At 39.9% G+C, this 57,671-nt stretch carries 52 protein-coding genes and 2 rRNA genes (1 of these 54 running past the window's edge); 37 read left to right on the forward strand and 17 right to left on the reverse strand.

Translation table 11 applies throughout. From position 1 onward, the window contains the following. Positions 1-3: 3 nt before the first annotated feature. The 4 genes from rrf (ACOB82_RS13425) (at position 4) to ACOB82_RS13440 (ending at position 1,865) form a co-directional block, all read left to right on the forward strand. Positions 4-118, forward strand: a 5S ribosomal RNA gene (gene rrf / locus ACOB82_RS13425). A gap of 133 nt (positions 119-251) precedes the next feature. Continuing rightward, positions 252-366, forward strand: a 5S ribosomal RNA gene (gene rrf, locus ACOB82_RS13430). Positions 367-435: 69 nt separating this feature from the next. Next, on the forward strand, positions 436-1,404 hold the full coding sequence (gene epmA, locus ACOB82_RS13435) for an elongation factor P--(R)-beta-lysine ligase (RefSeq protein ID WP_448213484.1): 969 nt from the start codon (positions 436-438) through the stop codon (positions 1,402-1,404). An 83-nt stretch (positions 1,405-1,487) separates the two neighbouring features. Further along, entirely contained in the window at positions 1,488-1,865 is a 378-nt protein-coding gene (locus ACOB82_RS13440) for a MerC domain-containing protein (RefSeq protein WP_448213485.1), read from the forward strand. A 33-nt stretch (positions 1,866-1,898) separates the two neighbouring features. Here the strand turns inward: ACOB82_RS13440 and glnG are convergent, their stop codons facing one another. The 4 genes from glnG to glnA form a co-directional block, all read right to left on the reverse strand. After that, positions 1,899-3,299 (reverse strand): nitrogen regulation protein NR(I), encoded by a 1,401-nt coding sequence (gene glnG / locus ACOB82_RS13445; RefSeq protein ID WP_448213486.1) that lies wholly within the window; start codon positions 3,297-3,299, stop codon positions 1,899-1,901. Continuing rightward, a complete protein-coding gene (gene glnL, locus ACOB82_RS13450; protein ID WP_448213487.1) occupies positions 3,296-4,381 on the reverse strand; it encodes a nitrogen regulation protein NR(II) in 1,086 nt (361 codons plus the stop codon). The genes glnG and glnL overlap by 4 nt, the downstream gene beginning before the upstream one ends. 79 nt (positions 4,382-4,460) lie before the next feature. Further along, complete coding sequence (locus ACOB82_RS13455) at positions 4,461-4,970, reverse strand: DUF4124 domain-containing protein (protein WP_448213488.1); 510 nt, start codon at positions 4,968-4,970, stop codon at positions 4,461-4,463. 133 nt (positions 4,971-5,103) lie between these two features. Beyond that, entirely contained in the window at positions 5,104-6,510 is a 1,407-nt protein-coding gene (gene glnA / locus ACOB82_RS13460) for a glutamate--ammonia ligase (protein WP_448213489.1), read from the reverse strand. A gap of 323 nt (positions 6,511-6,833) precedes the next feature. Between glnA and typA the strand changes: the two genes are divergently transcribed. Both typA and ACOB82_RS13470 read left to right on the forward strand, forming a co-directional pair. Next, positions 6,834-8,651 carry a translational GTPase TypA gene (gene typA / locus ACOB82_RS13465; protein ID WP_448213490.1) on the forward strand — a complete coding sequence of 606 codons (1,818 nt, stop codon included), beginning with the start codon at positions 6,834-6,836 and terminating at the stop codon, positions 8,649-8,651. Between the two features lie 347 nt (positions 8,652-8,998). Next, a complete protein-coding gene (locus ACOB82_RS13470; protein ID WP_448213491.1) occupies positions 8,999-9,175 on the forward strand; it encodes a hypothetical protein in 177 nt (58 codons plus the stop codon). 130 nt (positions 9,176-9,305) lie between these two features. Here ACOB82_RS13470 and ACOB82_RS13475 read toward each other — a convergent pair whose 3' ends face one another. Continuing rightward, positions 9,306-9,965 (reverse strand): DUF2959 domain-containing protein, encoded by a 660-nt coding sequence (locus tag ACOB82_RS13475; protein WP_448213492.1) that lies wholly within the window; start codon positions 9,963-9,965, stop codon positions 9,306-9,308. Next, positions 9,965-10,192 (reverse strand): hypothetical protein, encoded by a 228-nt coding sequence (locus tag ACOB82_RS13480; protein ID WP_448213493.1) that lies wholly within the window; start codon positions 10,190-10,192, stop codon positions 9,965-9,967. Before ACOB82_RS13480 ends, ACOB82_RS13475 begins: the two co-directional genes overlap by 1 nt. A 99-nt stretch (positions 10,193-10,291) precedes the next feature. On the opposite strand from ACOB82_RS13480, the gene ACOB82_RS13485 reads away from it, so the two are divergent. Genes ACOB82_RS13485 through dtd form a run of 3 tightly spaced genes read left to right on the forward strand, consistent with a single transcriptional unit; the run spans position 10,292 to position 12,604 of the window. Beyond that, positions 10,292-11,167, forward strand: a complete 876-nt coding sequence (locus ACOB82_RS13485) for a virulence factor BrkB family protein (protein WP_448213494.1) — start codon at positions 10,292-10,294, stop codon at positions 11,165-11,167. A gap of 31 nt (positions 11,168-11,198) precedes the next feature. Next, positions 11,199-12,158: a prolyl aminopeptidase gene (gene pip / locus ACOB82_RS13490; protein ID WP_448213495.1), complete on the forward strand. Its 960-nt coding sequence runs from the start codon at positions 11,199-11,201 to the stop codon at positions 12,156-12,158. An 8-nt stretch (positions 12,159-12,166) separates the two neighbouring features. Then, on the forward strand, positions 12,167-12,604 hold the full coding sequence (dtd, locus tag ACOB82_RS13495) for a D-aminoacyl-tRNA deacylase (RefSeq protein WP_448213496.1): 438 nt from the start codon (positions 12,167-12,169) through the stop codon (positions 12,602-12,604). Positions 12,605-12,644: 40 nt separating this feature from the next. On the opposite strand, the gene ACOB82_RS13500 is transcribed toward dtd, so the two are convergent. After that, positions 12,645-13,514 carry a universal stress protein gene (locus tag ACOB82_RS13500; RefSeq protein ID WP_448213497.1) on the reverse strand — a complete coding sequence of 290 codons (870 nt, stop codon included), beginning with the start codon at positions 13,512-13,514 and terminating at the stop codon, positions 12,645-12,647. A gap of 324 nt (positions 13,515-13,838) precedes the next feature. Here ACOB82_RS13500 and ACOB82_RS13505 point away from each other — a divergent pair, with 324 nt between their 5' ends. From ACOB82_RS13505 to hemE, 4 genes are all read left to right on the forward strand, one after another. Further along, entirely contained in the window at positions 13,839-15,005 is a 1,167-nt protein-coding gene (locus ACOB82_RS13505; RefSeq protein ID WP_448213579.1) for an efflux RND transporter periplasmic adaptor subunit, read from the forward strand. A 12-nt stretch (positions 15,006-15,017) separates the two neighbouring features. Further along, entirely contained in the window at positions 15,018-18,140 is a 3,123-nt protein-coding gene (locus tag ACOB82_RS13510) for an efflux RND transporter permease subunit (RefSeq protein WP_448213498.1), read from the forward strand. Between the two features lie 2 nt (positions 18,141-18,142). Next, a complete protein-coding gene (locus tag ACOB82_RS13515) occupies positions 18,143-18,760 on the forward strand; it encodes a TetR/AcrR family transcriptional regulator (RefSeq protein ID WP_448213499.1) in 618 nt (205 codons plus the stop codon). Between the two features lie 352 nt (positions 18,761-19,112). Beyond that, a complete protein-coding gene (gene hemE, locus ACOB82_RS13520) occupies positions 19,113-20,183 on the forward strand; it encodes a uroporphyrinogen decarboxylase (protein ID WP_448213500.1) in 1,071 nt (356 codons plus the stop codon). Positions 20,184-20,342: 159 nt separating this feature from the next. Here the strand turns inward: hemE and pyrE are convergent, their stop codons facing one another. Both pyrE and rph read right to left on the reverse strand, forming a co-directional pair. Next, positions 20,343-20,984 carry an orotate phosphoribosyltransferase gene (gene pyrE, locus ACOB82_RS13525; RefSeq protein WP_448213501.1) on the reverse strand — a complete coding sequence of 214 codons (642 nt, stop codon included), beginning with the start codon at positions 20,982-20,984 and terminating at the stop codon, positions 20,343-20,345. A gap of 30 nt (positions 20,985-21,014) precedes the next feature. Then, positions 21,015-21,728: a ribonuclease PH gene (rph, locus tag ACOB82_RS13530; protein ID WP_448213502.1), complete on the reverse strand. Its 714-nt coding sequence runs from the start codon at positions 21,726-21,728 to the stop codon at positions 21,015-21,017. Between the two features lie 151 nt (positions 21,729-21,879). Here rph and ACOB82_RS13535 point away from each other — a divergent pair, with 151 nt between their 5' ends. From ACOB82_RS13535 to ACOB82_RS13570, 8 genes are all read left to right on the forward strand, one after another. Next, on the forward strand, positions 21,880-22,467 hold the full coding sequence (locus ACOB82_RS13535) for a DUF255 domain-containing protein (RefSeq protein ID WP_448213503.1): 588 nt from the start codon (positions 21,880-21,882) through the stop codon (positions 22,465-22,467). A 2-nt stretch (positions 22,468-22,469) separates the two neighbouring features. Continuing rightward, entirely contained in the window at positions 22,470-23,123 is a 654-nt protein-coding gene (locus ACOB82_RS13540; RefSeq protein ID WP_448213504.1) for a gluconate 2-dehydrogenase subunit 3 family protein, read from the forward strand. Continuing rightward, positions 23,120-24,835, forward strand: coding sequence for a GMC family oxidoreductase (locus ACOB82_RS13545; protein WP_448213505.1), 1,716 nt, complete (start codon positions 23,120-23,122; stop codon positions 24,833-24,835). The genes ACOB82_RS13540 and ACOB82_RS13545 overlap by 4 nt, the downstream gene beginning before the upstream one ends. 150 nt (positions 24,836-24,985) lie before the next feature. Further along, positions 24,986-25,849 carry a YicC/YloC family endoribonuclease gene (locus ACOB82_RS13550; RefSeq protein WP_448213506.1) on the forward strand — a complete coding sequence of 288 codons (864 nt, stop codon included), beginning with the start codon at positions 24,986-24,988 and terminating at the stop codon, positions 25,847-25,849. A gap of 147 nt (positions 25,850-25,996) precedes the next feature. After that, the gene (locus ACOB82_RS13555; protein ID WP_448213507.1) at positions 25,997-27,271 is read left to right on the forward strand and encodes a tyrosine-type recombinase/integrase; all 1,275 of its coding nucleotides are present in this window, start codon (positions 25,997-25,999) and stop codon (positions 27,269-27,271) included. A 213-nt stretch (positions 27,272-27,484) separates the two neighbouring features. Beyond that, on the forward strand, positions 27,485-28,195 hold the full coding sequence (locus ACOB82_RS13560; protein WP_448213508.1) for a hypothetical protein: 711 nt from the start codon (positions 27,485-27,487) through the stop codon (positions 28,193-28,195). Then, complete coding sequence (locus tag ACOB82_RS13565) at positions 28,171-29,151, forward strand: hypothetical protein (protein ID WP_448213509.1); 981 nt, start codon at positions 28,171-28,173, stop codon at positions 29,149-29,151. The genes ACOB82_RS13560 and ACOB82_RS13565 overlap by 25 nt, the downstream gene beginning before the upstream one ends. A gap of 10 nt (positions 29,152-29,161) precedes the next feature. Beyond that, complete coding sequence (locus ACOB82_RS13570; RefSeq protein ID WP_448213510.1) at positions 29,162-30,820, forward strand: hypothetical protein; 1,659 nt, start codon at positions 29,162-29,164, stop codon at positions 30,818-30,820. Positions 30,821-30,997: 177 nt separating this feature from the next. Here ACOB82_RS13570 and ACOB82_RS13575 read toward each other — a convergent pair whose 3' ends face one another. The 6 genes from ACOB82_RS13575 to ACOB82_RS13600 form a co-directional block, all read right to left on the reverse strand. Continuing rightward, positions 30,998-32,038 carry an IS481 family transposase gene (locus ACOB82_RS13575; RefSeq protein ID WP_448213511.1) on the reverse strand — a complete coding sequence of 347 codons (1,041 nt, stop codon included), beginning with the start codon at positions 32,036-32,038 and terminating at the stop codon, positions 30,998-31,000. A 422-nt stretch (positions 32,039-32,460) separates the two neighbouring features. Beyond that, a complete protein-coding gene (locus ACOB82_RS13580) occupies positions 32,461-33,168 on the reverse strand; it encodes a hypothetical protein (protein ID WP_448213512.1) in 708 nt (235 codons plus the stop codon). Positions 33,169-33,171: 3 nt separating this feature from the next. Further along, positions 33,172-34,356 (reverse strand): HNH endonuclease, encoded by a 1,185-nt coding sequence (locus tag ACOB82_RS13585; RefSeq protein WP_448213513.1) that lies wholly within the window; start codon positions 34,354-34,356, stop codon positions 33,172-33,174. Beyond that, the gene (locus tag ACOB82_RS13590; RefSeq protein ID WP_448213514.1) at positions 34,319-34,846 is read right to left on the reverse strand and encodes a cold shock domain-containing protein; all 528 of its coding nucleotides are present in this window, start codon (positions 34,844-34,846) and stop codon (positions 34,319-34,321) included. The genes ACOB82_RS13585 and ACOB82_RS13590 overlap by 38 nt, the downstream gene beginning before the upstream one ends. 55 nt (positions 34,847-34,901) lie before the next feature. Beyond that, positions 34,902-35,504, reverse strand: a complete 603-nt coding sequence (locus tag ACOB82_RS13595) for a methyltransferase domain-containing protein (protein WP_448213515.1) — start codon at positions 35,502-35,504, stop codon at positions 34,902-34,904. A gap of 108 nt (positions 35,505-35,612) precedes the next feature. Then, positions 35,613-36,614 (reverse strand): competence protein CoiA family protein, encoded by a 1,002-nt coding sequence (locus ACOB82_RS13600; RefSeq protein WP_448213516.1) that lies wholly within the window; start codon positions 36,612-36,614, stop codon positions 35,613-35,615. Between the two features lie 118 nt (positions 36,615-36,732). On the opposite strand from ACOB82_RS13600, the gene ACOB82_RS13605 reads away from it, so the two are divergent. Then, a complete protein-coding gene (locus ACOB82_RS13605) occupies positions 36,733-37,683 on the forward strand; it encodes a hypothetical protein (RefSeq protein ID WP_448213517.1) in 951 nt (316 codons plus the stop codon). Here the strand turns inward: ACOB82_RS13605 and ACOB82_RS13610 are convergent. Together ACOB82_RS13610 and ACOB82_RS13615 are read right to left on the reverse strand one after the other, a co-directional pair. Next, positions 37,673-38,020, reverse strand: coding sequence for a hypothetical protein (locus ACOB82_RS13610; protein ID WP_448213518.1), 348 nt, complete (start codon positions 38,018-38,020; stop codon positions 37,673-37,675). The two genes, ACOB82_RS13605 and ACOB82_RS13610, sit on opposite strands and share 11 nt — an antisense overlap. A 60-nt stretch (positions 38,021-38,080) precedes the next feature. Further along, entirely contained in the window at positions 38,081-38,215 is a 135-nt protein-coding gene (locus tag ACOB82_RS13615; RefSeq protein WP_448213519.1) for a hypothetical protein, read from the reverse strand. Between the two features lie 82 nt (positions 38,216-38,297). Between ACOB82_RS13615 and ACOB82_RS13620 the strand changes: the two genes are divergently transcribed. From ACOB82_RS13620 to ACOB82_RS13690, 15 genes are all read left to right on the forward strand, one after another. Continuing rightward, positions 38,298-39,437, forward strand: a complete 1,140-nt coding sequence (locus ACOB82_RS13620; protein ID WP_448213520.1) for a hypothetical protein — start codon at positions 38,298-38,300, stop codon at positions 39,435-39,437. A 433-nt stretch (positions 39,438-39,870) separates the two neighbouring features. After that, positions 39,871-40,191: a helix-turn-helix transcriptional regulator gene (locus ACOB82_RS13625; RefSeq protein ID WP_448213521.1), complete on the forward strand. Its 321-nt coding sequence runs from the start codon at positions 39,871-39,873 to the stop codon at positions 40,189-40,191. A gap of 15 nt (positions 40,192-40,206) precedes the next feature. Beyond that, the gene (locus ACOB82_RS13630) at positions 40,207-41,037 is read left to right on the forward strand and encodes a replication protein (RefSeq protein ID WP_448213522.1); all 831 of its coding nucleotides are present in this window, start codon (positions 40,207-40,209) and stop codon (positions 41,035-41,037) included. Beyond that, positions 41,027-41,602 carry a DUF6475 domain-containing protein gene (locus tag ACOB82_RS13635; protein WP_448213523.1) on the forward strand — a complete coding sequence of 192 codons (576 nt, stop codon included), beginning with the start codon at positions 41,027-41,029 and terminating at the stop codon, positions 41,600-41,602. Before ACOB82_RS13630 ends, ACOB82_RS13635 begins: the two co-directional genes overlap by 11 nt. Next, positions 41,599-42,846 (forward strand): tyrosine-type recombinase/integrase, encoded by a 1,248-nt coding sequence (locus ACOB82_RS13640; RefSeq protein WP_448213524.1) that lies wholly within the window; start codon positions 41,599-41,601, stop codon positions 42,844-42,846. The genes ACOB82_RS13635 and ACOB82_RS13640 overlap by 4 nt, the downstream gene beginning before the upstream one ends. 232 nt (positions 42,847-43,078) lie before the next feature. Then, positions 43,079-43,984 (forward strand): HNH endonuclease signature motif containing protein, encoded by a 906-nt coding sequence (locus ACOB82_RS13645; RefSeq protein ID WP_448213525.1) that lies wholly within the window; start codon positions 43,079-43,081, stop codon positions 43,982-43,984. 480 nt (positions 43,985-44,464) lie between these two features. Then, positions 44,465-44,644 (forward strand): hypothetical protein, encoded by a 180-nt coding sequence (locus ACOB82_RS13650; RefSeq protein WP_448213526.1) that lies wholly within the window; start codon positions 44,465-44,467, stop codon positions 44,642-44,644. 142 nt (positions 44,645-44,786) lie between these two features. Next, entirely contained in the window at positions 44,787-45,671 is an 885-nt protein-coding gene (locus ACOB82_RS13655; protein ID WP_448213527.1) for a WYL domain-containing protein, read from the forward strand. An 8-nt stretch (positions 45,672-45,679) separates the two neighbouring features. Next, positions 45,680-46,111, forward strand: a complete 432-nt coding sequence (locus ACOB82_RS13660; RefSeq protein WP_448213528.1) for a hypothetical protein — start codon at positions 45,680-45,682, stop codon at positions 46,109-46,111. Beyond that, positions 46,108-46,641, forward strand: coding sequence for a hypothetical protein (locus ACOB82_RS13665; RefSeq protein ID WP_448213529.1), 534 nt, complete (start codon positions 46,108-46,110; stop codon positions 46,639-46,641). Before ACOB82_RS13660 ends, ACOB82_RS13665 begins: the two co-directional genes overlap by 4 nt. Positions 46,642-46,727: 86 nt before the next feature. Further along, on the forward strand, positions 46,728-48,524 hold the full coding sequence (locus ACOB82_RS13670) for a GmrSD restriction endonuclease domain-containing protein (protein ID WP_448213530.1): 1,797 nt from the start codon (positions 46,728-46,730) through the stop codon (positions 48,522-48,524). Between the two features lie 6 nt (positions 48,525-48,530). Beyond that, positions 48,531-51,821, forward strand: coding sequence for a helicase-related protein (locus ACOB82_RS13675; RefSeq protein ID WP_448213531.1), 3,291 nt, complete (start codon positions 48,531-48,533; stop codon positions 51,819-51,821). Beyond that, a complete protein-coding gene (locus ACOB82_RS13680; RefSeq protein WP_448213532.1) occupies positions 51,821-52,510 on the forward strand; it encodes a DUF4391 domain-containing protein in 690 nt (229 codons plus the stop codon). The genes ACOB82_RS13675 and ACOB82_RS13680 overlap by 1 nt, the downstream gene beginning before the upstream one ends. 41 nt (positions 52,511-52,551) lie before the next feature. Beyond that, positions 52,552-54,468, forward strand: coding sequence for a site-specific DNA-methyltransferase (locus ACOB82_RS13685; protein WP_448213533.1), 1,917 nt, complete (start codon positions 52,552-52,554; stop codon positions 54,466-54,468). Between the two features lie 96 nt (positions 54,469-54,564). Next, positions 54,565-57,671: the 5' portion of a type III restriction-modification system endonuclease gene (locus ACOB82_RS13690; protein ID WP_448213534.1), read on the forward strand. The gene runs 22 nt beyond the window's last position; the window shows 3,107 of its 3,129 coding nt (coding positions 1-3,107); the start codon lies at positions 54,565-54,567; the stop codon falls past the right edge of the window.

The raw sequence follows: 57,671 nt of genomic DNA on the forward strand, positions 1-57,671 counted from the left end.
TCGCCTAGCGACAATAGCGTTGTAGAACCACCTGAACCCATGCCGAACTCAGAAGTGAAATGCAACTGCGCCGATGGTAGTGTGGGAGTTCCCATGTGAGAGTAGGACATCGCTAGGCACCTAATATCAAAGCCCGACTCATCTGAGTCGGGCTTTTTGCCGCAAGGCATATAGATTTGTTTAAATATATCTATGTATTTAAATATGTGAGCTGCACATAGTGCGTTAACAATAGCTCTAGACAGTTTTTTGCTGGTGACCATAGTATTGTAGAACCACCTGAACCCATGCCGAACTCAGAAGTGAAATGCAATTACGCCGATGGTAGTGTGGGAGTTCCCATGTGAGAGTAGGAAATTACCAGCATCCATTCCCAAGGCCTAGCTCTCATGCTAGGCTTTTTCTTTTCTGGAATTCAGAACCTTGGATTATACGATGAGTGATTGGCAACCGACTATGAGTTGGGAAACCGCTCAAAGGCGTGCTGAGATTATTAGCGCTATAAGAGCATTTTTTACCGAAAGAAAAGTAATAGAAGTAGAAACACCATTGATGTGCCACGGCACTATAACTGATCTGCATTTAGACGCGATTACGGCGCAGTTTGACTGGGCAGAGCAGGGTTCTGAGCAGTTATATCTACAAACATCGCCTGAATACGCCATGAAGCGCTTGCTTGCTTCTGGTTATCAATCGATTTATCAAATATCAAAAGCTTTTAGAAATGAGCAACAAGGCCATTTGCATAATCCTGAATTTACTATGCTTGAATGGTACCGTTTAGGTTATTCTATGCAGCAATTGATGGAAGAAGTTGCTGAATTGCTTATCCGTGTTCTCGGTTTAACTAAGGTTAATTATTTATCATACCAAGCAGCATTCATTCAATTTACTGAAATAGATCCGCTCAACAGTTCAATAGAGCAATGTCTGACATATATTGAACAACAAGGTAAATCTGAATCTTGGTTAACGCAAATAAATTCGCTTGATACATTATTACAATTTATATTTTGTGAATTCATTGAACCTAAAATTGGAAATGACTCTCCTTGTTTTATCTTTGAATTTCCTGCGAGTCAGGCTTCATTAGCAACAATAAATGAGCGGGACGAAAGGGTTGCTAACCGCTTTGAATGTTACTTTAAAGGTATAGAGCTGGTTAATGGTTTTGAAGAGTTAACTGACGTTACTTTACAGCGACAACGCTTCGAACACGATAATCAACTAAGATGTAGTAATAAGCTACCTGTAAAACCTTTAGACGAACGATTTTTATTGGCGTTAGAAAAAGGTTTGCCGAGTTGCTCGGGCGTTGCGCTAGGAGTAGATAGGTTAGTGATGTTGGCTTTAGCTAAATCTCAGATCAAAGATGTTATTACGTTTGTAACGGCTCAGGCGTAAAAAGCATAATTTTAACTACTAATAGTGTGATATTATCTCTTTTGTGATATAGTATCAAAACTTAATAATATAGGTGGTTAATCGTGCTTGATAGAATTGGAATTGCAGCAACGTCTTTATGTGCATTGCATTGCATTTTGCTACCTATTTTATTGCCAGCGTTACCTTTATTAGGATTAAGTTTTCTATCTGATCATCAGTGGGAGCATACCTTCTTACTTGCTACTGCCGTACTAGGTACAATTGCATTATTTGCTGGCTTCAAGCGTTATCACAAAAAAATATATCCTTTTTATCTACTGTACTTAGGCGTGGGTATTTATTGGATAAAGCATGACTTTTCTGTCGAGCTACAACCATATTTTATCGTCGCTGGTGCCTTACTTATCGTGGCATCGCACTTTATTAATATTAAGTTGTGTAATAGCTGTAAACAATGTGCCGATAGCTGTTCAGCTTAATCAGCACATTTAACGAAACGAGATTCCATTTAGTTACATTTCGAAATCTTTTAATTTGCGAGTTAAGGTATTTCGGCCCCAACCTAATTTCTTTGCGGCTTCTTGCTTGTGACCATTTGTAAAAGCTAAAGCACGATTAAGCATTATTTTTTCAAACTCTGGAGTCGCTTGATCTAAAATCGCGCTTTTACCAGCCGCTAATTGTTCGTCCATCCATTGGCTTAAGAGACTTTGCCAACTTTCAGAGCCTGATTGTTCTACGGCCAAGTTATCACTGAGCTCGGCTGGTAAATCTTCAGGTAGAATTTCTTTACCACTGGCCATGACAGTGAGGAATCGGCAGATATTCTCCAACTGTCTAACATTACCAGGCCAGTTACACTGTCTAAGTTGAATAACTGCATTTTTATGTAGCACTTTCGGCTCAACGCCAAGTTCATCAGCTGCCTGTTTTAAGAAGTGATTTGCAAGTTGTTCAATATCTTCTTTGCGCTCTCTTAGCGCTGGTAACTGAATTCTAATAACATTAAGTCGGTGGAATAAGTCTTCACGAAAGTCTCCACTACGCACTTTCTCTTCCAGATTCTGATGGGTGGCCGCAATAATGCGTACATCGACTTTAATCGGCGAGTGACCGCCAACACGATAAAATTGGCCATCTGCCAATACCCTTAGTAAACGTGTTTGCACGTCTAACGGCATATCGCCAATTTCATCTAAAAATAAAGTGCCGTTATGGGCTTGTTCGAATCGACCTTGGCGGATGGAATTAGCGCCTGTAAAAGCGCCTTTTTCATGACCAAAAAGTTCTGACTCAATTAAGTCTTTTGGAATAGCGGCCATATTCAGCGGAATAAAGGTTTCGTTCGACCTTGGACTATGCATATGTAGAGCATGGGCAACTAATTCTTTACCCGTACCAGACTCGCCATTGATTAATACGCTGATGCTTGACCGTGATAACCGACCAATTGCACGAAACACTTCTTGCATCGCTGGAGCTTCACCAATAATACCGACGGCGTTAGAAGTTGTTTGTTTTTGTTTCGCTTTAGCACTTTGCTCTCTAGCGTGGGTTAACGCGCGGCTGGTTAGTGAAACTGCATCATCAATATCAAATGGCTTTGGCAGATATTCAAAAGCCCCGCCTTGATATGCATTTACCGCACTATCTAAATCTGAATGCGCGGTCATAATAATTACCGGAATTTCAGGATGCTGCTGGCTAATATTATTTAGTAGCGCCATACCATCCATATTGGGCATGCGAATGTCGGACACAATTACTTCGGGTTGCCCATGATCTAAAGCGGTTAATAGGTTATGGGCATTTTCAAATGAAGCACAGCTGATATCGGCACTTTTAAATGCCTTTTCTAACACCCAGCGAATTGAGCTGTCATCGTCTACTATCCATACTTGTTCAGCGTTCATGGCGTTGTCTCTTCGGAAATTGGTAATAAAATAATAAATTCAGTACGCCCTGGGCGACTGTCGCAAGATAACTTGCCTTTATGTTGATGAATCAGGGTTTGAGAAATTGAAAGCCCTAGGCCTGTGCCATTTGAGCGACCAGAAACCATTGGATAGAATAGTGTGTCTTGAATATCTTCAGGTATACCTGGTCCAAAATCGATGATGCTAATCATAATCGAGAGTTTAATGCGTTTACCGTTGATGGTTTGATTACTTGCTACTCTCGTTTTTAAGGTAATTGCACTGTCTGGCTCAATAGCTTGTACCGCGTTATTAACGATATTGAGTATCGCTTGCAGCAATTTATCTGCATCAAACTCAATATCAGGAATTGACGGGTCATAATCCCTCACGATCTTAATGTGCTTTTCATTGTCGAAACTGACAAGTCTGCTCACTTTTTCTAATACCAAGTGAATATTCTGGCTTGCCATATTCGGCAACTGATTAGGCCCTAATAACCGATCAACTAAATTTCTTAAGCGATCGGCCTGTTCGATAATCATGTTGGTATATTCTTGCTGATCAGAATTGAGCTCTTTAGTTAACAGTTGGGCAGCACCGCGTAGTCCACCTAATGGATTTTTTATTTCGTGGGCAAGTCCACGAATTAAATCACGGGCTGATTCCCATTGTTGATGTTGAAAGGCTTCAGCACTGATTTGTTTTTGTTGATCGATTTGTTTGAGTTCAATTAGAAGGTGTTGCGTTTGGCTAAACTCAGCTAAAGAAACTGTAATTTCAGCGGTAAACCTGTGGTCTTCACCTAGTTCAATAGATACATCACCATCACTAAACGCTTGGCCAGAATCAATTACATGAAGTAATCGTTCAGCATCGATAGCGCTGTTTGGAAAAATTTCGGTAATTAAAACGTTATGTAGCTTATTGAAACTTTTAATCAACATCGCTTCGGCGGAAGGGTTTAAATATTGAATAGTTAAATTTTTATCCAATACAATGACCGCAGTAACAAGTTGATTTGCTAACTGCTGTTGAAAAGTCGACTTATTTTCAAATAAATCAGTTTGATTGCCCAACGGGATACTCCGGGTGCACCATTATTGTGCGCGATATCAAAAACTATAAATTCAAACCGGTTTAATTGCACGAAAAACGTTAGTTTACCGAAGCTCTATGCATATAAAAGGTTACTGGCTCTGACGATGCAATAACCTTGCCTTTCTCGTCGAGTAGTTCGATTTTTATTTGATGTTCACCGCGGTCAATATTTCTTAACGCGAACATGGAGTGGTTTTGGGGTTCTTTGTAAGGCTCACCATCAAGGTATAGCTGAACATGGTGGCCTTGTTTGAAGATAGGACGAATACCACCTGATACAAAAACAGAGCCACTGTTGTCTCTAATTGTGGCGTTTGGTTCAGGTTGAGTGATGACAACATCATAATTGTCTTCAATGACTTGAGGTTTGATATCTAAGATAGAGGTATCAACAGAAGGAAGAATGTTATTGCCCTCTTTGACTTTCACTTCTTCGGCATCAGCCCTGGGGCTATCAGAAAATACGAGCACACCATTTTCATCACGCCATACATACACCTTCGCTTGTCCTGCTAATACAGGCGTCGCTAACGTGGCGATAATGATGAAAATAATTAGTTGCTTCATATGTTTACTGCAATAGCTCCTAAAAAGAGGTTAACCATTAATCTAAACAAATTATACATGCTATGCCACAAAAAAAAGCTCACCGAAGTGAGCTTTTTATCATTTTACCGAGTAAATTATTAAAATTTATCGATTAAACGCTGTAGTACATTTGGAACTCAACTGGGTGAGTTGTCATGTTAAGTTTCTCAACTTCTTCACGTTTAAGCGCAACGTATGCATCAATCATATCGTCATCCATAACGCCACCTGCTGTTAAGAATTCACGATCAACTTCAAGTGCATTTAATGCGTCTTCTAGTGAAGTTGCAACTTGTGGAATAGCTGCTGCTTCTTCCGCTGGTAAGTCGTATAAATCTTTATCCATAGCATCGCCAGGGTGGATTTTGTTTTTGATACCGTCAAGGCCAGCCATTAACATTGCAGCGAATGCCAAGTATGGGTTTGATGATGGATCAGGGAAACGTACTTCAATACGACGCGCTTTCGGGCTTGGTACTACTGGAATACGAATTGATGCAGAACGGTTACGTGCTGAGTAAGCAAGCATAACTGGTGCTTCGAAACCAGGAACAAGACGCTTGTATGAGTTAGTTGAAGCGTTAGTGAAAGCGTTTAATGCTTTAGCATGCTTGATGATACCACCAATGTAATAAAGTGCAGTTTCAGATAACCCGCCGTACTTGTCGCCAGAGAATAAGTTAACACCGTCTTTCGCTAAAGATTGGTGGCAGTGCATACCAGTACCGTTGTCACCAACTAATGGCTTAGGCATGAACGTCGCTGTTTTACCGTACGCGTGAGCAACGTTATGTACAACATACTTGTAGATTTGAACTTCATCAGCTTTGGTAACCATAGTGTTGAAACGACAAGCGATTTCGTTTTGGCCAGCAGTAGCAACTTCGTGGTGATGCGCTTCTACAACTAAGCCCATTTCTTCCATTACTAAACACATTGCTGAACGTAAGTCTTGTGAAGAATCTACTGGTGCTACTGGGAAGTAACCACCTTTAATACCAGGACGATGACCTGTGTTGCCGTCTTCGTATGAAGTGTTTGAGTTCCAGTGTGCTTCTTTATCGTCAATTGAGTAGCTTGCGCCGCTCATATCAACTTTGTATTTCACGTCGTCGAATAAGAAAAACTCTGGCTCTGGACCGAATAATACGGTGTCAGCAATACCTGTAGAACGCATGTACTCTTCTGCACGTTTAGCAACAGAACGAGGGTCACGGCTGTAACCTTGCATAGTTGCTGGCTCAAGAATGTCACAACGAATATTTAAAGTAACTTCTTCAGTGAATGGATCTAATACAGCAGTAGCAGCGTCAGGCATAAGAACCATGTCTGATTCATTAATACCTTTCCAGCCAGCAATTGAAGAACCGTCGAACATTTTACCGTCTTCGAAGAAGTCTTCATCGATTTGGTGATGAGGAATAGAAACGTGTTGCTCTTTACCTTTTGAATCAGTGAAACGTAAATCAACGAATTTTACGTCGTTTTCTTTGATCATATCTAAAACTGCTTGTGACATTATTGTCTCCAGTGAAGTTATCTAACAATTCATTAAAATGCAGGGCATTTGCCATGTGCAACCTTAAAGCGAATATCATGCCAATAAGCAAAGCCATAAAAAATGGGACACCTAGCTAATCTGTTAATTTAAAATGCACGGTATTGGTGCGTGATATGTCGATATTGGTGCAAAATTGAGTGTAGAAAACATATTTGCTTTATACCAGTGCAATATTGTTATCGTGCGAAAAATTAATCAATGCTTAGTTAAGTGATTTATTTTCTTTGCTTAACGACTCCTGTATAATTCGCGCCCAATTATAGCCCTATGAGCATACGCCCGTGTTAGATAAATTAAGAAATGTCGCGATAATAGCCCACGTTGACCATGGTAAAACAACTTTGGTTGATAAGTTATTACAGCAATCGGGAACATTAGATTCACGCACTGAAATTGAAGATCGTGTAATGGACTCTAATGATATCGAAAAAGAACGTGGTATCACTATTTTAGCGAAAAATACCGCAATTACTTGGAATGACTACCGCGTAAACATCGTGGATACTCCTGGTCACGCCGATTTCGGTGGTGAAGTAGAGCGTGTTATGTCAATGGTAGACTCAGTACTACTTATTGTTGATGCGCAAGAAGGCCCGATGCCACAAACGCGATTTGTAACACAAAAAGCCTTTGCTCAAGGGTTAAAGCCAATTGTAGTTATCAACAAAATTGACAAGCCAGGTGCTCGCCCTGATTGGGTAATGGATCAAGTATTCGATTTATTCGATAACTTAGGTGCAACTGATGAACAACTAGATTTCCAAGTAGTTTATGCATCAGCAATTAATGGTTGGGCATCGTTGGAAGAAGGTGAAGTTGGCACAGACATGACGCCACTTTTCCAAACTATTGTTGACCAAGTGCCAGCGCCAGATGCCGATCCTGAAGGTGCATTCCAAATGCAAATTTCACAACTTGATTACAGCTCATACTTAGGTGTAATTGGTGTTGGCCGTGTTACACGTGGTTCAGTTAAACCAAATCAACAAGTAACAATTCAAACCGCTGCTGGTCCTGTGCATAACGGCAAAGTAGGTAAAGTATTTGGTTACTTAGGTCTTGAGCGCCATGAAACAGATATCGCACATGCTGGTGATATTATTGCGATCACAGGTTTAGGTGAATTAAAAATCTCAGATACTATCTGTTGTCCATCAGAAGTTGAGCCATTACCGCCGCTTTCTGTTGATGAACCAACCGTTACCATGACTTTCCAAGTAAACACTTCACCATTTGCTGGTCAAGAAGGTAAATACGTGACTTCACGTAATATTCTTGAGCGTTTACAAAAAGAATTGGTACATAACGTAGCATTACGTGTTGAAGAAACTGAAGATCCGGATAAGTTCCGTGTATCAGGCCGTGGTGAATTACACTTAGGTATTTTGATTGAAAATATGCGCCGTGAAGGTTTCGAGTTAGCCGTATCACGTCCTGAAGTAATCATGCGTGAAGTTGATGGCCAGATTGAAGAACCATATGAAACGGTTACCGTTGATGTTGAAGAAGAACATCAAGGTTCGATCATGGAAAAAATGGGCTTACGTAAAGCTGAGCTAACTGATATGGCACCAGATGGTAAAGGCCGTATTCGTATGGACTTCATTATGCCTAGCCGTGGTTTAATTGGTTTCCAAACTGAGTTTATGACGTTAACCTCTGGTTCTGGTTTGATTTACCACACGTTCTTACAGTATGGCCCGCATAAAGGCGGCGAGATTGGTCAGCGCCTTAACGGTGTATTAATTGCCAATGCTCAAGGTAAAGCGCTAACTAACGCTTTATTTAACTTACAAGAACGTGGTCGTTTAATGATCGGTCACGGTGTTGAAGTATACGAAGGTATGGTAATTGGTATCCATAGCCGCGATAACGACTTAACTGTTAATGCGTTAAAAGGTAAGCAATTAACCAACGTTCGTGCTGCTGGTACAGATGATGCGCAAGTATTAACGCCACCAATTAGAATGACGTTAGAGCAAGCTTTAGAATTTATCGATGATGACGAATTAGTAGAAGTTACACCTGAGAATATTCGTATTCGTAAGAAGTGGCTAAAAGAGTCTGATCGTAAGCGTGAGTCGCGTACTAAGAAGTAATTTCTAGTTTGCGATAAAACTTACTAAAAAAGCCGTGCTGTTTATTTACAGTGCGGCTTTTTTGTTAGTGAGGTTTAGAAAGTTGTAGATAGATTAAGGTAATTAGCCTGTAAGAAATATCTTAAACTGTTGTCAGTTAATCCTCATTATTTTGCTATTACGCCATGCCAAAACACTTTTAAGTTAATGTTTTATAATTGCCTTTTTATATTTATTTAATTTTTCCATGTCTACTCAAATTACCTTGTGAATGCTTTTGGCTAGAGAACTTCAGTTTCACTGCTACACTTTAAAGTGTGTTCAATAATAATGGTGGGCTGGGAATGGAAGCAACTAAAGTATCTAGGATGAACATATTGTTCGAAAAAATGCTTGCTGAATCCGCTGATTTATCAGAAACACTAGAATTAGAGTCGTTATATGCTGAATTTATTGATGAAGGGCGAGTTTCACCACAAACTAAGTTAAGTAAACGTCAATTTATTGCACAGAATATAATCCCAAGCTTTCGTGCATTTCATTAGTGATCATTTCATGCTCAGCTTTGATGGCAATCACTACTTTTAAACGTTGTTAATTTTTTAGATGTAAGTTTGATAGTAACTGAACTCACTTTAAACAAGTTCAGTTACTCTGAAATATGTGTGGCTAGTATTAATTGACTTGGGCATCGTTAAGTAATGATAGGAAGTATTCCGACTCTTTAATCGCAACATTCATATCTTTAATTAATGATTCTATATCCGTCTTAATGCTTTTGTATTCACCCTCTAATGCGCCTATAGCTTTAGCATTTAGGTTGTGCTTTAGATAGAGAGTATTATCTTTAAGGGCGGCTAATACAGGTTCCATCTTGCTTTCTGCACGCTTCATTGCTTTTACCAATTTATCGTATTTACGACGAGTATCATTGTATTTAACTTTGCTTTGGCTTTTTAATTTAGCACTTGAATACTGCTCTATTTCATCTAGCCATTCGTCAAATAACGCTTCACCGACATCTTCAATATCGCCAATACGCAATCGCACTTCATGGGCAGCCTCTTCACTGGCTTCGTATTGTGCTTTGGTCGCTTCATATTGATCTTCTAGATCACCACCATCAAACGCGATAAGTGATGACAGTTGCTCAAGAGCGCTGGCAAATTGCTTTTGTGCGTCTTGTTGCGCTTCTTGACCATTTTCTACTTCATCTGCCAATATTTCTCGTTTATGTTTACCAAAGCTTTCCATGGCCGAATAATAAGCTGACTGACATCCTGCCAACATCACAATAGCGAAAATGGTCGTAGTTGCTTGATGCCAGAATTTCATTAGCTTGCCCCACCTTTATATTTTGCTGCATCAACAATGCACCAAATATAGACAATTGGCACTAATATCCAGCCAATAGCGATGTAAACTAATACCCATGAAATGGCCATAGCGATAAAAAAGAACAGTGCTGCCAATATTCTTCCTTGTACTAATTGCCCTAAACCCGGAAGAAAAAAGCTGCAAATTGCCGCAAGTACATTGCCTCCAGAACCTTGTCCTGCCATAGTGATATCCTATTAATTATGTTATATTTTTGTGAACTATATACCGTGTAAGCATAGTACAAAGCTTTGTCGGATAAAACTAAAAATCGGTAATTTTATATGTTGGCCAATTTATACCAAGCGTATCTGCCTAAGCTAAAACTTAGCGCTAAATTTCTCGAACACCTATTGGCGCGTTTAAAAGATGACAACATTCATGTCGTTGCAGGTTACTTGTCTTATGTCACCCTAATGTCATTGGTGCCTATGATTCTAGTGATGTTATCTGTGATGACGGCTTTTCCAATTTTCTCTGATATTCGCACCATTATCGAAAGCTTTGTCTATGAAAATTTCCTACCGGCAGCGGGTGATACCGTACAAACATACTTAACTGGTTTTGTTGCTAATGCCTCTAAAATGTCGGCAATCGCTATTATTTTCTTATTCATGTTTGCGATGTTATTGATTTCTGCCATTGATAATAGCTTAAATAAAATTTGGCGAGTGAATACTAAACGTCGTCTGGTTACTTCATTTTCAATGTATTGGATGGTGTTAACTCTAGGGCCAGTGCTCATCGGTGGTAGTATCGCCGTAACCTCTTATATTGTCTCTTTAGTATCACTTGATGATTATGATACGTGGGGATTGAGTAGTATTTTATTGCGGGCGTTACCTTGGTTTATTTCAATGTTAGCGTTTTTACTGTTGTATTTATTAGTGCCGAATAAAACCGTTAAAGGTAAACATGCATTGGCAGGGGCTGCACTGGCGGCAGTACTATTTGAAATTGCTAAAAAAGGCTTTGCTTTATATATCACCCAAATTCCTTCTTATCAGGCTATTTATGGGGCCTTAGCAGGGATTCCCATCCTATTTTTGTGGGTCTACTTATCTTGGCTAGTGGTGTTATTTGGTGCTTTGTTTACTGCAACTATTGAGTCCTTCATTGCAAGTCGCGCAGACAATAGCAAAGTTGACGAAAACCACTAAACTTAAATAACTTATCTTTAAAGTTATTGCTATGTCGCGCACTTTGTATCCAAAAATTACCCCTTATCGTCAAGAGTGGTTAAAGGTTGATGAACACCATCAGCTTTATCTTGAGCAGTCGGGTAATCCAGATGGTATTCCTGTCATTTATTTGCATGGTGGCCCGGGGGCTGGCTGTAGTGAAAATTATCGCCGTTACTTCAATCCAGAAAAGTATCGGATTATTTTGTTCGATCAACGCGGGTGTGGTCGTTCTAAACCTGCACCAAGCTTAATCAATAATACCTTGTGGGACTTGGTTAACGATCTCGAAAAAATACGACACTTTTTAAAGATTGATAAGTGGTTAATAACCGGAGGCTCTTGGGGAACGACGCTCGCTTTAGCTTATGGCATATCACACCCTGAACAAGTATTTGCCTTTATTTTACGAGGAATCTTTTTAGCAACTGATCAGGAGTTGGATTGGCTTTATCAACCCTCTGGTGCTGCCAAGTTTTTTCCTGAATATTACCAAGAGTTTATAGAGCAATTGCCTGAAGAGCATCAATTGCAGCCAATAACTGGCTATTATCAGCAACTTACTTCTACGAATGAAATTGCCGTGGCCGCTGCCAGCCAAGCTTGGTATTTGTGGGAATTGCGATTATCGTCAATTGAGCATTTTAATATTAGTAAACAGCATATCACCGATAAACACCAAGCCTTGTGTATGGCAATAATTTCCGCCAGATTTTTTGAACATCAATGTGATTTATCCCCTAACTATATACTCGAACAAATTAGTCGTATTGCCCATTTACCAGCAATCATCATTCATGGTCGCTATGATATGGTGTGTCAGGTCAGTAATGCTAATGCTTTGGCTAACGTATGGAATAATGCCCAATTACAAATTTTACCTGGAGCAGGGCATAGCGGATTTGAGACGCAAACAATAGATGCATTTTGCAAAGCCTCAGATACAATGCTGGTTTTTCTTGAGGAATAATCAGCCATATGATCGCTTTAATTCAACGTGTTAGTTACGCCAAGGTAGTGGTTGATGATGAAACTGTCGGCGCTATTGATAAAGGCTTGTTGGTATTGCTGGCAATAGAGCCTGATGATGACCAGAAAAAAGCGACGCGATTGGCAGAGCGTGTTGCTGGCTATCGGGTATTTGAAGATCAACAAGGCAAAATGAATCTGAATGTTAAGCAGGCGCAAGGTGATATTCTGGTAGTGTCGCAATTTACCTTAGCTGCTGATACTAGCAGTGGCATGCGTCCAAGTTTCACGACATCAGCTAGTCCAGAAATAAGCGAACCTTTGTACGAATATTTTACTCAACAATTAAGGTTACGCGGCTTTGAAGCGCCAACAGGTATTTTTGGTGCTGATATGAAAGTATCGTTGCTCAATGATGGCCCAGTTACATTTCGTTTAACAATTTAATAAGCATGGTTTTTATCTTTGGCGAATAAGTGCTTTACTATCAGTTGCTAGGCTTAATTGCTAACACATCGTATTTAAGATTATCGATAATATATTCCGAAGTATGACCGGCAATTCGGTGCAGCAAACCGTTATGCTCTGAGGTGCCCAGTACAACAATGTTGGCGTTAAATTTATCGGCCAACGCTGGCACTTCATCATCAGGCAAGCCACAGGCTAAGTGAATACTAGGGTTACTAACTTTGTAGCTTTCGGCTAACGGCACTAGATGTTGCCAATGTTTTTTTCGTTCACTTAGCGTATGAATATCTAAATTAAAATACATATTAGCAGTTTCATCGAGATAGCAATTCACTACATGTTCCTGACAGTGGAAAAAATCACTAAGTTCAGCGCCGTGTTGGAGAATTTGGTTATTAAGGCTTTGGTGAGTATTGGTTTGATCTTCAGTTTCAACCGCTGCGATAACGTTGCCGTTTACACTCCATGCATTACCATTAACCAGTAACAAAGGGATAGTAGTGTCTCTTAGCAAATGCCAATCTTCACAAGGTAACAAACCTAAATAATTGTAATGTTGGCCATCTCGTTCTTTGATTATTAAGTCATAGCCGACATTTTCGAGTTCTTGCATGATGGCGTGATGCTCGCGCCAACAGAAGATGTGCTTCACCGTTACAGCTTGCCCTTGAGTTGCAGCTAACTGACCTTGAGTGTCGACCTGATCAATCAAAGATTGAGCAGTGTGTTGATAGCCTGTTGAAATCTGATTGAGAAATTTATTATGTATGGTTAACAAGGTTAACTGAGCATGTGACTTTTCAGCCAGTAATAACGCTTTATTAAGAGTGCTTTGGCAACGTTCAGATGTATTGATTATGGTCAAAATATTGCGAAGAGAGTTAATCATTGGTACTTGTCCGTTTGTAGTCCAATTACTCTAAAAGATAGTACAAAGCCCTTTTGCTGGCTAACAATTAGCCTAGTATAAATTCTTCTATCGCAGGGCAGGTTATAGTCGAATATTCTAAGTCTCTTTAACTAACTGAAAGTTATAATTTTTAAGTAAGTATACACAGTGGTGGGCTCTCGGAATTGCCATAAAAATTTTTGAGCTTTTGATATTTGCACAAAAATAAGCGGAACTTTCAACATAAATTTTTACATATAACTAAACAAAATCATCTTTGAAAACAAAGTATGACAAGTTAGAATGATCGTTCATTCTAGTATAATGCAGTGCACACGTAACATTTTCTTGGTGATCTCGGCTATCGTCGGTATTACTGTTTTAAGTGGCTGTGGGGAATCTGAACAATCGCTGGCGCAAACTCATGCAGCGCAAGCGATGCCTGTTGGCGTGATTACGCTAAAAAGTGAGCCAATTACATTGACCAGAGAATTGCCCGGTCGCGTAGTTGCCTCAAAAATTGCTGAAATTCGACCTCAAGTTAACGGTATTGTTCAATCTCGTTTATTTACTGAGGGCAGTGAAGTTGAGAAAGGGCAAACGCTTTATCAAATTGATCCAGCGACTTTCGAAGTACAGGTGCTGACGAGTGAAGCGGCTGTGGCTAAAGCAAATGCAAATATCGCTAGTACTAAGGCTAAATTAACGCGTTATCAGGAATTGGCTGATGTCAACGCAGTTAGTAAGCAAGAGTTTGATGAAACAACAGCAGCTTTTAAGAGTGCTCAAGCTGATTTACTTACCGCGCAGGCGCAACTAAAAACGGCTCAAATCAACTTAAACTACAGCAAAGTGCTGGCGCCTATTAGTGGTCAAATAGGTAAATCTTCAGTAACGGCGGGTGCATTAGTTAGTGCTAACCAACAAAGTGCTTTGGCCACGGTAACACAGCTCGATCCAATCTATGTTGATTTAACTCAGCCAAGTACAGAGTTAACACAAATTAAACAAGCCATCGTTAAGGGTGAATTAACCAAAGACACCAAATTACATTCAGTCGTGGAACTAATTATGGAAGATGGCTCTATGTATGCTCATAAAGGGACCTTAAAATTCTCTGAAGTGACGGTTGAACCGGGCACTGGCTCGGTGACTTTACGCGCACAATTTCCAAACCCTGAAAAACTGTTATTGCCAGGCATGTATGTACGTGCCGTGATTATTGAAGGGGTTAAGTCTAACGCCATATTAGCACCGCAGCGTGGTGTTAGTCGCAATGTGAAAGGCCAACCAACAGCAATGGTTGTTAGCGCAAACAATACAGTGGAGCCACGCGTTCTAAAAGCAGATCGCACAATAGGTAGTCATTGGTTAGTGACCGAAGGGTTGCAAGATGGTGATCAATTGATTGTTGAAGGTTTGCAAAAAATTGGCCCAGGCGCACCTGTAACACCAGTTGCTGCAGAAACCACACTAATATCTCGCCAATAACGGAGCAAAATTATGTCACGATTTTTTATCGACCGACCCATTTTTGCTTGGGTACTGGCTATTGTTGTCATGTTGGCGGGAATATTGGCTATTCGTAGCTTACCCGTTGCACAATATCCATCAATTGCACCACCTGCGATTAGTATCATGGCGAACTATCCGGGGGCATCAGCTAAAACATTAGAAGATGCGGTCACTCAGGTTATTGAGCAAAAAATGAAAGGGCTTGATGGCCTGTTGTATATGTCATCAACCTCGGAATCAAACGGCTCAGCAACTTTAACGTTGACCTTTGATGCTGATCCAGATATTGCTCAAGTTCAAGTGCAGAATAAGTTGTCGCTCGCCACGCCATTGTTGCCGGAAGAAGTTCAACGCCAAGGGGTATCAGTTTCTAAATCTGCTCATAACTTTTTAATGGTTGTTGGCTTTGTATCAGAAGACGGTAGCATGAATAATATCGATATTGGCGACTATGTTTCGTCTAATGTCCAAGATATTATTTCGCGAGTTAATGGTGTCGGCGAAGTACAGTTATTTGGTGCTCAGTATGCTATGCGCATATGGTTAGATCCGGCAAAGCTGGAAAAATATAAGTTAACGCCTAGTGATATTGGTTCGGCGATTCGTGCGCAAAATGCCCAAGTCTCTGCTGGCCAGCTAGGTGCGCTACCTGCTATTTCAGGTCAACAGCTAAATGCGACGGTTACCGCCCAAAGCCGATTACAGACGCCAGAGCAATTTAAAAAGATATTTGTTAAAACCAATACCGACGGCTCTGTTGTGCGCTTATCAGATGTTGCAACGGTTGAACTAGGCGGTGAACAATACGGAGTAATCGCACGCTACAATGGTAAAACTGCGTCGGGTATCGGGATTAAGTTAGCCAGTGGCGCTAATGCACTTGATACTGCAGCGGGCGTTAAAAAAGCGTTGGCTGAACTAGAGCCATTTTTCCCGACTGGCTTAAAAGCCGTGGTGCCATACGACACCACGCCGTTTGTCTCGTTATCAATTGAAAAAGTAGTAAGTACGTTAATCGAAGCAGTTTTTCTTGTGTTCTTAGTAATGTACTTGTTTTTGCAAAACTTTAGAGCCACGCTAATACCAACAATCGCCGTACCGGTCGTATTGTTAGGAACGTTCGCGGTACTTTTTGCCTTTGGTTATTCCATTAATACTTTAACTATGTTTGCCATGGTACTTGCCATAGGTTTATTGGTTGATGATGCTATTGTGGTGGTGGAAAACGTTGAACGTATTATGACTGAAGAGCAGTTATCACCACTTGAAGCAACGCGAAAATCGATGGATGAAATTAAAAGTGCTTTGGTGGGGATTGCCATGGTGCTATCGGCAGTATTTGTCCCTATGGCATTTTTCGCCGGTTCAACAGGGGGTATTTATCGTCAGTTCTCCATTACTTTAGTTACCGCAATGAGCTTATCGGTACTGGTGGCATTAATTTTAACGCCGGCGCTATGTGCCACTATGTTAAAGCCTAGCCACGTCCACAGTAATAGTTCAATCATTGGGCGTTTTTTCAATGGTTTTAACCGAGGCTTTGATCGTACCAATAGTGGCGCGCAAAGCTTTGTGAGTCGAATGATTAACCAGAGTAAGCGCTATTTACTGTGTTACGGGTTAATTGTTGGCGGCATGATTTATATCTTCACACAATTACCTTCGGCATTTTTACCTGATGAAGACCAAGGGCTTTTATTTAACCAAGTCACTTTACCTGCAGGCGCAACTGCTGGCCAAACTTTGGAAGTAGTGAAAAAAATTGAGCACCATTTCCTAGAAGATCAAGGTGAAGCTGTGGGCTCAATTTTTACCGTAACGGGCTTTAGTTTTGCTGGTTCAGGGCAAAATGCCGCCATTGGTTTTGTTAATTTAAAGCACTGGGATCAGCGTCAACGTCCTGATTTATCGGTTAATGCCGTTGCAGGCAAGGCAATGGGCTACTTTATGACAATTAAAAAAGCGTTTGTGTTTGCTTTTGCACCGCCTGCAGTTGTGGAGCTAGGTACTGCTAATGGCTTTAGCTTGTATTTACAAGATAGGGTTGGTTTGGGGCATGATCAATTATTAAATGCTCGCAATATGATGCTTGGTTTAGCGGCACAAAGTCCAGTTCTGGCAGGTGTGCGCCCTAATGGTCAGGAAGATAAACCAGAGCTTAAATTAGATATTGATTTGGCTAAAGCAGAAGCTCTAGGACTCACCCAAGCTGATATTAACAGTACGTTATCTATAGCATGGGGTAGCAGTTATATTAACGACTTTATCGATCGGGGGCGGGTTAAAAAGGTATTTTTACAAGGTACACCAGAGTCTCGGATGTTGCCGGAAGATTTAGCCAAGTGGTATGTTCGCAATAGTGATGAAGAAATGGTGCCATTTACCGCATTTGCTCGTTCATACTGGAGCTATGGTTCACCGCGACTAGAGCGCTACAATGGCTTTGCCGCTATGCAAATTCAAGGGGCGGCTGCACCGGGTTATAGTACCGGTCAAGCAATGGAAGAAATTGAACGTATTGTTCAACAACTTCCTGCTGGTATCGGCTATGAGTGGACAGGTATTTCCTATGAAGAGCGTTTAAGTGGTGGTCAAGCGCCGCTCCTTTATGCGTTATCTTTGTTGGTGGTATTTTTATGTTTAGCAGCGCTTTATGAAAGTTGGTCGGTACCTGCTGCCGTAATGATGATAGTGCCGCTTGGGGTATTTGGTGCCGCCGTTGCTGCCTTGTTGGCAAATCTTTCTAACGATATTTATCTGCAGGTAGGCTTGTTGACCACCATAGGCTTAGCGTCGAAAAATGCGATCTTAATTGTTGAGTTTGCCATGCATAAGCTTGAACAAGGTATGCAACTTAAAGAAGCCGCTATTACTGCCGTTAAATTACGGTTAAGACCTATACTAATGACTTCCATGGCGTTTGTTTGTGGGGTATTACCATTGGCTATTGCTTCTAGTGCCGGTTCTCGCGCGCAAAATGCGCTGGGTATTTCAGTGATCGGCGGTACTTTAGCTTCGTCAATTTTGGCGGTATTATTTGTGCCTTTGTTTTTTGTCATTGTTCGAAAAGCATTTCCCTATAAGCGTAAAGGTGTAGCTGAGGAGTTATAGGTATGAATCAAAAAACTAAGCGCCATGTTGATCCGGCTTTAGCACAGGCTCGACGCGAGCAAGTGCTATGTGCTGCCGCAGAATGCTTTAAACGAAAGGGCTATCATGGCGCGGGTATGGCGGAAATTTCTAAAACCGCTGGCATGAGCGCTGGCCATATCTACAACTATTTTGCGAGTAAAGAGGCGATTATTGAATCGATAGTTGAACGAGATATGCAAGAGCTGTTCTCTATCTTTCAATCGTTTGAAGATCAACCTGGCGACTTAGTGACTATTCTTGTCGATGGCTTAGAGCATGGCGTTGCGCGCCATACTGATTTATGTCAAGGCGCCTTAGATTTGGAAATGTTGGCTGAAGCTGCTCGCAATGAAAAAGTTGCCAGCCTGTTACAAGCATCGGATCGACATGCCAGAGATCGCATGCGCAATTTATTGCTTGGCGAACGCAGTCCAATCAATGGCTCTTTAATTGAAGAGGTCAATGGCCGAATTGATGTAATGTTCGCGATGATAGGCGGGCTGGTGCTTCGCAAAGTATTAAACCCTGAGTTGGATCCGCTGGCATTACTGATGGCGCTAAGGCCCGCCATGAAAACCTTATTGCTGCCTTTTGAATAGTCTTAAACTAAAAGTGCATCAGTGTCCCGCCTAAAGCTTTAGCCAATAAAAAAGCCTTACCGAAGTAAGGCTTGAAATGCTCGCTGTGTGGTCTTGTTTTAACAAGCTTCTTATTAGTTATTTCTTAACTAGCGCGAGCATTTTATAACAAAGCGTTTTTCTCTTTGCAACAAAAACAATACAACTTTAATAGAGCAAATGTACTACGAAAGCTGCGGTAGAATGCGCCAGTTATCGCTATTCTTCGATATTTGCTGTTATCACTTTTTTAGTTATTGATTGTTCTCTCGACATAGATCTAGCGTTGAGCGAATGGTAGAATGCCGCCACTAAAATTGGAGACAGAACATCAATGACAACTTTAAAAAACGATACTTATTTACGCGCATTGTTGCGTGAACCTGTAGACTATACCCCAGTGTGGATGATGCGTCAGGCGGGACGATACCTTCCTGAGTATAAAGAAACGCGTAAAGATGCAGGCGACTTTATGTCGTTATGTCGTAATACTGAGTTGGCAACTGAAGTAACCATTCAGCCGCTTCGTCGTTTTCCATTAGATGCGGCCATTCTGTTTTCTGATATTTTAACAATTCCTGACGCTATGGGCCTTGGGCTTTACTTCGAAACGGGTGAAGGCCCTAAATTTGAACGCCCGATCACCTGTAAAGCTGATGTTGAGAAAATTGGTCACCCAGATCCTGAAGGTGAATTGCAATATGTGATGAATGCTGTGCGTTCAATTCGTAAAGCACTTGATGGTCAAGTACCGCTCATTGGCTTTTCTGGTAGCCCATGGACATTAGCTACATATATGGTGGAAGGCGGCAGTTCAAAAGCCTTTACCAAAATCAAAAAAATGATGTACGCCGAACCGCAAACATTGCATTTATTACTTGATAAGCTGGCTGATTCAGTCATTAGTTATTTGAATGCGCAAATAGCTGCTGGCGCGCAATCAGTGATGGTATTTGATACTTGGGGGGGCGTATTATCACCACGCGACTACAAAGACTTCTCATTGCAATACATGCATAAGATTGTTGATGGTTTAACCCGTTTTAATGATGGTCGCAAAGTGCCGGTAACGCTATTTACCAAGAACGGTGGCATGTGGTTAGAAAGCATTGCGGCAACTGGCTGTGATGGTGTTGGCCTTGACTGGACAATTAACATTGAAGATGCCAAAGCACGTATTGGCGATAAAGTAGCATTGCAAGGCAATATGGATCCATCAATGTTATATGCGCCGAAAGAGCGTATTGAACAAGAAGTGGCGACTATTCTTAAAGGCTTTGGTGAGAGTAATACCGGACATGTATTTAACTTAGGTCACGGTATTCATCCAGATGTTAACCCTGAACATGCGGGTCATTTTATTGAAGCAGTGCATCGTTTAAGTAAGCCGTACCACGCGAAATAACCGCTTACGTTAATCGCAAACGGCGATAAAAAGACACTAAAATAAAACGAAATAACACATAAAAAAGGCGCTAATCTAGCGCCTTTTTTGTAGTTAACCAGCAGTGAAATAATCGTTAATAACTCAAAGGTTATTTAACGAAGTAACCACTTACTTATATTAAATGCCGTAATCTTCGCGGTACTGTTTGATGCTGGCAAGCGCTTGTGCTTGGTCGCCTTTTTCTTCAAGATAAGTAATTAAATCCGCTAAGGTCACAATTGAGATAACTTTAGTGCCGAAATCACGTTCAACTTCCTGAATCGCAGATAATTCACCTTTGCCTTTTTCTTGACGGTCAAGAGCAATTAACACGCCTGATAACTCTGCGCCATTAGCCTTAATAATTTCCATCGATTCACGAATTGCAGTGCCAGCCGTGATCACATCATCAACTAGCATTACTTTGCCTTCTAGCGGTGAGCCTACTAAGTTACCGCCTTCACCGTGAGTTTTTGCTTCTTTACGGTTAAAGCAATATGGCATGTCCATATTATGGTGATCGGCTAGTGCAACTGCAGTAGTGGTCGCAATTGGGATGCCTTTGTACGCTGGGCCAAATAACAAATCAAAATCAATGCCGCTATCAGCAAGCGCTGCGGCATAATAACGACCTAAACGGGCTAAATCGCCACCGGTATTAAATAAGCCGGCGTTAAAAAAATATGGGCTAGTGCGTCCTGATTTTAGCGTGAACTCGCCAAAACGTAATACTTGCTTGCTTAGAGCAAACTCAATAAATTCGCGTTGATAATCTTTCACAATATTTACCTTTAATTACCAGTGTTTGATTTAGCTTAATGCCGCTTTTTGAATATCAAATAACTCATTGATGCTGTGTTTGGCTAGTTGCATCATTTCTTGCATTTCTTCAAAGCTAAATGGTTCTTCTTCTGCAGTACCTTGCACTTCAATAAGTTTACCGGTTTCAGTCATTACTACATTCATGTCTGTTTCAGCGGCCGAATCTTCTAAATATTCTAGATCAGAAATAGGGGTGCCTTTGTAAACACCTACTGAAACTGCTGCGATCATATGCTTTAACGGATTGGTTTTTATAATGTCTTTGGTGCGCATAAAGTTAAGGGCATCAACTAATGCCACACAAGCGCCCGTAATTGAAGCCGTTCGAGTACCGCCATCGGCTTGAATAACATCACAATCAACAGTAATGGTATTTTCACCTAGTGCTTGTAAATCAACGGCAGCACGCAATGAGCGGGCAATTAAACGAGAGATTTCTAAAGTGCGACCACTTTGCTTGCCACTGGCTGCTTCACGGCGCATGCGAGTGTGAGTTGAACGAGGCAACATGCCGTATTCAGCGGTGATCCAACCTTTTCCTTGTCCTTTTAGAAAACGAGGAACACCTTCCTCAACTGTAGCGGTACAAATGACTTTGGTTTCGCCAAACTCAATTAAAATAGAGCCTTCAGCATGTGCTGTGAATTGGCGAGTAATGGTAACTGGACGAATTTGTCCCGGAGTTCTGCCACTTGGACGCATAGTTATTCCTCGAAAACACTAAAAAATTGCTGGGCATTATAAAGGGTTGGCGGGCAATTTGACATAATGACGCAGCAAAGTTTTTGAAATATAGTGTTAAAGATACAGGTCATGTTATTAATCCAATAGTTAAGTGCTGCTAGGAAAATTGATGCATTCATTATTAATCGTATTTTTCACCGTTATTTCATTACTTTGGGCTGTTGATAGTAAAGCAAACTCTGCCGAGCTGCCGCTATATAGCCTAGTATATGATGAAAGCCGTAACCCCTTTCAAGATGCCCGTGACGCGCTTTCGTTAGCGAAACAAACGAATCGCCATGTGTTGATTGAAATAGGCGGTAACTGGTGTACTTGGTGTCATAAAATGGATGCATTTCTCGAAGAAAATCCCGCTATTTATCAACAACTGCATCAAACATTTGTAGTGCTTAAAGTGAATGTTAGTGACGACAATGAAAATGCTGATTTTATGCAAGGTTTACCGCCCGTATTAGGTTACCCACATATGTATGTCTCTAATAAGAATGGCAAAATGTTGTTGTCAAAAGATACGGCTGAGCTACAAGAAAACGGCCAATACCACATTGGTAATTGGCTGAGCTTTCTCGCGCCCTGGCAAGCGGCTAATAAAGCAGCGCCAGAATATGCCAGTACGCCAATAAATCGCCAGAATGCTTATTCTCAAACTGCTAGTGTTGAAAATGATACTCACCGTGCTAGCCCGCAAGGAAATTAGTAATGTCTTTTTTTGACGATCATTATCAAACACCGCGTTGGTATCAAAAAAAAATGTCTCGCCGTACGGCATTAAAAGCGGCAGCAGGTGCCAGTTTAATTGGCGGCTTGCCAAAGGCATTGGCAAAAGTACAAAGTGAAAATGATAAGGCTCAGTTTGAGCAAATGCTTCGCACAGATCCTTGGCAAACCTTAGATGCGGTATTGCAGCAACTGTTACCTGAAAGTGAATCAGGACCAAGTGCCAAAGCAATTCAAGCAACCGAATACTTGTATAACGTTGTTCAGTATCAGCCAATTGACCCTGATGAAAAAGTATTTATTGTCAAAGGCGTTACTTGGCTAAATGGTTATAGCCAAAGCGAATTAAAGCGCTCTTTTGTTGACCTTAGCCCCGCTGAAAAGCAACAAGTACTGAAGTCGATCAGTGGCTCTCAAGCGGGTCATAATTGGATTAATACTTTACTCAATTATATTTTCGAAGCCATGCTGTCGCCGCCTGCTTATGGCGGCAATCCTAATGGTATAGGCTGGCAGTGGTTGGAACATCAACCTGGCTTTCCTTTACCCAACCAAGGTTCGCGCTATTATGAACTGCTTGGCAGCTATAAATCTTCAGCGAAAAGTCAGTTAGTTGAGGACAAAACCAAATCATGAATGTTGATATTTGCATTGTTGGCAGTGGTGCCGGCGCATCGCCAGTGGCTTATACGTTGGCCAAAGCTGGTGCTAAGGTATTGGTGCTTGAAAAAGGACCTTGGTTAACGGAAAAAGAGTTCTTTAAAGACGAACTGGCGATTAGTTTACGCGATGCCTATAACCCAAAACTTACCGATGAGCAGCATGTTATAGAAGAACAGTACCAGCGCGATGATGGCACTAGCTATTGGCAAGGCGAGCCGACCAGTGAAACAGGCTGGAGCTTTTGGAACGGCAATGTTGTCGGCGGTTCATCTAACTTTATGAGTGGCTATTTCCATCGGTTAAAGCCGGTAGACTTTAAATTAAAAGCTACGTTTGGCGCGATTAATGGCGCAAATGTTGAAGACTGGCCAATAAGTTATGATGAATTAGAACCGTTTTATACGCAAGTGGATGAACTAATTGGTGTTTCTGGCAAGGTTATTGAGCATCCACAGCAAGAACCGCGTTCGAAAGACTTTCCTTATCCGCCGATTGCCGAGCACCCCGTTTCAAGCTGGATAGACGACGCAGCAAGGTTGCTTGGCTACCATCCTCTTCCTGTTCCTCGTGCGGTATTATCAAGACCAGCCATGGGTAGAAGCAGTTGTGAATATTCCGGTTATTGCAGTAGTTATGGATGCTCGTCTGGCGCTAAAGGCAGTGGCAGGGCGGCACTACTTAATCATGCTGTTGCCACGGGCAATTTAACCATTAAGCCGGAATCAAAAGTTTATCGCATTGCAACGGATGATAACGGCAAAATTACTGGCGTGAATTTTTACGATAAACATGGCCGTAAACATCAGGTTTCGGCGTCATATTATGTCGTTGCCTGTCAGGCGGTGGAAACTTCTCGACTATTGCTAACATCGACAGGGAAAAAGTTTCCAAACGGTTTGGCTAACAATAGTGGTCAGGTTGGAAAGAACTTAGTGTTTAGTGCTGGCGGCACTGGACATGGCGATTTCTTTTTTGATGATTTAACTGACCAACAAGTGGCGGAGTTGCGTCAAGTAGGACCATTTATTAATCGTGCTTTGCAAGATTGGTATCAGATTGACGACAAAAACTTTGCTGGCGCCAATGCCGAAGGTAAAGCCAAAGGCGGCACTATCGACTTTTTATTTCATCAAAACCCTATTGCTCGGGCTATGGGCAGTCAATATGACGGTGACGGCGAGCTAGTATGGGGTGAAGCCTTGCAGCAAAATCTTAAGCAAGAATTTACCACTTATAAAACCCTGCGCTTTGAAGTGTTTAATGATTGGCTACCTAACGATGACTGTTTTGTCAGTCTAGATGAAAACGTTACCGATAAATGGGGCGATCCAGTGGCAAAAGTGCGCATTGGCGCGCACCCTCATGACCTGCAAGTAGGCGAATATTTAGCGAAAAAAGCTGAAACCGTACTCACCGCTTTAGGAGCGAAAAATGTTCATTCGTCAGTGAGTAGTTATCCGCCCACGAATTTAATGGCGGGCGGTTGCCGCTTTGGGGATGATCCAAACACTTCTGTTTTAAATAAATATTGCCAAGCACATGAGGTCGATAATTTATTTGTTACTGATGGCTCGTTTATGCCAACAGGTGGCAGTGTGCCTTACACCTACACTATCTATGCCAATGCGTTTCGGGTGGCTGAACATATTAAACAGCGTTGGTTGGGCAGCAACAAAGCCAGTTAATTAATCACCAAGTACAAATAATCTAAAAGAGGAGCTTCTTGCTCCTTTTTTATTGCGCGCTTTTGCTGGTTGTTACTGCTTGGCTCAGGCATAATTGCCCCGACTCATTCTTATAAAACAGACTTTTATTGAGTAATAATAGGAAAGATTATGATCCATAGTATGACCGCGTTTTCGCGTGTTGAAGTTAAAGGCGATTGGGGCAATGCCGTTTGGGAAATCCGCTCGGTAAACCAACGATTTTTAGAAACATATTTTCGATTACCTGAGCAGTTTCGCAGTATTGAGCCGGTATTAAGAGAGCGTTTTCGTAAAGCGCTTAATCGTGGCAAGGTAGAATGTGGCTTGCGTTTTACTGCAAACCCAGCAGCAAAAAGTGAATTGTTATTAAACGAAAAACTTGCCGAACAATTAATTAGCCATGCCAATGCTATTAGCAACTTAGCTAATAATGCGGCAATTAACCCCGTTGAAATTATGCGTTGGCCGGGTGTAATGGAAGCCGAAGAAGCCGATATGGATATTATTCAAGCCGAAATTTTAGCGGGATTTGACCAAGCGCTGAAAGACTTTATCGCGGCGCGCGCCAGTGAAGGCAGTAATATGGCAGCCTTGATTGAACAGCGCTTAGTTGGCATTACCGAACAAGCGGAAAAAGTCAAAGCCCATATGCCGGAAATTATCCAATGGCAAAAAGATCGCATTGTTGAAAAATTTAACGATGCAGGCATTGAGCCTGACTCGGGTCGCGTTGAACAAGAGCTAGTATTGTTGGCGCAGAAAATGGACGTAGATGAAGAAATCGATCGATTATTCAGTCATGTCAAAGAAACCCTAAACATTTTAAAGAAAGGTGGGCCACAAGGGCGCCGTTTAGACTTTATGATGCAAGAGTTTAATCGCGAAGCGAATACCCTTGGGTCAAAATCAATCAATGCTGACATCACCAACGCAGCGGTTGAATTGAAGGTGTTAATTGAGCAAATGCGAGAGCAGATCCAAAATATTGAATAGTTGTTCGTGTCGTTTGAAATAGCTTCAAATACCATTAAAAATAAGAGTTATAAAATTTAGGTTGTTTCAATTGGTTTTTTAATACATCAATCTGTCACCAAAAAGTGGTGACAGAAATGGTGGCATATTTGGTTTTTCAACTATAGAATGGCTAAATCTGTCACCACTTTGTTTTTTGCTATGAATGACGCGCAGTTGAGAGCTAAATTAAAAGAAGGGAAACCAGGGAAGTACAGGGTTGATAATGGTCTGTATTTTCGAATTACACCCGAGAAAAGTGCCTTTTGGATACTTAGATATAGTATCTATGGTAAGAGGAGGGAAATTACTCTTGGTCGCTATGGTCGTGGATTAGAAGGCTTAACCTTGGCTCAGGCGAAACTCGAAGCTGCAATCACTAAAGCTAAGGTTTACGATGGCGTAGATCCAATCATTGAGAAGAGGCGAACAGAGCTATTAAATTTAAATACAGTTGATGATGTCGCTGAAGATTGGCTTCAAACCTGTGATAAAAGGCTCAAAAACCCGCAAATACCTAGAAGAGTCTATCGTAAAGACATATCTCCAGCGATAGGAGAGATGCCGGTAACGCATGTCGGGCCTAGAGATATTCTAGGGCTTATTAGAAAAATCTCCGCAAGTAATCGACCTTCCATTGCTAACGATGCGTTAATTCACTGTAAGCAAATATTTAATCACGCTATAAAATTAGGGCTAGTTGAGTATAACGTCGCCTTAGCTTTCAACAATAAAGACGCTGGCGGTATAGAAAAGTCTAGAACACGCGCGTTATCTTTTGACGAGCTAAAAACGGTGTTTAGAATTTTTCGAGAAAATTCCGAACAGTTTACTCGAGAAAATTATATTGCCTGCGTGTTACTGGTGTCTCTTGGTGTTAGAAAAGGGGAGCTCATTGCCGCGAAATGGAATGAATTTGATTTTGAAGCTAACACTTGGACATTAAGTGAAGAAAGAACCAAAACCGGCGCAAAAATTATCATTCCAATAGCTGTTGAGCTATTGCCACTGCTACAAGAATTAAAAGTTCGTTCTTGTGGCTCTGAGTATTTGTTTCCATCAAGAAGAGCAAGTAAACGAAGGGCTTATATATCTGATGATACTCTCAATCATGCCTTGGCAAAATTGTTTGGTAACTCAGGTTATAAAAAGAAAGAGAGTTTGCCGAATATTTTAGGTGAAGCTGGTGTTGAACATTTTGTAGTGCACGATCTACGAAGAACATGTCGAAGTTTACTGGCGGAGATAGGGATTCCTAGCCATATTGCAGAACGGTGCTTAAATCATAAAATCAGAGGGGTAGAAGGGATATATGATAGGTATGATTATTTTGAGGAAAGGAAAGAAGCGCTGGGAAAGCTGGTTAGTAAAATTTCAGCTCTTATAACAGAGTATGACGAATGATATTCAGAACAGTTCTGAAGTTTATAGGTTATTAGCCTCATTTAAAGTGAGGGCTAAAGCTATTTAGAGATTGCGTGATTTTATATTTAGTTACCCGGTGAGAGAGATATATGTAGTGGTATAACGAATTTGGCCACCTAATTAGTGGCTGATATTGGGCAACATTTGAAAAATCTTCATTTACGCTATATTGTTTATTAATTACACAGTTATATGGAAGTAATTTGTCTTGTGAGAATCCCTCTGTTATGTGCAGTAATATCTCTAACTAGCTACTTTTGCTCTGCCACTGAGAGTAATAAGTTATATAAAATTAATGGCTTTAATGAAGACTATTCAAGTAACGTAAATGTTTCGGGTGGTGTATTAACAGGCATTCAATACAAAGGAGGTGCAAACTCTGTCCTACCTCAAGAATTGTATATTGCCAAATACCCAGACACGAAATCAGTTAATGTCAAAGTATTAAGTGTTGATGGCAAATATAGAGCGGCTTTTTCTGTTGACTTTGAACCTAATGAAAATGCTTGGGTAAACGTTGGCTTCTCTTCAAAGCACCAAGATATCTTTTCACAATACTCTCCTAAAGAAATTTCTGTATTTGCTTATAGTGAAATTCGAAGTAAAGGAAAGAAGAGGATTCTCGAAGTATTCCCTACGTCTTGGGGTAAACCTACTGACTCTGCACAATCATTTTTAATCAATAGCGCTGGTGACTTTGCCAAAATAGCGTACCGAGACTTAGAACTAGGTAAGCAAACTTCCTTTTGTCAGCCTATAGAAAAAAAAATAAAAACATCCTTTAATTATTCATGCGACCTAAATTTACCCAGCACCATTAAAAACAATGAAATAATAATAACTACAACACCTAATTCTAAAGGGAAAAAATATAAAATATGGAACCCCAACCAGAAGAAATAGAAACCACTGACAAACAAAGTACATTTTGGTGTTTATCGAAAGACTGGTTTGATATCGACAAGCCACCAAAGAAAGTGCTGGGTTTTCTCTATTTGGCCTTATTTCTATTGGTGTTTGTGTTAGTCCTAATTAGCTACTCTGTCTTTGATAAACTAGACGGCAACACTAAGTATTTAGTCACTGCAAATAGCGAGCATATAAGTTATCAATCAGAAGAGCTAATGCCGCCTCCTATCCTACTTAAAAACTTTAAATACGCGCTGAATTGTGACAATTACGGTGATACTACCTATTCAGAGGGTGAAATTGGAATAGGTAGAGAGTTCGATTACAAATTTACTCGCATACAAGATAGCGAGCTAGTCATTACTATCTTAAAGTCCAACAAGAGAACAAAAGAGCTAAAAGATAACAACATCGAAACCAATGCTTATCTAGATGTTGATGGAGAGCTAATTGAATTTGATAACTGCGTAGCCATTAGCATCGCATTGACAGAAGAAAATCCCGTTTTTGCATTTAATGCGATGGGAAATATTGAGCTAGGAAAAAATATTACTGATGCTACAGAAGCGTACACCCCACTGTTACTTTCAGGTGAAATTACCGTTACTGATGAGTCGTTATTTACCAATTCTCCCTATCAATTTACACCGTATAGCGTAAGGAGAAGCGATTACGTTTTCGCTAAATTTAGTAAGCGCAATACACCAACGGCTGTAATAAGGGCAATTAAAGAAGAACCAGGTCTTACAGGAGTATTGTCATTACATGGCGGTGAGTTATATGTTCAGCGTTATCGCATGGAGCCGCAGTTAATCAACAGTAGCTTTATAGATAGAATTAGCAATGATTTTGAGTTGGCTTTCAGCCTGTCAGCAGCTCTGATATTTATACAGTTTCTATTCGGCATAATTAATTTCTTATTACGAGTAGAAATGATCAACACAAATTAAGGAAGCCAACATGCTTAAGAAGCTTGTAACAGGAATGTTCATTATATTTTTTTCACTTGATGTTCTGGCATCTGATGTTTTTATCGAAACAGATATGGAATTTGGGCGGGGAATGCTGCGCCAAGTTGGAAATGAATGTTTAGTTTATACCCCTAAACATGTAATTGCAGATACGCAGGATATTTATGTTAGTAGTCGATTTAAGAAAGACATACAAGCGAGTTTATTGACGACATATCCGCAAGATCTGGCTGTTCTACTTTTACCTCAAAGCGAAATTGAAGTGTGCAACGAAAGCACATGGAAAGATGGTGGCACTAGAGTGGCTGCGATTCTAAATAGCGCTAAAAACGCAAAGCTCAGCTTTCGTAAGAAAAATGGTGGATTAACTGAATATGACTTACAAATTGTGCAAAAAGACATTCATACATACTTTTATGTCAAATTATCAGATTCAAATAAAGCAATAAAACAAGGAATGAGCGGCAGTACAGTATATCTAGGCGGGTATGCGATAGGTATGCTTATTTCAGTAGCTGATGGTGTTGGCAAAGTATTGCGGTTAGACGATATTACAAACATATCCCAGTCTGTTGTAAGCAATTACGAAAGTGAATTAGAAAAAATTGAACGGCAATCAGGTGTTGCTTCAACCCGAGAAAAATCAAAGCCTTCAAAAACAATACATGCAGTATTAAATAATCAACATACGAACTTCAAAGGCAATATCGCTGACGGTGACGTCAAAAAGTTCAAGATTTTAGCTACAGGAAATACTGCGTATAAACTAACGAACATTCCGCAAAGCGGTAAAAATACTATAAACGTTGATTTTTATAGCCCTGGAGAGAGTAAAAAACTTTATTCTAGCAAACGCATTCGTGTTGATAGAAACGAATCCTTTGGATTTGGGACAACGTTTGCTGGAGAGCACACCCTATATGTGTATGGAATTAAAGGTGTGGGGAGCTTTAATCTCAAACTAGAAGAAATTGCAACCACAGATGAGTTAGTTGGCGAAGCGAATTTTTTAAGCTCAGGTGACCATGTAAAAGGAAGTATTTCTAAGGGGACCGAGGCAAGGTATACGATACTTGCTAAAGGAAATACTGCATATAAGCTAACGAATATTCCGCAAAGCGATAAAAATACTATAAACGTTGCTTTTTATAGCCCTGGAGAGAGTAAAAAACTTTATTCTAGTAAACGCATTCGTGTTGATAGAAACGAATCCTTTGGATTTGGGACAACGTTTGCTGGAGAACACACCCTATATGTGTATGGAATTAAAGGTGTTGGGAGCTTTAATCTCAAACTAGAAGAAATTGCAACCACAGATGAGTTAGTTGGCGAAGCGAATTTTTTAAGCTCAGGTGACCATGTAAAAGGAAGTATTTCTAAGGGGACATGGGCAAAGTATAAAATACAATCTAAAGGCAACACGTCCTATAGGCTGACTAATATCAAACAAAGCGGTAACAATACTATCAACGTTGCTTTTTATAGCCCTGGAGAGAGTAAAAAACTTTATTCTAGCAAACGCATTCGTGTTGATAGAAACGAATCCTTTGGATTTGGGACAACGTTTGCTGGAGAGCACACCCTATATGTATATGGAGTTAAAGGTGTGGGTAGTTTTAATCTCAAATTTGAAGAAGTGAACAACTAGTGTTCTGCGCAAATATATTAAGTCTTGTAATTACAAATCTAATAAAGGATTTCGGGTAATGATATTTATTTGGGTATTAGTATTTTTAGTAATTGGTTTTGCTGTTCTTCAATTATTAGGTGTACTAGCTCAGACTTGATCTGACAGTTACCCGTTTTTCTATCGGTGACTGTCAGTTTAAATTTGAGCTAAATTCTTCTCAGCCCAAATCGATTTTCCATCAAGTAATGTTTCAAATGGCGTTCTGCCACAGCACATTTTTCCCTGATGAGTTCGCTCATTATTGTAATAAGCCATCCATTCGTCCAGATCTTTTTGAAGTTCTTCAAGTGAGCTGTAAAGCTTTTTGCGAAACGTAACTTGATAGAACTCATTGAGTATCGTTTTGTGAAACCGTTCGCAGATACCGTTGGTTTGCGGTGACATCGCTTTGGTTTTCGTGTGGTCAATGTCATTAATTGCCAGATAAAGCTGGTAGTCATGATGCTCTACTTTGCCGCAATATTCAGTGCCTCGATCAGTTAGAATGCGAAGCATTGGCAGCTCCTGCTGCTCGAAGTAAGGCAGAACCTTATCATTGAGTATGTCAGCCGCAGTGATCGGTGTTTTAGTCGTATACAGCTTAGCGAAAGCTACTTTGCTGTAGGTATCGATAAACGTCTGTTGATAGATACGGCCAACACCTTTGAGGTTACCAACATAGAAAGTATCTTGTGAGCCAAGATAGCCCGGATGCGCTGTCTCAATTTCGCCACAAGCTTCATCATCGTTTTTCTTTTTCTCAAGCGCAGCGATTTGGCTATCGTTGAGTATAATACCTTCGTTAGCAACTTTACCTTCCAGAGCTTTTAAGCGTTTCTTGAAGTTTTCTAAATCGTGCCGTAACCAGATTGAACGAACGCCACTGCCTGAGACGAAGACACCTTGTTTACGTAATTCATTGCTTGTTCTGTGCTGGCCGTGAGCGGGGTAATCAATAGCGTACTGAACAACTGCTTGTTCCGTTACTTCGTCTACACGATTTTTGATGTTAGGTGATCTACGACTCTTATCAATTAACGCATCCAAGCCTCCATCTTCGACTAGCTCTTGGTATCGATAAAATGTATCTCTTGAAACGCCCATGACTTTACAGGCTTTTGACACGTTACCTAATTCTTCAGCAAGATTAAGTAATCCAGTTTTGTGTTTTATGATTGGGTTGTTAGTATGCAACATGAGAGTTACCACCTTTTGGTTGTTTTGATTAAAAGATTCGACACCTTTATCAAAACGGGTAACTCTCAATTTTTCAAATCGAAATGTCAGATCTTGTCTGAACTAATTCATATTAGGTCTAATATTTGTAGCAATTATGGGAATATTGACATCAAAGGGGTTGTCTATCCCGAAAGATAGGTCTTTTGAAATTGTAACTTCTAGCCTACTTACAAGTTTACCAATAGGTTTTTTGCTGACGATATTAATATATGTCTTCAACCTATTTGAGTTTGAAGTGATTTACGAAACTTATAGAGGTATGGAGATGAAAGAAAGGATCAGCTTTCTGACTTACCTTAGAGCCTATGGGATAACACTTGTTTGGGTATTTTTATTTGTTTACATCCGAGAGGTAAGCAAGTGGGCAGGTTTATAAAGCTTTATGATTGTGAGTATATTTTATTGATAATGATAGATATATCTTCAAAGAAGCCTAACACATCGTTATTTAAACACTTTGAACCATGTGCGAAGCTATTTCTTAAACCGGGTATTACATCACAAAGCATCTGTATGTAATCCCAGTCAACATCGAATTGAGACTCATCTATTTCACTATAGTCCATCGGATACTCTTTAAGGTTTTGCTCATCCATAATCTTGCTTACCTTTTCATGATATGCGTTTTCCGCTGCAATACGGTTTCGTTCATGCCATCGAGGAAAGTCAGCATTCACAATTACTTCTTTTTCCTTTAAATACTGCATGTATATGCGTAATCCAGGTTGAGGTCGTCGTTTTTTTGTAGTTTTAGAATTAATAAATGCTTTGAGTTTTTCCTCACCAACCCCTTCTTTAATTGCTAGCTCTAGAACGGAATAAAGTTGTTGCTGTGCCATGTTGTAAAAGCGGTAGACGTTAAAAGCGTATAGGTATAAATTCCTTGCAGTATCATACTGCGCAACTATACCCTCAGGGACATTTGGATTTAAAGGAAACTGGGCAACTGCATCATAAAGAAGCTCTGGCGTTGTTATCCCCCAATAGTGGTTTCGTTTGTCGCAGCTAGCCATATTTACAGGCGTTCTAAGTTCATCGGTTGGGTATCCAAGTTTTTGAGATGGTGTGAGTTGATGTTCTTCGTTCATTTTTTATTGCTTAAATTGTTGTTCTCGATGATAGGCCAAGTAATCTTGATGCTGTTTGGCTAACAAAATATTCATTTCTGAATGAATGCCTAACGTTTGACTTTCCTCTAAGTGATCGGATATTAAAATACGTCCTTTTTCATCAAAACTGATGTAACCCAAATCAAAGGCTTTGTCGATATTGGCCAAAAGCAGTAATCCATTAAATGGGTCGAGACGTTCTTCGTTATCTGATTTAGACCATGGCTTGATGTGAGAAGCGATGAGAAACGAGTAATTTTGAAATTTGGTGACGGCACAGCCCCTCCAGTGGTTAATTAACTCTTCTCTAAAGCGCCCTTGGCCTACACGCGTATTTACCATGATAGCCTTTTGCGTATCGGGGATGGCTTTATCTAGAATAATTTTATCGATGTCATGTTGCACATCTGCTTGTGTTATGTCTGATAAAAAAGCTCGATAACTGTTAATGGCAGCGCTGTACATACCATTACCCCGTTTATCTTTTTCAACAAACTCTCTGACTTCATAGGTTTTGCTGACGATATTTTCATATTCAATATAGGAGCCTATGCTCATTAAGCTTTGCTTGGTGACTCCAGCATCGTTTAGCCAGTTAGGTATAGAACTCTTTAGTGCACCAACGTAGTTTTTAATGGTTTTGTCAGACTTGCCTATGGATTTAGCCCAGCGGCCATATTGATCTTCTAACGTATCCAAATTAGCTGTTAATGCATTTCTAAGAATTAGGGCTGTGCTTGGGCTTTTGAGGTATTCGAATAAGTGTTCATCTAGGTATGCAAAGTTAACAAGTCTGCGTATATTGGCATCCGTAGCCGATTTGATTGCATCAAATGCTGCTTTATTCTCATTTGATACATCTAAATGCCACAACCCTGAAGACCTTAAATGATAAAAAGGTAAGAAAGGGCTATCTGCGTCACTTCCTTGCTTTAATCGCATGAAGTGCCAACTAAAACGATTTTTTAGGGCCTCATCATAATAAATTTTATTCTCTTGAAAATGCCCTTGTTCAATAAGGTCCATGACAGCAAACATCATGCAAACCTTGTGAGGTTTAGCTCTGCCAGATGATTTGTCGGGTCTTAAGCTTTGTAATTTGTCGTTGTAAAAAGCAAGCGTCATCTCATTAAAACCTTGAATCATTTTCACAAGGGATACCGTCATTATCCCCATCCATTTTTGTATTTGGACAGTGCTTAATGAAATACTCAGCCTCGGCTCTGGATGTCATTTGACTGCAGTGCTGACGTCCATCACAAGTAAATGGTTGATTTGTTGCTGGTTGGAAAGTGCTTGCGGGAAACGGCTCAGGTTTTGACTCGATGATAGTATCTAGTCCAAGTCGACTATATAAAAACGCGACTATACCAATGATTGCGGCAACATAAATGAATTTGTTGTTAGCGCGTGGTTTATAGCTTTTTGAGATTTTTATGCGCTGATTCGCTTTTACGCCTTCTATTCGCGCATTTGTTGCTCTAGTTTTGCCACCATGTCTTTCAACGTCAAAGTGCACGTAGTCACCTTGCTTCGGTTTACGACTCATGTGTTTGAGCGCAGAAATGTGAATGAAGGTATCAGACGTTAATTCAGCTGTTTTGATGAAACCAAAACCCTTACCGTCATTCCATTTGACTAATTGACCGCGATACATGACCATCCTTGTTTTAAGTTAATAAAGTAATACTACAAAGAAACAATAGTAAATTCTATGAGTTACGGTGTAATACTATGGTTTCCCAATATACGTTACCGCGTTTGAGTTGATCAGACTCACTGGCTTGTAATTTGACACTCAGCCCCAGAGCTGATGCTTGCTCTATTAGCCTTACTTTATCTAAATTGTATCCGACACGACCATCCTCAAAAGTGCCATGTCGCAATGTGATGACAATATAACCATTATCGCTGAGCAATGTGTTGAGCCTTTCTAAGCTTTGCGATTGTTGGCTTATCGTTAAGTGCATCCATAGCGCACTGACTAAGATTAAATCAAATGAATCACCTTTAATCTTCGATAAATCTGGCAATTCATCCGAAATCCACCGTACTTTCAGTCCGGTAAGTTGCCGTCCTTTAATCATAAGAGCCTCGGCAGGCTCAATCGCGGTAACGCGTAAACCTTTTTGCGCAAACGCAAGGGAATCTCGCCCGCTACCCGCCCCAACATCTAAGACAGTTTTACATAATGTTATGTCTATGTTTGCTAACCAAGAAGCATGAACGCTATCAAATCCGATAGACTGATACTGCTGAAATAAAGTGTCAGCATTATCGTTATAAAACTGGATGTTTTGATTCGGGTTACTCATGTGTTGTGACTTTTTTCTTATATTTTCGTTGGTTAAATCTACTTTGGTAATAGTGAAGCCGCTAATTGACTTTAAGTAGCGAGTAGTGGCTTCCTTTTTTTATCCGCCTTAGCTATCTACCTCTATGCCCGTAACAACAAATTTAGGGCTGTTACCTGCGGATAATCTTGCTTCAAACGTAAGAGAGACCAATGCTGGCAAATTGAGTTTTTCTAGCGCAGGTAAAACTGACTCATCCACATCTCGTTTGTCCAACTCTACACCACCGCTTGCTTTAACAGAAAAGTTTTTTGTACTAGAGCGTTGTACTGGCTTAGGAAAGTAAATATGGCCCAATTTAAAATTAGAGTTGAATTTGGGTGAGTAACCTTCGCCAAACTTATAACCGAGTAATAGCACTTTATCTTCTGGCTTTGCACTTAACGCTGCTAACTTTCTGTGGCTATGGTGACTTTGGTTAACCTTCGTAAGATTCGACTCAATTATGCTGTTGATGTTTGGTCGTTCTGAAATATAACGTCTAGGCGCAGAATATAGCGTAGCGCATGTAACCTCTTGAATAGAACTTGTTCTAGGTAGGCAAGATAAATCAATTTCCAACATTTTACGGTCGGTTTGTGCATGTACCCTGGCTTTGTCTTTATCAACAGCATGAGTAACAAGTATTTCAATATCAAGCGCTTGGCCATCGTCCATTATCGCTGAAACGTCTGGTTGAAAACCATCAAAAGCTTTTTCTACTTCTATATTGTTTAGTGCATGAGCCCGTTCTTGCTCATAGATAGAGTATTGATGTGTTAACCCAATGTCGTCTTGTCTTTCTATTTTGACGTAACTTGAAGGCAGCATTACAAAAGCGTTATCTTTAATAACTTGTTTGGCAAGTAAGTGAATCGCGGTTTCTGGGCCATAAGTACAATCTTCATTGTCATAATGAGCAAAATGGTGCTGACGTATATCTCCTTTCTTAGCTACCAAACGAGCACAGCAGTAGGGACATTTGCATCCACAATCTAGGCCTTGTTTAACATCATTTATTGAAACAACTAAACCACTTCTTAGACCGTAAACTAGCTCGACATTCTTATTTTCTCGCGTTTGACTATTCATATTTTTCTCCATCGATTAATATTTTTCTGGCGGTTAATCCGCTCGCTATGGATAATCAACAAAAACAAGAGTTTAATCGTGAAATTCCAGAATTTCCGGAAAATGGAACCAGTAAGTTATGGAAAACAAAAAGATTGTTTATTTTAACAATGCTATTGAGTTTTTGAGCGTAGAGATAAATAACCAAGAAGTAGAAGAATTTTACTATTCATGCATCGAGGCTCTTGCCACTCAAGAGCGGTTAGAAAAACCTAGGTTAAAAGAGCTATTCCACGGTAGGGAAAGAACAGATAAAACTTATGGCAATTATTTAGATAATCTCGTTAAGTTATTAGATAAGTATAGAGTCGAAATAGCGAGTCGCAACGAAGAATTGGCTTTCAACAAAACCCCTCAAATTGTTAAGCACGTTGGTGGTGGTTCTGGCAATGCAACATATTATTCGATTGCATTTGAAGAGCCTAATAACAAAAGCTGTGACTTGAATGAGCAAAACGAAACCACAAATATCGTTTTAAAAGGCGATATCACGTATAGAACTAAAACGTTAAAGCGAACTCCCTGGTATTTAAAAATTGCCAGCAAATTTTTCCCTAAAACAAGGCACAGGCAAGCTTTTCTTTTAACTATTCTGTTTTACTTTATTGCTACGCCAATAGCCCTGGGATTCCTAATGCAGGTGATGCCTTTAGTCTACTGGCTAATTCTCGTTTTCATTTACTTTGTACTTTTTAATCCTGTTTGGAACATTATTAAGTTAGCTACACAAAAGATTGCTTTGCTGGAGCATATTTTTCAGCCAATTGGTGCAGTTTGTATTTCTAAAGTCACTAATGTTAGAGATTCAGAAAATTACTTGGATGTAGAACGAGACATTTTATCTGTAGTAGTCGACGGTACATGTCCAATTTGCTTTGCAAAGTATCAATTGAAGCATTCGGTACAACTTGAAAAACAATCGCTGTTCAAACGACGCATTGTTGGTAAATGCCTTAACAACCCTCAAGAACATATGTTTTCGTTTGATAAAGACTTAATGATGGGCACAAGATTGATCATTAAGAACTAGTTAGGTGCCATCCGTTACCAAATTGACATGGGTAGATCCTCAAATTTACAAATCTAGTACGACTTAAAATCTCAGCTCTTTGTATTGCACTGAGCTCTGTTGCGTAAGCTTGTTTTCGTTGACCATATTTATCGAAACAAGAGTCACACTCCATTGATGGCGTATGTCTATTTGACGGGGTTAAGTGCCAATAATTACAATTATCGCATTTGTAAGGGAGAAGTTTTCGCTGATATTGCTCTTTTAAATAATCTGCAGCGTCAGTCGCTTCAGGTTCGCTATCGAATTGTGTTAATGGCTGGCCACTATGTTTACCAACACAAGTTTCACTTTTCATACATATTCCTTTAAAAAATTGGTTTGAGCTACCTACTTGAAATAGGTAGCTCTTAGTGGGCTAATCTTCATCGTCACCTTGATATTCATCGTTATTTGGATTTAGTTGATTGGCATGGTTATCCAAACTATCCCAATAAGCGTCATTATTTGGGTTTAGACTATCGCTTCTATCATCGTTGCTGGTTCTACTCATTTGTTTCTCCTTGGTTATGAGTTAATATCTGCGGTGATGATTTCACGGAATTGATTTGAAAAAAGGGACATTTGGTTGAAATATGCGAAATAAAGGTTTTCAAACAGGTTTGCTGTTTAATCACTTACCTGAAATAGTATTTTTTGCAACAAACCTATTTTCATCGGATACCGATTTATTGGTAAAGATGAGTAGAAAAATCAAAAAAGATGAGAGTATTACTCGCGATCATCAATTCTTTAGAAAAGCTGCAAATAACGAGCTCTCCCCCGAAGAATTGGCAAATTACTTTTTGCCAGAAAATTCAGCATTTGCTGAACGCTTTAATATCTTAACTGAGCATGATTTTGATGTAAGCTGCATTGGTGCCTGGTTTATCTTATTAAGCCAAGTTAACGGATTTAGGTTAAGTCTTAATTCTGATGATAAGGAGTTATCAAATTACTTGGCATTTATAGAAGGGCTTTGCCTTGTGGAATACCAGTTCATTAAAGCGCATAAAGGTAACAACGATTTTGGAGAGGTAAATGAATTTCTGACATCTTGGCTAAAATGTAGTGCTTTTGAGTCTTTAGAGCCCAAACAAGAAACCAAAGCTAAATATCTGATTTGTTTGGTTATGCATTGGGCTGCACTTTTTGAAAAACTGCTAGAAATTGAGTACCAAGACGCAGAAGAAGGATATAAATCTATTCTGGTAAACTCATTGCCCAAGATCAGGAGCAAAAAGAACACTTCCTACTTCAATTTAACGACTGAGGAGTTTATCACTCAAATTAAGTCTAACCTCTTTGATACATCATCATTGAATGGTAAAACCAAATGGATAGACTTCTACCGAGAGATTGCAAGAAAGCAATTAACCGATTCCAAGGTATCACCAAAGCCTTTGAAAAGTGATGATCAGAGGCTATTGGATCCTGAAACGTCTGCCATTAAAAAACAAATATCCAGATGGTTTGATGGTAGTCGAATTTCAATTGACCATGTGAAAAAGTACTTCCTGATACTGAAACAGCCATATGATCCAGGACAACATGATTTTTCTTTATGGGCAATTGAGTTTATTAATGTATTTACCTACATTCAGCATCAATTACTGACCAGTGGAGTACCTGCAGAATTAATTGTGCAGGAGTTTTCAAGGTATGAAGAATTTAAAAAGCTCGTCGATATTCGGTATAAAAAGTTTTGTTCATCGGGTTTTTGTCTCTCTAAATGACACAGAAACAATACTCGCTAGTTAGTCGACAGTGGCGATAAGTTTAGCGGCTTTTCAATACCATCAACCAATAGATGATTGACGTTTAACATTAAATATTATTCAAATTCTTGCCAATGATTATTGAAATTTTTCGTTCTCGTGAATACATGTAAACATTAATTTCCGCATAAAAAAAATTAAGACATATAACTTTTAGTTATATGTCTTAATTATGCAAATCCGTTTTATCTCTACGCAAAATAAATGATTCATTACGCAAAACGTATACAAAAATACGCAAGCAAATTTTCGTCGGTAGATTCTCCCGTTTTTTAAAAGTAAATGTTTTATCCATTTGATTTATTTCGTGAAATAAAATGGGTAGAGTTGCAACAAACTCGTGATCAAGCGAGTTGAATTGTTACAATTAACCTCTAGTAGGGATCCTGTTTTGAAAAAGTACCTTGATGTAATTGATAATGTCCAAAACTCGTCTGTCAGCACGAATAAACAAAAAAATAAACACAGTGTTATTCGTAACAGCGACACATCACCAGAAGATATTGTCTTACAGCAAATGAAAGACATTAAATTGGCCGATATAAGTGATAGGCTGATTGATTTTCGCGAACTAAATACAATCCATGGGTTGAGTCGAACGACGGTTTGGCGACTAGAATCTGAAGGCTTACACCCTAAACGACGTGTGCTTGGACGAAATAGTGTCAGATGGCTGCTCAGCGAAGTACAAGAATTTATTCAATCGCTTTAACGGGAGGGTAGAGACATGACTTTCATCATTATTGAGCCGGTATATGCGAACGAAAGCGATGGCTTTATTAAATTACCTAATACCTATTGTGAGATGTTTTGCCTTGTTAATTTTAATGGACGAGAGCAGCAAGTACTTCACGCCATTATGCGTAAAACGTTGGGTTTTAATAAATTAATGGACTGGTTGGCCAATACGCAACTCGCAGAAATGACGGGTATCGACGCCAATAGCATTTCTAAAATTAAGCGACAGTTGCTTAAACGTCGCATTATTAAACAGGAAGGCCGTAAAGTCGGCCTCAATCCAGCCCTACATGAATGGTGTGATAAAGCACTCAATCCCGTCAGCGTTGCATTGCTGTCAAAATTAACCCGGGTCAAATCTGACCCAGTACTTGGGCAAACTGACCCGCATCAAGGGGCAGATTTGACAGAGGAGGGGGGTAAAACTGCCCCCTACAATAGACAAGCTAAACACACTTCAAAAACAAAAGTAAAAAACAATAAGGATGTCGAAATATCTAACCTAGTGCTACCTGATTTTCTGACAAACACGTTGTGGCAGCAGTTTGTTGAACATCGAAAGCAAATGAAGTCGCCCCTTACTGAGCATGCACAGCAGTTAGCCATTAATAAGTTAATCGCATTACATCAACAGGGCCAGTCGATAGAAGCGGTGATTAACCAGTCGATATTAAATGGTTATAAAGGCTTGTTTGAGGTGAGTGCGCCCAAGCAAGCTAGTCAAGGCAAAGCACTAAGCTTTGCTGAACAGCGCAACCAACATAACAAAGCGATCTTTACTGAAATATTGTCAGAGAGGGAGGTAAGTTATGCTGAATAGTGAGCAATCCGCCTTCTTTTCAACGTTACTGCCGGTGTTTGAGATCTACAAGATGGAAGCATCTAAGCCGGTAGTCAAATTGTGGTGGCAGTTATTGGAAAAGTTTAGCTTAGCAGATGTACAACAAGCGTTTTTGGCATTTATGTCAGATGGTCACCAAGGGAGTTACATGCTAACGCCTGCCGCGATTATTGGCAAAATCTCGGCTCAGCAAGCCCCTGAGGTTGAGGCAGCTTGGCAAAGTGTGTGCGCTGCGATGCGTCATAGTGCACGTGGTCAAGCAATACGCTTTGAAGATGAAACGATCCATCATGTGATTAAAGCGATGGGCGGCTGGCGTGTGATACGAGAATGTACGGCAGATAAGCTGATTTTTCAGCAACGGGAATTTAGTTCGAAGTATCTCCAGCTAGTCTGTCAAGACAATGGCCCAGTGCCACAAATCGGCGGAAACTCTAGTTTTTACGGTGAGCCGTTAATCATTAAGCATCAGGCTGCTAAAAGTTTATCGCCTGTTAGCACTGAGAACACTACGTTTAATACAATGTTGGAGGTGGGGAAATGAAAATCATCCATTGTCAGCTCTCTAATGCCATCATTGATCAGTATTTAGCGGAAAAAACACCATTGCGTCTAAAAGATGGCACCCCACGATTTTATGCGCAGCTTCATGGAGATGGCCTACATGCTAGCTTCTATCTGGTGCAAAAATTCAGTGGTCGTCCAGTATGGGAGCTACTTGGTCAATATCCATCGATGTCAGTAAGCCAAGCTCGAAAAGCCTTGGTGATCGCGCAGCAACGCCTTTATCAGCAATATGCTATCGGTCATTATCTGCAGGCACCATTTACCGGCCAAACGCTCACTCAAGCGCTACTGCACTGGGCATTAGCGAGAGGGCAGGCCAGTCAGCAGTTAAAGCCAGCCAGTAAGCGCAACTTACAAACGCAAGTCACGGGACAGTTATTACCTCGCCTCGGCGAGGTGCCCGTCGGACAGCTGGATCGCTTAGTCATTGATACGCAGTTAATGCAGCCGTTATTAGCCCAATTTAAGGCCAGCACCGTCAGTAGTATATTTCAGACACTGAAATGGTGTTTTTCCCAGGCCATGCATGCGGGCATGCTCCATCATAACCCCGTGGCTACCTTGCGCTTTCGTGATTATGTCGCGAAAGCCATTGCGCCGCGCCAAGGGCGATTAACCGTTGTGCAGCTGCCGATGGTCTTTGACCAGCTGAGCAAAGCCAAGCCAACGCAGCGACTGTTGGGATTACTTTTACTACTTTTCGGCACCCGAGTGGGTGAAACCATTAAAGCCAAATGGTCTGCGTTTGACTTCAAGGCACGAGTGTGGCGCATTCCAGGAAGTGACACTAAAACTGGCCAGCCTCATCAGCTGCCGTTAACGTCAGAGGCAATAACCCTTTTGCAGCAACATCGTTTGGCGTTATCACATCGCCATAAGCGCGGCGAGTATGTCTTTCCTAAACAGCGCGATATCAGACAGTGCCAAACGGCGCAAGCGGGATCACAGCAGATAGGGAAAGTCGCCCAAGGGCAGTGGAGCGCCCATGATTTACGCAAACTGTGTCGCACTAGTTGGACGGAGCTAGGCGTAGATCACCTCATCGGTGAGCTGCTACTTAACCACCAACCAAGTCAATTGGATAAAGCCTATATTCAAACGCTGGCAAAGGCTCAATGCCGTGAGGCGATCACGGGTTGGCATCAGTATTTAATGGATAATGGGTTCGCGGCATTTTTATCGGGCAGATCGGCGCAAGATCGGCTTTCTTTCGCCGGTTAATTTCTTATCAGTATTCATTAAGTTATCAAAATTTAAGCAACCTTAACTAAAGAGGTTAGCTTTTTTTACCACCTACAAGGAGATTAACCACATCGCGTGCTGCAGCTTCAGGCTGTCCGGCAGGGATCTGTACGTCTCAACATCCTTGGGTTGCACAAATAAAAAAGTAAAAATTTGCGCAGTTGTATTGTGCGAATTTAATTCGGAATAATAAAAATGATAGGAAAAACATGTGAATAAGTATATTTCCACATTGAAAGACTCAATTAATCGTCATCGTTTATGCACAATGGCGTTGGAGCCACACTATTGCGAATCATTACTCTCGCTTGGGTCGTTACAAGAAGACGAATTATCTAGGTTAGGTATCGGTAAAATTAGCATTCGACCGATGCCGCAACCAGGATTGACGACAGTAAAAAAAGGTCGGTTGATTAATCAACGTACTGGTAGAGTCATTAAATATCCGGTTTATCGCTTTGATGGGATCTCTTTTTATCGAAAAAGCGAAGGCTATTACAAAGCGGGCTATCGCGAGATGGGTAATCGTACGGTCTATTTACATCGTTATGTGTGGGAGAAATATTGTGGTGCGATCCCTGAAGGACATGATATTCATCATATCAACCATGATAAAGCGGACAACCGCCTTGAAAACTTACAATGTCTCCCATCGGCAATACATGCCAGCAGGCATGGTAAAGCGCGGATGATTAAAGGCAGTAAACAAGTTGTAGCCCATATGGAAATGATGCAAAAAAAAGCGAGCGAATGGCATGGTTCGGAAGCCGGGAACGTCTGGCACCGTGAGCAAGGTACAAAGTCGTGGCAGGGACAAGAAAAGCATACTTTTGAATGCAATCATTGTGGTAAATCTTATGAGACTTACCCAGGATCCCGTAAAAAAGGGTTTTGCTCGTCTTCTTGTCAGGGCATGGCGCGAAAGCTGCGTGGCGTTGATGATGTGACACGTCGCTGCGTCATTTGTGAGGAAACATTCGAGACCAACAAATACCAGAATACCCTAACCTGCAGCAAAGCTTGCTCAATTGAAAAACGCACGCGTACACGAAAAGCCAATGCCTTGGCAAAGCAAGCACAAGTTTTATTAGTTCACGATAAGCAACCTAAGGAGTAAGAACATGGCAGCATTGAGTTTATTTACTTTGAATTTGTTTTGTACTTTCTTGATGTTTAACTTATTTTTCACTCAACTTCGTTGGTATATATCGCCGGGTGGGGATTTAACTTTTGATCTGTATTTACTGTGGTGCTGCGGGCTTATACTTCTGCAGCTATGGGGGTTTTATCGCACCAATAAAGTAGTATTCGAGTTGCTTGGACTCACCTCCCATCAATCGACTTAAACCGTTTGAACCAAGGTTTAATTGACACACCGTTTTATGTAAATCACTGATGTAAACTATAGTGATAAAGCGGTGTGTTTAATTAGAGGGTTAACATGGAAGTCTTGTTTTCAATCATCATAGATATTTTATTGATTATCAAGGATATTCTATTTTTGCTGGTAGTTGGTTACCTCGTGGTAAGGCTATGGAATGGCTTTTGGCATTGGTTAATACCGGGTGATTAATTATCAAATTGACAAGGAGCGTTTATGAACATCGGTGGTTACCCAGCTTGGGAAGTGATAGAGGCTTGCGTGATTATCCTTTGGCACCTGATTAAATGGAGTGTCATTATAGGGTTTGTCATTTGGGCTGGCGTGATCTTATTGTATCTCGTCGTTTTTATTGCGGGTCTTTATATTTTAAACGCGGTGCTTTGCGCTAAGTAGTTTTATTAGGATTTTTGCATAATCCTGTAAAAAAATACCACGCTTTTAAGGTTATGTCGTTAATTGGCTTTCTTACTTGCGATTAAACAATGGACTGCTATGATGTAATCAAAATGATTTAAACAGTTCATCATAAAGCGTCATGCCTGAGCCTAATAATAAAAATAAAGAAAATTTGAGTTTTTCACAAAAGCAGCGTTTAGCGTATATCGACTTCTTACTGATGTTTCGCGGGTATTTTAGTCGAAACGATTTAACCACAAAGTTTGAAATGGGCATGGCCAATGCCACACGTGATATCTCGCTATACAAAGAGCTCGCGCGTACAAACCTCACCTTTGATAATGTCGATAAAAGCTACTACCAAACCAAAGACTTCAAACCGCTGTTTACCCATGATGCCCGTAAAACGTTAGTAAAACTAGCGAATGATATCAGTGATGGCTTTGATGCGATTGGTGATATCAACTTTCCGGTCGAGGCCCCCAGTCAGCTTAATGTTCCAGATATTTTCATTGTTGCCAAAATAGTCCAGGCAATATTAAATGAGCAAGCAGTGAGTATCATTTATACCTCGTTATCGAGTGGCTCTGCGGCACGAGAAATTGTGCCACATGCCATTGTTGATAATGGCCTGCGTTGGCATGTCAGGGCGTTTGATCGCAAGAGCAACAGCTTTAGGGATTTTGTGTTAACACGCATTAGCAAGGTCACCATTAAACCTAAAGTGCCCGAGCAATTTGAATTGAAAATCGAAGATCATCAATGGAATCGTATGATGCCATTGCAGTTAGTGCCTCACCCCAATAATGTTCAGTTTTCGACGGCCATTGAGCTTGATTATGGTATGCAAAAAGGGATCTTAGATTTAAATGTCCGGGCGGCACTCGCCGGGTATTTGTTAAGACGGTGGAATGTCGATTGCACTGAAGATGCGTCAATGTCTGGTGGTGAGTATCAGTTATGGCTGCGTAATCGTCAGACCCTTTATGGCGCTGAAAATTTAGCGATCGCACCGGGTTACTAGGAAAGCGAATGACCGTTCAATTTTCTGAAACGATTGTCTACCAAGGAAAAGAGCGCTCGTTAGAGTCGTGTCCGCTTGAAGATTATTACACCTTAGCAAACAAACCTCGTCCATTTATCTCCCGTATGACGGCATTGTGGCGAGGGTACGTAGGTACCTGGGAAATTATTGACGATAGGCTTTATCTTATCAACATTAATACGACCATTGGTGGTGGCAATCAACAAATTACCTTGAACGATATTTTTCCTGGTTATCCAGAGAGAGTATTTGCTCATTGGTTTACCGGTAAATTGTATTTACCTGATGGGCAAATGGGAGCTTATCAAGTCGTGGGTTTTAGAGTATGTGAGCCAGAGCGAGAAATTATTATTGATATGAAAAAAGGTGTCGTGGTAAAGACATCGATACAGCCAAACATACGGTATGTACCTCAATGAATTATTTCATCATATATGTCGTCATTGGTGTTCTCTATACGCTTTTAAGCTTATGGTATTTTGGCAGTGATAAGCGCTCACGCGGCTTGCCTAAGCTCGATAAGGATAAGTACTTATCTGAGCAGCTAGCGGAATGGTTATTTATGCTAGTGGTTTGGGCCGTTTTATCTTTATTTTGGCCGATAGTGCTCACTGTCCATATAAAACATGCGTTGTTTCCAGTTAAAGAGCCTGAGCCATTTTCTGTTAAAAAAGCAGATTTAATTGAGCAACTGACCATTGAACAGATTGAGCAAGATGAGATGGTCTTTGACCCTTTGGGCGCAGTGCCGAATGTGCCTTTTGGTTTTTTGAATGGAGCATGGATTGATTTTATTTCTAAAAAGGATAAGGACTCTACTATTTGGTCATTTAGAGCAGTTGATAAAACTAGCATTAGCAGTGAAATAAAGAAAGGTTTCGCATTGGTTAGTGCTCAAGGAGAAATCTTACATGTATTGAAGTGTGAAACTTTTTATACAAATCAATAAACATCAATGCAGAATCATTTGGATTATCTTAATATAAAACACATAAAAAACATGATGTTAATTATCTGTTAATAAAAGGAAGTAAAATGACCTCTCAAAAGTACTCTGTAAACCAACACCTAATAGAAACTGTATTAAGCTGGGTAAAGTCTGGTGAAATAGCTATCCCCGAAATACAGCGCCCCTTCGTCTGGGAATCTTCCAAAGTTAGAGATTTAATGGATAGTCTGTATCAAGGCTTTCCAGTCGGATATGTTATTGCTTGGAGAAACCCAAACGTTAAATTAAAGGATGGTACGCTAGCTGAAGGGAAAAAAATCCTCATTGACGGACAGCAACGAATTACAGCTCTTAGAGCGGCTATCGCTGGTGAACAAGTTATTAATCAGCATTATCAGCAAGTAAAAATTAAAATTGCCTTCCAACCATTGTTAGAGCGCTTTGAAGTTGTGAACTCTGCAATTTTAAAAGATAAATCTTGGATACAAGATATATCGCCCGTAATTAATGGCGATATTAAAAGTCATAAGGTGGCTAAAGAATACTTGGCTGCCAATCCTGACGCTGATGAAGATACTATCTATGAAAGACTGGATAGGTTGTGTGACATCACGAAAAAGCAAATTGGCTTAATTGAACTAGCTCCAGAGCTTGATATTGAAACTGTTACTGAAATATTCATTCGCATTAATTCAAAAGGCGTTGTTCTAAGTCAGGCAGATTTTGCTATGTCGAAGATCGCAGCGAATGAAGACTTCAACGGAAACCTTTTAAGAAAAGCAATTGATTACTTTTGTCATCTAGCAATAGCACCAGCATTTTATCAGCACATTGAAGCTAATGATCTTAATTTTATAGAGACTGACTTTTTCCAGAAAATGAAGTGGCTAAAAGATGAGAACGATGATCTTTATGACCCAAGCTACTCAGATATGCTAAGAGTTGCTTTTACCTCTAATTTTAATAGAGGGAAATTATCAGATTTAGTTGGTTTACTTTCAGGCCGTAACTTTGAATTACGCACCTATGAAAAAGAAATTGAAAAGCAATCTTTTGACAAGTTAGGTGTTGGTATTCAGGAGTTTATGAACGAAACCAGCTTCAAACGTTTTCTAATGATAATTCGCTCCACAGGCTTTATTGATAAGTCTATGATCCGCTCTCGAAATGCACTTAATTTTGCATATATTCTTTATTTAAAGTTAAAACGCGATCTTGGGAATAACCCTAGTATTGAAGGCTGGGTTAGACGTTGGTTTGTTATGTCACTACTAACGGGGCGCTATTCTGGTTCTCCTGAATCAATGTTTGACCGTGATATCAAGTCAATAAATGAACGTCCATTTGAAGAGGTTCTCAACAGCGTTGAATTAGCTGAGCTATCAGATGTTTTTTGGGATGTGCGTTTGGTACAGAACCTTACTACAAGTTCAGCCAATTCGGTTGCATTCAAAGTCTACCTTGCTGCGCAAGTGAACAATGCGGAAAAAGGGTTCTTATCTAAAGAGATAACAGTAAGAGACATGATCATGAAACATGGTGATATCCACCATGTGTTTCCTAGGAACTTTTTAAAGAAAAACGGTTTTACGCTAGGTAAATATAACCAAGTTGCAAACTTTGTTTACCTGCAACAAGAAATCAACATCAAAATTGGCGACAAAAAACCTGCTGATTATATATCAGAGGTCATGGAGCAAGCCGAAACTGGCGAGTTAAAATACGGAGCCATAAATAGTTCAGAAGATCTGAGAAGCAACCTAGAAGTGAATTGTTTGCCGACTGACCTAGCACTTTATGAATTAGATAGGTATGAAGACTTCCTTCAAGAGCGAAGAGTTAAGATGGCTCGTAAAATAAAAGCTTATTACAAAGGACTGTAAATCAAAATGAAAATAATCGATAACATCAATAGCCTATTAGGTGATGATTTAAAAGAGACTGTTCAATCTGGCGATAAGCTAAGAATAGCCGCTTCATGCTTCTCCATTTATGCTTATGAAGCGCTGAAAGATGAATTAGCAGATATTGATGAATTGGAGTTTATTTTCACTTCCCCTACATTTGTACCAAGTAATGTAACCGACAAACTAAAGAAAGAACGTCGGGAATTTTTTATCCCACAAGATAAAAGTAATAAAGGCGAAACAAGTCTTTACGGCACCGAATTTGAGATCCAACTTAGAAACAAGCTTAATCAAAAAGCCATAGCAAAAGAGTGTGCGAATTGGATTCGAAAAAAAGCCACATTTAAATCCAATACCACCAGTGCTCCCATGCAACAATTTGCGGTTGTCGAAGGTGAACAACAGCACGCCGCTTACATGCCTATAAATGGATTCACAGCGGTAGATTTGGGCTATCAAAAAGGTAATGCAGTATCTAACTTTGTGCATAAAGTTGATGACAATATGATGTCACAACAATACGTTCAATTATTCGAACAGATATGGAAGGACGACAACAAAGTTAAAGAAGTCACATCTTCAATCGTTGAGCATATTGAATCTATTTATCAAGAAAACTCGCCAGAGAAAGTTTACTTCTTAATGCTTTACAACATTTTCTTTGAATTCCTTGATGACTTAAATGAAGACGTACTCCCTAATGACCGAACTGGATACCAAGACACGCTTATCTGGAATAAACTGTTTAACTATCAAAAAGACGCAGCAACTGGGCTAATTAACAAATTAGAACAGTACAACGGCTGTATTTTGGCGGACTCTGTAGGTTTAGGTAAAACCTTTACTGCTCTAGCGGTGATGAAATACTACGAGCTACGAAATCGCTCTGTCTTACTCCTATGCCCCAAAAAGCTGGCTGATAACTGGCTAAACTACAACCGAAATTTAAAGACCAACATCTTTGCAAAAGACCGCTTTAACTATGATGTGCTTTGCCACACCGATTTGGATAGAACAAGCGGTGAGTCTTTTGGTACACCGCTTAATCGAATTAACTGGGGAAATTACGATTTAGTCGTTATCGATGAATCGCATAATTTCAGAAACGACAATCCGGTTAAAGATCGCGAAACTCGCTACCAAAAATTAATGAATAAGGTGATCAGGGCTGGTGTAAAAACAAAGGTTTTAATGCTTTCAGCAACACCTGTAAATAACCGCTTCACGGATTTAAAAAACCAGCTAGCCCTAGCTTACGAAGGAAACCAGGAAGAGTTAACCGAGAAATTACGTACTACAAAATCGATAGATACTATTTTTAAAAATGCGCAGCGTGCCTTTAATGATTGGTCTAAGTTAGAGCCTGAGCAAAGAACACCAGCGGCAATTTTAAATGCGTTAGAATTTGATTTCTTTGAGTTGCTAGATGCCGTCACCATTGCAAGATCACGCAAGCACATTCAAACGTTCTACGATACAAGTGATATCGGCAAGTTTCCAACGCGCCGAAAACCACTATCTCATCAGTGCCCTTTGACACACAAACCAGGAGTTATTTCCCTTAACGAGATATTCGCTCAATTGAAACTGTTAAAACTTTCCGTCTATGCACCTGTTAGCTACATACTACCGAGCCGACTCAAAAAGTATGAAGACTTGTATGACACGGAAGTAGGTGGCGGTAAAGGTAAGCTGCGTCAAGTAGACAGGGAAAAAAGCTTAGTTGCACTAATGACAACTAACTTGCTGAAACGACTAGAAAGCTCCGTCGAGGCATTTAGGTTAACCCTTCAAAGCTTGCATGATAATCATGCAAATACGCTTAAAATGATCCAAGCGTTCTACGATAATAATGGTGTGACAGAGGTAGATGATTTTGCGGGGGCACTAGCAGCGGTAGATTCAGAAGATGATGATTTACCAACATTTCAAGAAATGGAAATTGGCGGAAAAGTTAAGATCCAGCTTATGGATATGGACTTACCCTCATGGCAGCAAGATTTAAGTGGCGACCTTGAAATCATTTCTGCGCTATTGGAAGAAATGAAAACGATAACGCCTGAGCAAGATGCTAAACTTCAGCACCTAAAACAGCATGTACTCGACAAAATCGACAACCCAATTAATCCCGATAATAGAAAAGTTATCATATTCACCGCGTTTGCAGATACCGCTGAGTATTTATATCGTAACCTCGCCAATGATATTTTGGCATTAAAAGGTTTGCATACGGCAAGAGTTACTGGGCAAGGTAATCCAAAAACAACGGTTAAAACGGGTAAAAAAGGCTATGACTTACAAGAGTGCCTAACGTTATTCTCTCCCAAGTCAAAAGAAAAACACCTAGTGTTGCCCAATGAACCAGCTGAGATAGATCTTCTAATCGCTACGGACTGTATCTCAGAAGGTCAAAACTTACAGGATTGTGATTACTTAATAAATTACGACATTCACTGGAACCCTGTACGAATAATTCAACGCTTTGGTCGTGTAGATCGTATCGGTTCACCGAATGAATCAATTCAACTCGCTAACTACTGGCCTGATATTTCGTTAGATGAATACATTAATTTAAAAGAACGTGTTGAAAGCCGCATGACAATTGTGGATGTTACCGCCACTGGAGATGACAACGTTCTGAGTGCAAAAGCAAACGATGTAAGTTACCGCAAAGAGCAACTAAAACGTCTTCAAGAAGAAGTAATCGAGCTGGAAGATGTAAAAACGGGTATATCGATCACCGATCTTGGCCTAAACGAATTCAGAATGGACTTACTCAACTACGTTAAGGAGCAAGGAGAGCCAAAAGGCATTCCAAATGGTATGCACGCCGTTGTGCCTAGTGATGAATCACTGGGCTTAAAACCAGGGGTTATTTTTACATTACGAAACGTCAATGAAAGCGTGAATATTGATCAGAAAAATCGATTACATCCTTATTATCTCATTTATATTAGTGAGTATGGTGAAGTCATAGCGAACCACTCTGAAGTCAAACGCCTGCTCGACCTAGTGCGTACATCTTGTAAAGGTATATCAGAGCCAGTTGCTGCTGTTTGCAAGATATTCAATGAACAAACCAACGACGGCAAAGAAATGGAAAAGTATTCTGAGCTACTATCCAATGCTATTCACTCAATGATTGCGGTTAAAGAAGAGCAAGATATTGATAGTTTATTTAGTAGTGGGGAAACCTCTGCCCTAGTTAATACAATTCAAGGGCTAGATGACTTTGAGTTAATCAACTTTTTAGTGATTCAAAAGGAGTGTTGATGGATCAACTAACCACAAATTCCAAAAAAGGATTTTTTAAGTACCCTGACAGCACACGGGTACATCGAAACTTACCTAAAACGAAGTTGTACGAGCAAGCAAACGCTGACTCTAAGCTAAAAGAAATGTTCGTCACCCAAGTAGAGCAAATTATTTGGGCGCAAAAATTATCGACGCAAACATTAAATATAGAAGCTCATAAAGACGTTACAGAAGTACAAGTCTTTGAAATTAAGTTAAAAGGTGAACTGCTTAACACAGAGGTGCTTCTGGCTATCGACAAAGCCATACCTCATCCAATTGTTTTTGAAGTTAAAACTACTACCAAAAAGCAATATGTTACAGCTTGCTATAAAACCATCGGAGTCAATGGTGGTGTGAGCTTATCAGAATATTATCAATCTGAGCTTTCACTTGGTGAAGAAAATTTCGCCCGCTTAGAATTACCTGTAGCATTGAATATCAAAGGCTTATACGAACAGATATTGGCTTCATTGCTCCCTTATGACCTAAGAGAAAATGAATCGTTTACTCAGCTCATCAATCGGTTAGATGAGATAAAAAGCTTAGAAAAAAAACACCAACAGGTTAATAGAAAACTCAGCAATGAAAAACAGTTTAAGAACAAAGTCACTATCAACGCTGATTTAAAAAAAATTAAACAGCAGTTAAAACAGTTAACTGCTTAAACAAATATTAAATAAAGAATTGAAGACATAGGACAATACAGATGGACAAATTAAAAATGCACTCCCCTGACTTATCGCAAGAAAACATTGAGAAGATAAGAAGCCTATTCCCAAATTGCGTTACAGAAGCTAATGACGAAAACGGAAAGCTAAAATTAGCGATTGATTTTGACCAATTAAAACAAGAATTATCAAATTCCATTGTTGAAGGCCCTCAAGAGCGTTATCACCTTAATTGGCCAGGTAAGCGAGATGCCCTATTAACAGCGAATGCACCCATTGCAAAAACACTGCGCCCTTGCCGTGATGAAAGTGTTAATTTTGATACAACAGAAAACCTGTTTATTGAAGGTGACAATTTAGAAGCGTTAAAACTTTTGCAAGAAACTTATCTTGGCAAAGTAAAAATGATCTATATAGACCCTCCATACAATACAGGTAGTGACTTTGTTTATAAAGACGACTTTTCTGAGAATACTCAAGACTTTTTGAGTAAAAGTAACCAAATAGATGCCGACCACAATAAGCTTGTTTCTAATCCGGAGTCGAATGGTCGCTTTCACTCTTTTTGGCTATCTATGATTTATAGCCGACTAAAGCTGGCAAGAAACTTATTAACTAACGACGGAGTCGTTTTTATATCTATTGGAGATGATGAAGTTCATAATTTAAAAGCTGTTTGCAATGAGATTTTTGGAGAAAATAATTTTATTACTGAGTTTTGTTGGGAAAAAAAGAAAAAACCGTCGTTCCTTAACAAAAATTTAGGTAGTAAGTTTGAATACATCTTGTGTTTTTCAAAAAATAGAGAAGCAACCAAAGCTTTTTCTGTCGAGTTGACAGAACAAGGAAAAAAATATCCGTTTAATAATGCTGGTAACTCCATAGGGGTATTAGAATTTCCAGCAGGATATGTAGATTTCAACCTTCCCGATCAGGTAATTTCGCCACAAGATATGTCTGAAGGTAAAATTGTCACAGAATTGTTAGACGAAGTTATTGTAAAGAATGGAAAAAATCAAAACTCATTTAGGTTAAAAGGTGAGTGGAGATACTCACCTCAAAAGCTCAATGAAATAATTTTAAACAATGAAAAAATCATCATTAGCAAAGTTCCATTTAGGCCGAATCACATTAAACCAGGTGGTGAAATCAAAAAAATGCATAACCTGTTGACAATTAAGCACTATGGAATAGCTACAAATGAAGATGCGGATGCTGAGTTAGCGAAGTTATTTGGAGTCAGTTATTTTGATTATGCTAAACCTACAGGGTTAATTAAATTACTAATAAAGGCATTAATGTATGATGACCATGATGGGATAGTGATGGACTTCTTTGCAGGTTCAGCTACAACCGCAGATGCCGTTTTACAACTTAATTATGAACAAGGTACAAATCGAAAGTTTATTTTGGTTCAAGTCCCTGAGGAATGTTCTATTAATTCACAAGCATTTAAGGATGGCTTCGAAACAATTCCGGAGGTAGGTAGAGAAAGAATACGCAGAGTTGCAAAAGAATATACGGATAAAAGAGTTGGCTTTAGGTCATTAAAGATAGATTCATCAAATATGACAGATGTGTTTTATCGCCCAGACCAAATTAACCAATCGGATATGTTTGCTCAAGTTGAAAACATCAAAGAAGACCGAACAGATGAAGATCTCTTATTCCAAGTGTTACTCGATTGGGGAGTAGGTTTAACTCTACCAATATCTAAGCATCAAATTACTTCAAAAGATGTCTTTTTTGTTAATGCTGATGAAGACGGTGAAGGTGCTGACTTAATAGCCTGCTTTAGTAGAAACATATCAAATGAATTAATCAAAGAATTGGCAGAGAAGCAGCCACTTCGAGTTGTATTCCGTGATGATGGTTTTGCCAATGATTCTGTAAAAATTAACGTCGAGCAGATATTTAAGCAAATTTCACCAATGACAGACGTTAAGTCTATTTAAGAGGTGAAAAATGACAAATTTTATCGGACTACAGTTTGCACAATACTTTGGCGAAGACAAAGAGTGCCCGAAGGGTCGAGTACATGGAGGTAATCGATGAAGCTTAACTTTAAACCGCTTGAATATCAGAAAAAGTCTGTTGAGTCAGTTATCGACTGCTTTCGCGGCCAACCAAACACCTCAGGTATTCAATATCGAATTGACCCTGGTTTAGCAAAAGCTGATCACACTGGTGCACGTCAAGCAACTTCTGTGGAAGAGGATGGCTTTAAAAACGCCGAGATAAAATTATCGGATGGTCAATTATTAGAAAATGTCCACGACATTCAAAAATCGCAAAATTTGCCCTTATCTAATGGCTTAAACCATTACACAGATGATAAAGGTAATGTTAAAAAGAGTTATAGCCCTGGAGCTAAACTCAATCTAGATATAGAGATGGAAACGGGCACAGGTAAAACTTACTGCTACATAAAATCCATTTTCGAGTTAAATAAGCAATATGGCTGGTCTAAGTTCATTATTATGGTGCCGACCATAGCGATTCGTGAAGGTGTTCATAAATCTTTAGAGGTAACAGCCGATCACTTTAACCAGATATACGGCAAGAAAATTCGCTCTTTCGTATACAACTCAAAAGATTTGCATGATATTGAGAGTTTCTCATCTGATGCTGGCATTAATGTTATGGTGATCAATATCCAAGCATTTAATGCTTCAGGAGCTGATAACCGCAGGATTTATGAAGAGCTAGATGATTTTCAGAGTCGCCGCCCAATTGATGTAATTAGTGCTAACCGCCCAATTTTAATATTGGACGAACCTCAAAAAATGGAAGGTAAAGCGACTCAAGAGGCTTTACCAAGATTCAACCCATTGTTCATTTTGCGCTACTCAGCAACTCATAAAACGGTACATAACAAAATCCATCGGTTAGATGCTTTAGATGCATATAATCAAAAGTTAGTTAAACGTATTTCTGTTCGTGGTATCAAAACAAATGGCTTAGCTGGTACGAACGCTTACTTATACCTAGAGCAAATTGAAATTTCTAAGAAAGCGCCTGTTGCTCGTTTAGAAATAGAACAAAAACTTAAATCCGGTGAAATCAAACGTAAAATCATCAAAGTAAGTAAAGGTGACCGCTTATACGACTTATCTGGTGAACTGGCGGAATACAAAGACTTTGTGGTATCTGAAATTAACGCTGTTACCGACACCGTAGAATTTTTAAATGGCAAAAGTATTCAAGTTGGTGTTGCATCTAACGACATTACTGAAGATGTAATGCGTAGAATTCAAATACGTGACACTATCAAGTCACATTTAGATAAAGAACGTCGCCTTTTCGGTAAAGGCATTAAAGTGCTGTCTTTATTCTTCATCGACGGGGTTGTTAAGTACCGTGACTACAGCCAAGAAGATGAAAAAGGTGAATACGCCAGAGCCTTTGAAGAAGAGTATCAATTACTGAAAGAAGAGTATCTGACTGAGCTTTCAGATGATGATCCTTATAAGAAATATCTAGCTAAGATAGATGGGGCAAATACTCATGAAGGTTACTTTGCCATTGATAAGAAGAAAAAGCTGATTGATCCCAAAGTGAAGACTCGTGGTGAAGAGCGAGGCTTAGCAAATGATGAGAGTGCAACGGCTGCTTATGATCTAATTCTGAAAAAGAAAGAGCAACTATTGAGCTTTGAAGAAGACAAACGCTTCATCTTCTCACATTCAGCTTTGCGTGAAGGCTGGGATAACCCTAATGTATTTGTAATCTGTATGCTTAAACACGCAGATTACGATAATGTTGTTTCACGTCGCCAGGAGGTTGGCCGTGGTTTACGCATCTCGGTAAACCAACATGGTGAACGTCAAGATCATCCTGCTACAGTCCATGAGACTAATGTGCTTACGGTTGTCGCAAATGAGAGCTTTGGCGACTTTGTTAAAGGATTACAAAGTGATATCAGCGAGTCACTTTCTGCTAGACCGAAGAAAGCAGATAAAGCGTATTTCTTAAATAAAGTGATCAAAACCGAACAAGGCGATGTTGTTGTTAATGAGGATATGAGTGAAGCTATTGAGTTTTATCTCATTCAAAATGGCTATGTTGATCGCCAGAGACAAATCACAGACAAATACCACCAAGCTAGAAAAGACAATGAGCTTGAACCGTTACCTGAAGAAGTACGAGAACATAGCGAACAAGTCATAGAACTGATCAATGGCGTGTTTAGCCAAGCACAAATGCCTGAAATCACTGATGATCGTAAACCTAAATCTAATGTATTAAATGCTAACTTTGAGAAAAAAGCGTTTCAAAAGCTTTGGAATAAAATCAATCGTAAGGCGGTTTATCAGGTTAACTTCGACTCAGATGAGTTAGTTAAGAAATCCATTGCAGCCATTAACGAGCATCTTCACGTTACACCGCTTCAATACACGATTGAAGTGGGTGACCAAAGAGATAAGCTGACTGAAGACCAGCTAAAACAAGGCGCTGGATTTGAAGTTAGAGAAACAGATAGACAATTACACAATGCACCTATTCAATCGTCTGTTCCCTATGACCTAATTGGTGAAATTGCCGAAGATACAAAGCTTACTCGCAAAACAGTGTGTGCAGTTTTACAAGGGATAACGTCTGATAAGTTTGACAAGTTCAAAGTTAACCCTGAGCAATTTATCAGTGAAGCGACGCGATTAATCAATGAAGAAAAAGCTACTGCCACAATTCAGCAGCTATCGTATGACTTAATTGATGAAACCTATGATACTGACATTTTCACTCAAAACCAGGTGATTAACGACTTTAGTAAAGTTGTCGAAAATCTGAAGAAACATGTGTATGACTTTGCATCAACCGATTCAAAAGTCGAACGTAAGTTTATTGAAGAGTTAGATACCAGCAATGAGATTGAAGTATACGCTAAACTACCAAAAGGTTTTACGATACCAACACCATTAGGCACTGAAGGCTATAACCCTGATTGGGCTATCGCGTTTAAAGATGGAACCGTAAAACACGTATTGTTCATTGCTGAGACAAAAGGTTCGATGTCTACCATGCAACTTAAAAAGATTGAAGAAGCAAAAATTGAATGTGCCAAGAAGTTCTTCAAACGATTAGAGCAAGAAGTAGAGTCAGATGACGAAGCTGAAAAAGTTAAGTTCAATATGGTAGCTAGCTATAAAGATCTATT

Source organism: Colwellia sp. MEBiC06753 (assembly GCF_053470325.1).

Bases quoted from the DNA above. Each gene is read 5' to 3' on its own strand.
- epmA (WP_448213484.1), top strand. From the start codon at position 436: ATGAGTGATTGGCAACCGACTATGAGTTGGGAAACCGCTCAAAGGCGT.
- glnG (WP_448213486.1), bottom strand. From the start codon at position 3,299: ATGAACGCTGAACAAGTATGGATAGTAGACGATGACAGCTCAATTCGC.
- ACOB82_RS13455 (WP_448213488.1), bottom strand. From the start codon at position 4,970: ATGAAGCAACTAATTATTTTCATCATTATCGCCACGTTAGCGACGCCT.
- glnA (WP_448213489.1), bottom strand. From the start codon at position 6,510: ATGTCACAAGCAGTTTTAGATATGATCAAAGAAAACGACGTAAAATTC.
- ACOB82_RS13470 (WP_448213491.1), top strand. From the start codon at position 8,999: ATGAACATATTGTTCGAAAAAATGCTTGCTGAATCCGCTGATTTATCA.
- ACOB82_RS13475 (WP_448213492.1), bottom strand. From the start codon at position 9,965: ATGAAATTCTGGCATCAAGCAACTACGACCATTTTCGCTATTGTGATG.
- ACOB82_RS13480 (WP_448213493.1), bottom strand. From the start codon at position 10,192: ATGGCAGGACAAGGTTCTGGAGGCAATGTACTTGCGGCAATTTGCAGC.
- ACOB82_RS13485 (WP_448213494.1), top strand. From the start codon at position 10,292: ATGTTGGCCAATTTATACCAAGCGTATCTGCCTAAGCTAAAACTTAGC.
- pip (WP_448213495.1), top strand. From the start codon at position 11,199: ATGTCGCGCACTTTGTATCCAAAAATTACCCCTTATCGTCAAGAGTGG.
- dtd (WP_448213496.1), top strand. From the start codon at position 12,167: ATGATCGCTTTAATTCAACGTGTTAGTTACGCCAAGGTAGTGGTTGAT.
- ACOB82_RS13500 (WP_448213497.1), bottom strand. From the start codon at position 13,514: ATGATTAACTCTCTTCGCAATATTTTGACCATAATCAATACATCTGAA.
- ACOB82_RS13505 (WP_448213579.1), top strand. From the start codon at position 13,839: ATGCAGTGCACACGTAACATTTTCTTGGTGATCTCGGCTATCGTCGGT.
- ACOB82_RS13510 (WP_448213498.1), top strand. From the start codon at position 15,018: ATGTCACGATTTTTTATCGACCGACCCATTTTTGCTTGGGTACTGGCT.
- ACOB82_RS13515 (WP_448213499.1), top strand. From the start codon at position 18,143: ATGAATCAAAAAACTAAGCGCCATGTTGATCCGGCTTTAGCACAGGCT.
- hemE (WP_448213500.1), top strand. From the start codon at position 19,113: ATGACAACTTTAAAAAACGATACTTATTTACGCGCATTGTTGCGTGAA.
- rph (WP_448213502.1), bottom strand. From the start codon at position 21,728: ATGCGTCCAAGTGGCAGAACTCCGGGACAAATTCGTCCAGTTACCATT.
- ACOB82_RS13535 (WP_448213503.1), top strand. From the start codon at position 21,880: ATGCATTCATTATTAATCGTATTTTTCACCGTTATTTCATTACTTTGG.
- ACOB82_RS13540 (WP_448213504.1), top strand. From the start codon at position 22,470: ATGTCTTTTTTTGACGATCATTATCAAACACCGCGTTGGTATCAAAAA.
- ACOB82_RS13545 (WP_448213505.1), top strand. From the start codon at position 23,120: ATGAATGTTGATATTTGCATTGTTGGCAGTGGTGCCGGCGCATCGCCA.
- ACOB82_RS13550 (WP_448213506.1), top strand. From the start codon at position 24,986: ATGATCCATAGTATGACCGCGTTTTCGCGTGTTGAAGTTAAAGGCGAT.
- ACOB82_RS13555 (WP_448213507.1), top strand. From the start codon at position 25,997: ATGGCTAAATCTGTCACCACTTTGTTTTTTGCTATGAATGACGCGCAG.
- ACOB82_RS13560 (WP_448213508.1), top strand. From the start codon at position 27,485: ATGGAAGTAATTTGTCTTGTGAGAATCCCTCTGTTATGTGCAGTAATA.
- ACOB82_RS13565 (WP_448213509.1), top strand. From the start codon at position 28,171: ATGGAACCCCAACCAGAAGAAATAGAAACCACTGACAAACAAAGTACA.
- ACOB82_RS13570 (WP_448213510.1), top strand. From the start codon at position 29,162: ATGCTTAAGAAGCTTGTAACAGGAATGTTCATTATATTTTTTTCACTT.
- ACOB82_RS13575 (WP_448213511.1), bottom strand. From the start codon at position 32,038: ATGTTGCATACTAACAACCCAATCATAAAACACAAAACTGGATTACTT.
- ACOB82_RS13580 (WP_448213512.1), bottom strand. From the start codon at position 33,168: ATGAACGAAGAACATCAACTCACACCATCTCAAAAACTTGGATACCCA.
- ACOB82_RS13585 (WP_448213513.1), bottom strand. From the start codon at position 34,356: ATGACGGTATCCCTTGTGAAAATGATTCAAGGTTTTAATGAGATGACG.
- ACOB82_RS13590 (WP_448213514.1), bottom strand. From the start codon at position 34,846: ATGTATCGCGGTCAATTAGTCAAATGGAATGACGGTAAGGGTTTTGGT.
- ACOB82_RS13595 (WP_448213515.1), bottom strand. From the start codon at position 35,504: ATGAGTAACCCGAATCAAAACATCCAGTTTTATAACGATAATGCTGAC.
- ACOB82_RS13600 (WP_448213516.1), bottom strand. From the start codon at position 36,614: ATGAATAGTCAAACGCGAGAAAATAAGAATGTCGAGCTAGTTTACGGT.
- ACOB82_RS13605 (WP_448213517.1), top strand. From the start codon at position 36,733: ATGGAAAACAAAAAGATTGTTTATTTTAACAATGCTATTGAGTTTTTG.
- ACOB82_RS13610 (WP_448213518.1), bottom strand. From the start codon at position 38,020: ATGAAAAGTGAAACTTGTGTTGGTAAACATAGTGGCCAGCCATTAACA.
- ACOB82_RS13615 (WP_448213519.1), bottom strand. From the start codon at position 38,215: ATGAGTAGAACCAGCAACGATGATAGAAGCGATAGTCTAAACCCAAAT.
- ACOB82_RS13620 (WP_448213520.1), top strand. From the start codon at position 38,298: ATGCGAAATAAAGGTTTTCAAACAGGTTTGCTGTTTAATCACTTACCT.
- ACOB82_RS13630 (WP_448213522.1), top strand. From the start codon at position 40,207: ATGACTTTCATCATTATTGAGCCGGTATATGCGAACGAAAGCGATGGC.
- ACOB82_RS13635 (WP_448213523.1), top strand. From the start codon at position 41,027: ATGCTGAATAGTGAGCAATCCGCCTTCTTTTCAACGTTACTGCCGGTG.
- ACOB82_RS13640 (WP_448213524.1), top strand. From the start codon at position 41,599: ATGAAAATCATCCATTGTCAGCTCTCTAATGCCATCATTGATCAGTAT.
- ACOB82_RS13650 (WP_448213526.1), top strand. From the start codon at position 44,465: ATGAACATCGGTGGTTACCCAGCTTGGGAAGTGATAGAGGCTTGCGTG.
- ACOB82_RS13655 (WP_448213527.1), top strand. From the start codon at position 44,787: ATGCCTGAGCCTAATAATAAAAATAAAGAAAATTTGAGTTTTTCACAA.
- ACOB82_RS13660 (WP_448213528.1), top strand. From the start codon at position 45,680: ATGACCGTTCAATTTTCTGAAACGATTGTCTACCAAGGAAAAGAGCGC.
- ACOB82_RS13665 (WP_448213529.1), top strand. From the start codon at position 46,108: ATGAATTATTTCATCATATATGTCGTCATTGGTGTTCTCTATACGCTT.
- ACOB82_RS13670 (WP_448213530.1), top strand. From the start codon at position 46,728: ATGACCTCTCAAAAGTACTCTGTAAACCAACACCTAATAGAAACTGTA.
- ACOB82_RS13675 (WP_448213531.1), top strand. From the start codon at position 48,531: ATGAAAATAATCGATAACATCAATAGCCTATTAGGTGATGATTTAAAA.
- ACOB82_RS13680 (WP_448213532.1), top strand. From the start codon at position 51,821: ATGGATCAACTAACCACAAATTCCAAAAAAGGATTTTTTAAGTACCCT.
- ACOB82_RS13685 (WP_448213533.1), top strand. From the start codon at position 52,552: ATGGACAAATTAAAAATGCACTCCCCTGACTTATCGCAAGAAAACATT.